Raw genomic sequence first — 57671 nt, forward strand, 5'->3', positions numbered from 1 at the left:
TGGAATTAAAACAAATGGATTCGCGGTATCTTGCTGCTCAAACCACTGCTGATAAGGTGCTTGAATGCGGCCAACCAGTTCGGTGAGTTGACTGTACCAGGTTGAGAAATAGGGGGAAAGTAGGGTGAGAACGATCGCGCCCACGAACAACGAACCATAGAAAACCGTTTTGGAACTAAAAGGAAACTTGCGAGATGAAGGCGGCATTTCTTCAGAAATCGATCGAACAATTTGCACACTTGAGTTCACAGGACGCTTGGATTTCATCGGAAATTTCCTGATTGTTGTAGGAAGAGTCCACTGATTTGCAAAGGGTTAAGGAGAGGAATGAATTGGATGAAGAGCGATCGCATTAGCTAGCAGTTTCAGAAATCGCCTGATTGATAGCGTTTACGTAGTCTTGCTGGTTGAAGTTGTAGTGAAACTGCTGAAGAATCTGACCGTTACTCGGATCGATTACGGCAACAGCGGAAGTGCGAGCGCGGTTAGCGTCCAGAAAATCGCTCAAGCCCAATTCTTCTGCTCTCGCTTGTGCGGCTCGTGTGGTGGCGCGATCGGTCACATCGAAGATGACGAAATTGGCTCGACCTTGAAACTGCTGCTGCAAAGATTCGGTGACGGGGCGGAGTCGCTGACAGGCGGCACACCAGTCCGCGTAGATTTTGACAACGGTGGGACGGCCTTGCAGTTCTGCCGCTAAAGCGTTCGGGTTGGCTTGGGCGACTTGTTCGGGTGCGGTAGGCTGCGAAGTGTCGGGGGCGATCGCCTCACTCACTGCTGGCTGCGATGCTTCAACTGCGATCGCCTCCGAATTTGATGGAACTCGATTCAAAGAAGCCAGTCCCGCAACCGCAACCAAGCTGCTCAGACCCAGACCAACAAACAAGATGGACTTTTTCATGGTGCATTTCCTTCAAAATCGCTGATTGATTGAACCGTTAGGCTTTGTTTGCCTTGTGAGTTCTAATTTCAGAGGCGGGCGTGAATGGCGAATGAAACGTTCATGAAAGATTTTTCACGCTGTGGTTTGGTCGAATTTCTCGATTCGGGCGATCGCAACTGTGGCTAAATTGGAGAAGTTGCGCGTCCCCTGAATCTTCATGTCGAAATCGATCGAACCTACATTGACCGCTTTGCAGCAGCTTATTGAAGTGGTGGCGCAGTTGCGATCGCCGGATGGTGGCTGTCCTTGGGATCTAGCACAAACGCCGCAAAGCCTGACACCGTATGTGCTTGAAGAAGCGTATGAAGTGGTGGACGCGATCAATCAGGGTGAACCGGAAGCGATCGCAGACGAACTCGGCGATTTGCTTTTACAGGTGGTTTTGCAAGCGCAAATTGCCAGCGAAACCGGACAGTTCGATTTGGCAACAGTGGTGGAAGGCATTACTGCAAAATTGATTCGTCGGCATCCGCATGTATTTGGCGATGTGATGGCGAACAGCGTGGAAGCCGTGAAAGAAAACTGGGAGCAGATTAAATCAACGGAAAATCCAGAGCAAACGTTTTTGTCAAAGTTGCGGCGCTATGCTCGCAGTTTGCCGCCTTTAACGGCCAGCATGAAGATTTCTCAAAAGGCCGTTTCGATCGGATTTGAGTGGGAAAATGCCGCTCAAGTTTGGGAAAAATTTGAAGAAGAACTTGGCGAATTGAAGCAGGCGATCGCTCATGAATCTGCTGAAAATCAACAGGCTGAACTGGGCGATGTTCTTTTTACTTTGGTGAATATTGCCCGCTGGTATCGACTTGATCCGGATGCTGCGCTTGCTGGAACCAATCAGCGGTTTATCGATCGCCTCACGCAAATGGAAGCTCAGGCCGATCGCCCGCTAGAGGATTATGCGATCGAGGAATTGGAACAGCTTTGGCAGCAGGCAAAATTGCAGCTTCGGCAAAACAAATAAGCTTGAATTTTAGCGAAATGCGCGTCGAATGCGTGACCACCCCCAGCAGCCGTCACTGAACCTAGAGGTTGCTCTGGCCTAGTTTGCTGATTCAATCACGTTGATAAAGAGTTCGCTTCAATCAGCGAAATTCTCACGGCGATGCGATCTTTGCTACCTTAAAACCATGACGACAGAAGCGTTTCAACAGAATAGTTTAGACTGGCAGTTTCGGCTGTTTTCGCAGCGCGTGGGGGAGTGGGTTGAAGTGCGGCTTGCCAACACGCAGCTTCCTGTTCCAGACTTGCGAGTTTCACCCGATTGGATTGTGACGTTGTGCTGGATCATTCTGGCGGCGATCGCCCTCTGGCTGATCTGGCAGCTTTTCAATCTGCTTGCACTCCAACTGCGACCCGTGCCAGCACAGCGATCGCAGCCTTCAACAACCGCGCGATCGCTCAGCGCGGCAGAGTGGTTTCGGCAGGCACAGCAGCAGCAGCAGCAAGGCAACTATCGAGAAGCCTGTCGATCGCTTTATCTTGCGATGCTTCAGCGATTGGACGAAGCTCAGCAAATTCCGATCGCCGATAGCCGCACCGATGGCGAATATTTGCAGTGCGTTTACCAGCTATCGCAGCCGCAACCCTATCAGCTTTTGATTCAAACACACGAGCAAATCTGTTTTGGCAGCCAGCCAATTACGATTGAAAACTTCCGCTCCTGTCAGCAAGCCTACGAGCAAATCGATCGCAGCCTCAATCCCGCCTAACCCAAATCAACTTTCCATCGGTATTTACGCCATCGAAATCGTTTCACAGGACAAAGGGCGATCGCTAAAATAGAAGCATGACGGTTTCTCAAACAGCTTCGACTCAACTGCGGCAGCGCGTCCTCGACTGGCTTGCGGACAACGTGCCGCCTGCCCGAATTGAGCATATTCTCGGCGTTGAGCAGATGGCGATCGATCTGGCTCGCCACCATAAGCTAGATGTCGAGAAAGCTGCTCAAGCGGGCTTGATGCACGACCTCGCCAAGTATTTCAAGGCAAATCGGCTTTTGGACATGGCGCGGGCGGAAGGATTGCCGCTTGATCCGGTTGACGAAGCGAATCCACATTTGCTTCATGCTGATGTGGGGGCGATCGTAGCGCGGGATGAGTTTGGCGTCACGGATGCTGAGATTTTGGCAGCGATCGCCAATCACACTTTGGGACGACCGGGAATGGACGATTTAAGCTGTGTCGTTTTTCTGGCCGACAGCCTGGAACCCGGACGCGGCAATACGCCCGAACTGAATCTGCTGCGACAAGCGAGCTTTGCCGATTTGCATCAAGCCGTTTGGATGAACTGTGACGCTTCGTTTCAATTTTTGATTGCGGCTCACCGTTTGATTCATCCTCGCGCTTTGCTGACGCGCAACTGGTTTTTGCAGCAGTTTCCGCGATCGCTTTCTTTCACTTGATCGCAGCGATGCAGCAATTGCGATCGCATTTGTTCAGATTTCTACACCTTTTCTCAGGTGGCAATTCATTATCATGTGAGCAACCCCCCCAATTGGGATCGCTGACCTTTTCTTCGCTCCGTGCCTATCGCAACCAATTCACCACAGGATTTTTTTAGACACTCTATGCCAAATCACTTTCCACTTCAGTCCGCCGCATCCACCACAGCTAGCGCCTACGACCTCGCACTGGCGATCGCCAAAGCCGCAGACGATCGCAAAGGGGGCGACATTGTGCTGCTCAACGTCAGCGAAGTGTCGTATTTAGCTGATTATTTTGTGGTGGTGACGGGCTTTTCTCACGCACAGGTGCGAGCGATCGCCCGCTCGATCGAAGATGAGATCGAGGCGGAGTTTGGTCGCCTGCCTGCTCAGACGGAAGGTCAGGCCGAAGGAAACTGGCTGCTGCTGGATTATGGCGACGTGATTGTCCACATCTTCATGCCGGAAGAGCGAGAATTCTACAGCCTCGAAGCCTTCTGGGGTCATGCTGAGCGCACCAGCTTCGCCGCAACGCAGCTTGTCAACGGCTAGCGATCGCCCTGAATTCAATCCAGACGAACAGCGCCAGTTTATTCAACAAACTCAAAGTCTTGCGAAAACGTCAGGACAGCGGCAAAAGCCGTGAAATTAATTTCCGGCTGAAAGCTTAAACCCATTCAAATGGGTTGGTTTGACAGGCTTAGCCCGTTTTGGGACTTGAGCTTTGAGCCAGGAAATTCATTTCCTGGCTTTTTTCTGGCGTTTGCCCTAGTGGAAGTGCTGGCTGAAAAATTCGCCAATTTCTGATCCGGTTTGTCCGGTTGTCACCCAAAGAATAGCTCTGGCTCCGTCGCGGATCGCTTTGTCGATCGCTTCTGGTGGTCGGTCGGTTGGAATGGCGATCGGCTCAAAATCAATGCCGCGACTGCCCAGGACGATCGTGCCGATTACTTTGGCGCGGCGCATGTGAAAGTCCGACGTGACGAGATAGATGTTGTCGATGCCCTGCGCTTTGAACTGATCGACCAGCGTGGTGAAATTTGTGACGGTATCGATCGCCGTGTAGTCGAGATGAATGCGCTGCGGGTCAATTCCGGCTTCGGCAAAAACGGCTTCGGCATATTCAGGATTGCTGCCAGATGACACCCAGATCGGCAAGTCTGGATGGTTTTGGGCAAAATCGGCGGCAAACACTTCGCGATCGGGCGAACCGCCCAGCACTAAAATCGCCTGCGGTCGATCGAGCCAGCCGCGAATTTGATGATAGCCAATCAAAACCGCCAGTCCCACCAAAATCGGAGGCCACAGCCGCAGACGCTTTTTTCCTTTGCGCCGAATGGAACGGCGCGGCGAAGCATTGAAGGCAGTGCGCGATCGCATAGAGTATCCCAATCGAACAGCACTAGCATACCGTTAGCCGCCCGGAGACGACAGCAGTTCTGAGCGGTTTTCTCCAGAATTGTCTGGTCATCCGGACAATCCGCCAACCGCTTACTCTAAGTCGCGCCGCGACAGCGGATTGATCAGATCGTTCAATCCTTCACCGATCAGCGACAAACCGACAACCAGCAGCGTTAGCGCCAAGCCGGGAAACAGTGCCGTCCACCAAATTCCCGTTGGCAGGGCGTCGAGTGCCTGCCGCAGATCTTGACCCCATTCCGGCGTTTGTTCGGGCAAGCCTAAGCCGAGAAATCCGAGGCCACCCAGCGTTAAAGCAGCGTCGGCGGCGTTGAGGGTGAACAGAACCGGAACGCTTTGAATCACGTTGAAGAACAGATAGCGCGACAACACTGTCCAGGTGTTTGCGCCCATTGCCTGCGCCGCTTCGACAAACAGTTCCGTTTTGACGCTGACGGTATGATTGCGGACGACTCGGTAATACTGCGGCACGTAGGCAATGCTGAGGGCGATCGCCGCATTCACCACGCCGCGCCCAACGATAAACGCCAGCGTCACCGAAAGCAGCAGTCCGGGCAGCGTGTAAAGCGTATCCATCAAAAACAGCAAGATGCGATCGAGCCTGCCGCCGAGATACCCGCTCACCATGCCCAGCGGCACACCGACGATCAGACTCAGCAGCGTTGCCAAAACCACGACTTGCAAAGCGGCCTGCGTTCCAAACAGCGTCCGCGAAAACACGTCGTATCCCTGCCGACTCGTGCCAAACCAATAGTCTGCTCCGGGCGGCACGTGAACCGGATTTGCCAGCGTTTCAGTCGGATCGCGCAGCCAGCCGATCGACTGCATCACAGGCGCAAAAATTGCCACCAGCACAAACAGCAGCGTGATCGCCACGCCTATCCACATCATGCGCGTGGATAGGCTGCGAGAGGCAGAGGCAAAGAAGCGCGGGAGGCGAACTTTGGTCGTGGTCATGGGGGTGGTGAGTGGCGGCGATCGCAATCCTACCAGATTCACGCGGGCGGCAAGTCGAACAGAACTGTTGTCATGTAGCGTTCTGCCCAAGCGTCGCCAAAGGCTTTTTCGAGGACGCGGCGGGTTTTGTCGTTTTGCTGCTGTTGGGTGCAGTAGCGCTGTTGTCCTGCAAGAATTTCCGGGCGGCGATCGAGATTTGGCTGCGTTTCCAAAGCGAGTTGGCAGTGAATTTCGAGAAAACTGCGGACGCGATCGAGAAATTGCTGATCTTCAATTTCGCCTTGGGGACGGACGAACAGGCAAAATTCCGAGAAAATGCTGCCCCATTCGGGAAGCGATCGCGGCTGGCTGAAGTTGGGTGTCGGCAGTTCGCTGAGTGCCCGACGGTAGGCTTCCGGTAAATTGGGCGTGGGGGAAAGGTCGGCGATCGCCGCGCTGATTTGGCCGCGTCCGCCGACCAGATCGCAGCCGAACATCGGCAAATCGTATTCGGGACGAGGAAACATGACGCAGTGCAAAATGTCGAGCGAGTTGCCGACTCGTGCCAGTTCGAGGTGCAGCTTGCGAAACTGTGGCGTTTGGTAGCAGGCATTCTCGATCGTCAGCCGTTCGCCTTCGAGCTTGCCTTCGACATAGCCCAAGTCGTCCGGAAGCTGATAAGGAGACAAATCGAGATGTTGCTGCCAGACGGATTCGATCGCGTCGGCAAGCTGATGGATTAAAGGATGTTGATGAATGCGGATGGATTCGGTGGTTGGGAGTACCATGCAAGCAGCGGAAAGCATCTTCCCTTAGCCTACTGTTAACGCGACCCTCCATTCCATCAGCACTTATGCCAGGTCAAATTTTCGGCGATCGCTATGAAGTCGAACGCACGCTCGGACGCAAATCCGGTCGCTGGACGCTGCTGGCTCGCGATCTGCACACCAAAGAGCCAGTGATTTTGAAACTCTTGTCGATCGATTCGGAACTCAAACCTCGTGATCTAACGCTGTTTGAGCGCGAAGTGGCAACGCTGCAATCGATCGATCATCCGGCCACGCCGCGCTATTTAGGCTACTTTGAAATGCCGCTATTTGACGGCAAAGCGATCGCGCTGGTGCAAACGTTTGTTGAAGGAAAATCGCTAGCTGAATCGATCGCGGCGGGCGAATTGCTGAATGAATCACAAGCGATCGATCTAGCTGAAGCTGTGCTAGAAATTTTGAGCTATTTGCATCAGCATCAGCCGCCGATCGTGCATCGCGATATCAAGCCGAGCAATATTCTTCGCACCGAAGCAGGCAGTGTGAAACTGGTTGATTTTGGCACAGTGCGATCGCTTCAGCCAAATGAGCAGCGCGTTTCTTCGTTTGTTGGCACGGAAGGCTATACCTCACCCGAACAAAATAGCGGTCGTGCCACCAAAGCCTCTGATTTGTATGGGTTAGGTGTGACGTTGATTGTGGCGATGACGGGCATTGAACCGAGTCAACTGCCACGCCACAAAATGCGAATTGATTTTACACCTGTGCTGTCTTTGAGTCCGCATTTTTCACAGTGGCTTGAGCAAATGATTCAGCCGGATCTCGATCGCCGTTTCGCCTCTGTTCAAGCTGCACTCGCAGCACTAAAATCAACATGAATTCCTCACCTCATCTCGATCAGTTTCGGCTGCTCGCTCAATACAATTCTTGGGCAAACGATCGCCTCTACGCGCTCTTATCGACACTGACCGAAGAAGAATGGCAGCGCAATATGGGTGCATTTTTTGGCTCAATTCATGGAACTTTGAACCATTTGCTGCTGGGCGATCGAATTTGGCTGAGAAGATTTGCAACAGGTACGCCGCACAAATTTTCAGCTTTGGAAAATGCCAAACTGATTTTTGAATTTCATTCGCTGGCAGATATTTTGTATCCGAAATTTGCAGAATTTTGGCAAGAAAGAAAAGTCACAGATCAAGCGATCGAGCAGTGGATGAGCGAGCTTGATCCGGAAATGCTGACCGCTCGCGTTTGCTATCAAAATGTCAGCGGCATCGATCGCAATCATTCTTTATGGTTTGGACTAACACACTTTTTCAATCATCAAACGCATCATCGCGCTCAGGTCACCACGCTTTTGCAGCAGCTTGGATATGATTACGGCGCAACTGATTTCTTAATGATGTACGACATCGCTAAAGATTTTGTTTAGAAGTAAGATTTGCAGGAACTGAACGGTTTTCAAACAAAGGCTGAATTTTCTGCCTATACTGAATTGACACACTGTTTGATGTTTTATGCCTCCTCGCTGGCCTCGCCAACCCGATCGCAATGATCCCGCCTACCGCAAGCTGGACGATCGAATGAATTTTGCGGTTCATGTTGCCATTTTTGCTGCCTGCAATTCGGGCGCGTGGTTCTTTCGGATTTTGAATGCCGCCACTTGGGAGTGGACACTCTGGCTGACGGGCGGTTGGGCGCTGCTGCTGCTCTCACATGGCGTTTACATCTTTGCGATCGCCGACTATTCCGATTCCAAGCAGCCCAAATCTTCCTGAAGCAGGGCGATCGATCGCCCGCCGCTTTCCTAAAATTGAAGCAAAAGTTACTGTTTTGGGAGCGTAGAAATGGCGTATTCCAGCACCAGTGAGGCGATCGAAGCGCTTGCCGCCGAAATTGGCGAAAATGTCTACATGGATGTCGCAAAATGGCATCTGTATCTTCGTGATGCCCATTTACACACCATGCTGGCCGAACGGTTCTATCCGCTGTTGCAGTCCGGTTCGTTCTCGCGCAGTCAGGTGGAAGAAACGCTGGGCAGCATCACGGTGAGTTTAGGCGGTGGCAAGCGAGAAGTGCCGCTTGCTGATTTGATTCCCAGCAGTTCGCAAAATCAACTTGTGAATCTGCTGCAAGACTACCAGCGCAACCTTTAGGAAAGGGGGACGATCGAATCTTTGATTGTCCCTAAAAAATCTTTGAGTGGCGGTTTAACTTGCTCGATCGCCTGCTCCAAACTCATCCAGCGGCGACGACGAAAGGACGCTTCCTCCCAAGTTTCAAGTTCGGTTTCAACTCGCATCCAAAACACCTGAACGCGATTGGTGAAGCCGCGCTTGCGATAGTCGTAGGAGCCGATCGCAGGCTTGATTATTGTGCCCAAAACGCCTGCTTCTTCGCGGGCTTCTTTGCAGGCAGATTCAGCAGGCGACATCAAGATCTCAACGTTGCCCTTCGGGATCACCCAGCGTTTGCCGCTCGACGTTGTGATGAGCAAAACCTCAAGCTGTCCGTCTCGCCAACGGTAGGGAATGACGCCCGACTGCTGCCAAGCGATCGCTAATTTCCGTGCAATTCTCCAACTCACGCGATCGTCTAGCTCAAACTTTCTTTTGATTTTAAGGATTGCGATCGCGACTGACTTCTACTACAAGCGGGATTTTAAATTAGCGACCCATCGAACTGCCAGCCAGCGGTCGCCAAACCCCAATCAGAACGCCTTGAATTTCCAGATCCTTTGGATTAACGGCGATCGGCTCATAAGCAGGATTGGCAGGTTTAAGCCAGATCGAACTACCTTCGCGGTAGAAGCGCTTCAGCGTCGTTTCACCGCGCACCTGTGCGGCGACGATCGTGCCGTTGCGAATTTGATGCGGTTCTGATACGCGCCGCAAAATAGCAAAATCACCGGGGAGAATGTGGTCGTCAATCATGCTGTCGCCGCCGACCTGCAAAACAAAACATTCGGGCTGCTGAAAAAGCTGCGGCAAATCAAGCTGCTCAACTTCATCGGTAAACGGCTCAACCAGATAGCCCGCCGCGATCGTGCCCAAAATTGGCAGTCCCGATCGCTCAGCAGGACGCGCAGCTTTTTCTGGCTGGCAGATGTGGATGCGGGTGCGCCGACTTTTGCCTTCGCTTTCTTTATTCCAGATGATGTAGCCCTTGTCGTGCAAATATTGCAGGCGACTTTGAATCGCCGAGGTCGATCGCAGCCCCATCGCCTCCATCATTTCGCGGATGGAGGGCGTTGGCTCGTGTTCGTGCATGTAGGCAACGAGCCAATCATAAAGTTGCTGTTGCGGTTTCGTCAGGGGTTGCATGGACAAAGATGCGCTCGGCGCACAGGAGCGACTTAATTCTTATTGAACCCCGAATCTTGGCAAACGCAATCATCACCAAGACGGACAAGCGCTTGGCGGTTTCGATCGAGGACGGGCGCAGTTGCTAAGAGGCTGGCGAATAGCCGCGCCAAACGCCAACCAGCAATCCTTGCACTTCCACCTGAGAAGCGGTGTATTCCATGACGGGATAGCGCGGATTCGCTGGCTTGAGCGTGACTTTCATACCCTTGCGGTAGAAATATTTCAGCGTGGTGCCGTCGCCATCAACGCGAGCGGCGACGATCGTGCCGTCTTTGATCGCCATTGGGTCAACGGCAGGCCGCATAATTACCACATCGCCGCTGTCGATTAAAGCGTCAATCATGCTGTCGCCGCGCACGCGCAGGGCAAAATCTTGCGGCTGAAGGAACGAACTGGAAAAATCGAGCACTTCAACGGTGTCCGTGTAGGACTCGACGACTGTACCAGCAGCGATCGCACCGAGGATCGGAATGCCCTGCGGACGCAAAATCCGAATCGTGCGGGCTTTGCCTTCTGTCCAGTCGATGTAGCCTTTGGCGCGGAGATGTTCCAGACGGCTTTGAATGGGAGCGGGCGATCGCAATCCCATTGCCTTCATCATTTGCCGAATCGACGGGGAATGCTGATATTGCCGGATATATTCAACGAGCCAGTCGAAAAGCTGTTGCTGAACTTCAGTAAGACGTTCCATAAGATTTTAGATGGGCGACGTGATAGGGCAATTGTATCGCACCATAAGAACGCTTGTACCAAGTTATTGAAGTTTTGTCTAGAGGAAATTCAAGAAATTTTTTATTTTTTGATTTGAGCGCTCGAATTGAAGTGAATAGACTGCATTACCTGACAACCCTTGCCCTGATCCCCTAGGACGTGCTGTAACAATTCTGGAACGGTGGATGGCGGACGATCCGCTACGGATCAGCTTCGCTTGTCCGCAGGAATCGATCGCCCTTAAAAAGGGAAACTTCGAGCGGTTCGGTTCCCTCCTTAGCAAGGAGGGTTAGGGAGGATCAATGCCTTCTAAAACACGCCCTAGCGCAGCATCAAGACTAAGAATTAGGATTGGCTATCCCCTATAATTGGCGAAGTCATAAAGATGCCCTGAACATGCCCCAGCGCGGGTTTCGGCTGCAATTCGATCGACATAGCCTGTAAAATTTCGATCGCAAGTCGTGCGTTTAATCGGACGATCGCGGCAGCGTCACAGTAAAACTTGTCCAGCCTAATTTGCTGTCAACAGCGATCGAGCCGCCCAGCAGTTCAACGCGCCGTTTGACGAGTGCCAAGCCTAAACCTGTGCCGCCGTGCTTCCAGGGATCGCTGCTGGGAATGCGGTAGAACTTGTCGAAAATGCGTGTTTGCTCCGCGAGCGGAATTTCGACTCCAGAATTTTTGACGCAGATTTGCACCTGATTTTCGTCACCGTGTGCCATCAGCACGATCGCCTCACCGATCGGAGTGTATTTCCAAGCGTTGTGCAGCAGTTCGGTCAAAATGCGATCGAGCTGGGAAAAATCCACTGTGAGTAGCGGCAAATCAGCAGGCAAATCGAACTGTAGGGTTTGCTGCTGCTGACAGGTACGCTCGACAAAAGCTTCGGCCAGATGCAAAAGCCAAGGTCGCAGGGCGATCGTGGTTGGCAAAACGAGTTCGGTTTTGGCTTCAAGCCGCGAGAGATCCAGCAGATTGTCGATCAGTTCTGTTTCGCGATCGCATTCATCTCGCAAAATTTGCATATAGCGTTCGGCAGTGCGCGGCTCGTTCAAACAGCGCTCCAGCATATCGATGGCGAGCTTAATGCTGTACATGGGGGTTCGCAGTTCGTGCGAAACGCTGCTGAGGAAATCGTCTTTAAGCTGATTGAGGCGGGCAAGCTCATCGACCTGTAGCTGAGCAGCTTGATAAAGGCGCGACTGTCGCAGCGCGATCGCACACTGATTGGCGACCTGCTGCACCAAGCGAATTTCCAGTTCGTTAAATTCTTCGCCCTGCTGCTTCGACAACCACAGATCGCCCAGAATTTGCTGATCCTCAACGATCGGACAGGCCAGCAGCGGCACGCGATCGTGGAGCGGATGCACCTGGGTGATGTTGAATGGGCAAAAGTATAAATATTCTCCCTGCAAAAGCTGAGCATACATTTCCGCATAATCGGACATTTGTATGATTGTTCCGCAGGCAACAAACGATGCATCAGAAACGTATTCATAGGCGATCGTGGAAGTTTGCTGCGCGAGATCGTACAGCGCCGTATCGCAAGAGGTGACATTCAGCAGGCCACCAAGTTCCTGAACGGCAGTTTGCAAAATTTGACCTTCGTCCAGCGAGTCGCGCACCTTGTCAGTAATGCGTTTCAGTGCGGCTTCCAGAACCAGGGCTTGCTGAAGCTGTTCAGTGCGCTCTTGCACCTGCTGCTCTAGAGCAACATTGAGCGTTTGCATCTGCTCGTAAAGCTGCGCCTGCTGAAGTCCGATCGCCAACTGTTCGGAAACGGTGTGAATAAAATCAAGTTCCCACTCTTGCCAGGGCGAAAGCGATCGCGTCCGCTGAAGCGTCAAACAGCCCCAAACCGACGTGCCAATCGGCAAGGGAACCAGCAGCCACGCCCCCGGATAGTGCTGCGCGAGCGATTGATTGATGTCATCTTGCAGCGCTTGGGCGTCGTTGATGCAAACGGTTTCGCCGCGCTTGAGGCGATCGGCGATCGGATTGTTTTCGTCGGGAATGTCTTGGGGCGTCGGCGCGTAGCTGCTGGAATTTTGCAGATGTTCGAGCACTCTGTGCCACAGCTTTTCTTCAGGAAAATACTGCACGATCGAAACGCGCTGTGCGTTCAGCAGGCTGGCAATTTCGCGAGCGGCGATCGCAAAAATCGGCTTGATTTCGAGCGAATTGCGAATTGTTTGAATGACGCGATTGAGCGTTTGCTCTTTGCGATTGAGCGTTTCTAGCACAGCTTGCGTTTGCATCTGAGCCGTAATGTCAAATGCAATACCGCCGACGAGCGGTTTGCCGCTGCTGGTGATTGGAAACTTGTAGACAATCAAATCGGCAACTGATCCGTCTGGGCGCATCGCTTGTTCGATTACTTCGATCGGCTGCTGGGTTTGCAGCACTTTTTGAATGCTGTCGTAATACTGCTGGGCAAACTTGGCGGGATACAGCTCAAACAGCGATTTGCCGATCGTGCTGTCTGCCGGACTCGATCGCTGATACTGCACATTGCAGTAGAGCATTCGCCCTTCGCTATCGTCAATCCAAGCGCGGGCAGGAATGTTGTCAATGAAAGCTTGCAGTTGAATTGCACTGAGGCGATCGCTCGCAGACCGTCGATTGAGTCGAATCGCGCAAATCAACAGTAAAGCACAGCCTAGCCAGCCGATGAGGAATATCAGCACAGGATCGCAAGAACTTGTGAAAATCGCTTCCAGCCCAAACATTCCAGTCCCAATGATTTTCACTGCTAGACAATCCAACAAATAGCGGCGAATCGCAAAGCTTGTGCTAGGGCGTGATTTCAAACCGCCTGATCCTCCCCACCCCATAAAAAGGAGAGAGCCGAACCACCGCTCAAAGTCCGGGTTCTCAAGGGGACAGGGGGATCGATCCCACACCCTCCACGCCTTACTAGAGCTTTTAACACACGCCCTAGTGATTTCACGCACTTTATTGTGGCGGGATGACCATATCAGAAAATTGTGCCTGGTATAAACATTTTCGATACGGTTTCTTGCAGGCTGCTGAGCAATGCGCTCATAGCAGGCAGCTTCGATCGACTGCGCCGACAATAGTTTGCCCAAAAACAGTTTGCCCAAAAACAACGGCTAACCCACGTTCTGCCGCTAGATATCACTTGATGCTGAGCATTTCGCCCGCTCCACTGCTAGCGCATCGTGCGGATTGCGATCCGCCTGAAGCAGTTTACGCTTGCTTCTAGCCGCATCGCCCGTTTTTCTTAGCTGCACAACTCCTGCCCTCTTTGAACTTCTGTAGAATTATGAGAGCAGGCGCAAATTGCGATCGGAGGAGAGCAGATGGACGAGTTAAGAACGGGGTTAGAGCTTGCCAACGAAGAAGAATTGCAGGCGTTGACGGATATTTTGTTTTGTCGCAAATTTAACCCGCTTGACTACATGTGTGCGCCAGAACCGATCGCCGTTCAGTCTCAAGACCGCAAGCTGTGGCTCGATGCGTTAGAGCAGCGCTTTCGCTTTTTGGCGGCAGATGGCTTTACCGTTTTGCGCGGCCAAACTCGGCAGGTCAGCTATCGGCAAATTTTGATTCAGGTTTGTCGGCATCTCAAGATTCAATATTCCGATCGCCTTGCCACCGAAGACTTAGAAGCGGAAGTGTTTTTGCATCTGCTGGGCTATGTTTGGAAGCGACTGCCCAAGGCGGAGCAGCAAGCGTTGACTGCCAGAGTGCAGCGATCGATCGCCCAAATGCCTGCTGACAAACGCCTGACGCCTGCGCTTCAGCAAGATCCGCTCAAACTCATCTTGAAAGGAGGAAGTGCGATCGCTGTTACCTCAGTCGTGCGGCCTTGGGTACTCAGTCAAATTGCGCGTCAGTTTGCCATTCATGCGGCCACCTATGAAGTGGCAAAGCAGGCAGCAGTTCAGGGCAGTGGGGCGATCGCGGCTCAGATTCAAGGGCAGGTGGCCGTGAAGATGGCGACGCGAGGCATGGCTGTAAATGCGGCTCGCTATGGTGCGGTGAGAACGGCGTTTGCCCTGCTGGGACCTGCGCTGTGGACTTGGTTTGTGGCAGATTTGGGCTGGCGCACGATCGCTACCAACTACGGACGAGTAATCCCGGTTGTGTTTACGCTGGCGCAAATTCGCCTAACGCGATCGGAATGCTTTGAGCCTGCTTGAGTTTGAGCTGCTGACCTGAACTTGATCGATTTCCCACGAGTGCTGGCTGTCTCTAGCTTCTAGCGCTTCAATGAGCAGAATTTTCACAGTGACGCTGAGCGATCGCCGATCCGTTTGCGCTCATCGGAGGCGATCTTGCAACTCAAAGCAGAACGTTCGGAATTATCAGTTACTGGTTCAATCGATACTTCTATGCGCTTTCAATCATCTGCGCTTTGCCCGTTGCATCGCCTTTGCATCTTCTAGCGAAAGTCGTTCTTCTTGAAAATTGAGAATGCAAGCTCGTGTAGCGTTTTAGGCTTCTAGCCCACTTCTAGTCACCGCCGCTTAAACACAGCTTATCTTAGGTTATTAGAAGTTGAAACGCTCACTCAAAGACGCATTGACCGATTGTGCCATTGATTTAGGAATCGCGCCATATTTTTTGATAATTCACATCAGATGAAAGGGAAACGAATCACAGACTGTTAAGCAACACTTTCATATCGCTATCAAAACTTATTAAAACTTAGGTGGCATACGATACAAAGTCGGCCTTAGTATAGGTAAGTTAAATCCTGAAAAAGGAGTAAAGCGATGTCGATCGCAGCAGGTTTGAATGAGCGAGAAGCACTAGAGCAGTTTCAAGCTCAATATCCCGCTGCTGGATCAATTCGTTCGATTGTTGAAATCAGTCGAGATGCGTTTGTGCAAACTTACGCGATCGCATTTGCAGGTGGCGTGGAACAGGCGCAAAAAGTTTATCAGTTCGCCTTTTTACTGAACGAAAAAGCGGTGCTGATGTGGGCAAACGTTAAAGATACTGCTGCTTCGCCGTTCTTTCAGGCGACTTTGTTTAACAATATTCCAACTGATTTTATTGATCATCAACAGTCGATTCCAGGATACGATCGCCTGTTTGATCAGCGCGTCGCCGTTGAGTGCGAAGAATGTCAATCCATTCTTAGCCCAGCCGCTTATTTTGTCGATTTAATGCGATTTGTTAAAGCGAATATTCTCCAAAAAAATTCTAATATTCCTGACAGTTGCCGCCTGCAAGATCGCAGACCGGATTTGTGGACAATGCCGCTAGACTGCGACAACACCAACCAGATGATTTTGTCTGTGGATTTGGTGAATGAAGTTTTAGAGCAGTTCAATATCGACTCAAATTCTCCACAGGCCGATCTGTACGCAGGCATGGCAGAAGCCAAATTTCCCATGTCTTTGCCGTTTAATTTGCCGCTGCAAGAAGTGCGGAGCTATTTAAAGCCTTTCAAAATCAGCCTGGATGAAATCTATCAGGTGTTTAGCCCGCTGCCTCCAGTGACGGCGACCTGTTCGATCGAAACAACGTCAGCAGCATCGCTCGCGATCAATGATCTGCGGGTGCAAGAACAGCTAGCCTTGTCTCCTGCTGACATGGCGCTGCTGACGGCTGAGGCGTTTTCGGCGGCAACCTTAGCTGAGATTTATCGCAGTGAAAATCTCAGCGAGCAAAATTTGGCAGGGCTAGATCGCGTTTCCCAATTCCTCGATCGCACGGGACTGACGCGCCGCCAGTTGGACGAGTTACTGTTCCAAGATTTGGATCGATCGGAAGTCACGCTGGGCTGGATGCAAACATTTTTTATCAATGCAGACGATCTGCCGCCTTTGGCAATTGCGCCCGCTGATCCGGCCAATTCCACCGAGGAGAAACTGCTGAACCTGACGCTGCCCCGGCTCGATCGCATCTATCGATTTTTGAAGCTGTCGCGGCAGTTGGGCTGGTCGTTTGCCGATTTGGATGGAGCGCTGCGATCGCTGCAATCAATTGATTTGCCGGAATTGGTCTTGCGCTTAGATGGCGATGGCGACTACGTGGCCTGTCGGGACGTTCATTCCCTCGATTTGGTTAGTTTCACTTTGGAAGCGCAGATTTGTCCGTTGCGATCGGGCATGAATCCGATTTTGTTTAAGGGCAGCGATCGAACCCTGCATTTTCTGCTGTATTTGGATGAAACTAACTTCTTGCGGCTAAAAACTGCCCAGTATGAAGTGCAAAGCGTCGATCGAATTGCGCTGGGCGAATTCAGCCATGTGATTGTTACCGTTGCAGACGATCGCGTCGAGTTCAACGGCAAGCCTGGAGTCTTGCAGCTTGGTGAGGCAATTCAAGCAATTACCCCAGCGGGCAGCGAGCTAAACATTGGCAAAGACGGCCAAGACGCCTGCTTCAACGGGTTTATCAAATCCGTCCGAATTTGGGACGGGGTGCAGGATGTCGCATCGATCGCTCAGCATCAAGTGAGCGAACCCACAAATGGACTGGTTGCTGACTGGCCGCTTGACCCCAATCAAGGCATTTGGGCAGACGATCGCTTTGTGTTTTTAGACACTTCTGCCAATCAAAATCATGGACGTTTGTTCCGCTTTAGCTTGATGCGATCGGACGTGCATTCTGAGGGTGATTCGCCTTTTGTCGCGGCTCCTAATTTAACTGAGAATCGCATTTTGCTAGCCACTGATTTTGCCACTGAACCAAACTTGCATCCTCAAGATTGGGTGGATACGGCTGACAATTTCAAAACGGATGCGATCGACGCTTTCAGCACGTTTGATCTGGCTGGCGGGATGGTATTCGGAACACAATCCACCGCCAATCATCTCCATTCTCACTACGCCGGAATCGGCTCTAGCAGTTGGAGCAACTATCGCTACACCGGACGATTGCAGGCATCGAGTGCAGATGCAGGCATCGGCGTCACCATTTTGAGCGGATATCCAAACGCGCCGCAATACTATCGACTGCGGAGCATGAAAGATCGACCGTTTGAATTGGTCTTTCGCGATGCTGCCAATCAGCATTTGTTGGCCGAACGTCCGATCGGAACGCTGCCGATTTTGCAGGGAATTGTTAGTTCTGAAGTGCGCTTAGCGGCAAATGTTTGGTTCCGCTTCGCGATCGAGGTGGAGACGGAATCGCAAACGCAAATTCGCGCCAAAATTTGGCCGGAAGGTGAGGCAGAACCCGCGCAGTGGCAAATCGACGCCGTTGACAATGCACCCGATCGCCTCCGACAGGGAACGATCGGCGTTTGGACATTGGGAGACGGCACGAAAGCCTTTGACGATTTGCAGGTGGTGCAGTCGATGCCGTCTCATCGACGGGCGATCGATCTCAACGCTGCAACTCTCAGCAATTTGGCCGTGATCAAACAGTTGCAAACTGAGTCGAATCTGCCGATCGATCGGCTCACAGCCCTTTGGCACAATCCCAAATTCACGGGCAAAAACGACGATCGCACCTTGTTTGATCAAACGTTTAATCCAACTGGCATCACTCAGTCGCGGCTCAGCTATCCGCTCGATCGCCCGCTGCGCTGGATGAAAATCGGCTCTGAAACCAATCCCAATCGCGATCGCCAAGTGCGGATGCGGCTGATCAGCGCGTTGCGGATTTCGAGCGATGACTTGAACCGTTTGGTGCGGTGGATGCAGGGCGAGAAGACGGCGATCGCGATCGACACGGCTGACCTGACGTTCCTGTATCAACTGGTCGAAACGGCGCGACTGCTGCAACTGAGCATTGTCGAGTTTTTGTCTTTGCTGGAATATTTGAACTTGCGAAAAGTGATCAGCCTGCCGCTGATTTTGACGTTGCAAACGCAAATTCGATCGTTGCAGCAGGCAGGTTTTTCGGTTGCTGAATTCTTGTTGCGGCAAGCCGCTGGAGACGACTGCTCGATCGCGCCAACAGAATCAGCGATTCGTAACTTAGCTGCAACTTTTCAGCCGCAGACCCGCGAACTCACTTCGGTTGAGGCTGAAGCCATTCTGCTATCCAGTTTAACGACGCTGTTTGTGGTTCCCGCAGAGGTGATGCAGGCGGCGATCGACTTCCTTCGCCCCACTTTGACCGCAGAACAACTAATTCCGCTGTTTCCCCAGGATGAACAGCCAATTCCTGTTCCCTTGAAGCACTATTTCAACACTGTCATTCAACTGCTTTATCCGATTCAAAGGTTTAAGCTGACGGCTTCAGAAGCGAAAGGTTTGCTCAATCATCCGGCGAGTTTTGGCGTCACTCAATTCCCCAATCTCTCGATCGCAGATTTATCAAATTTAATGCAGTTCAAACAACTGCAAGCGGCATTTCAAGACACCAGCGATCGACTGTTAGAACTGCTACAGCTTCCCACTGATGTTGATGCTGCAATTTTGATCGATCGCATTGTCGCCCTCACTGAGTGGGAACCTCAGCAACTGACGACGCTAATCAATTTCTTTGGCAGAACTTCACTGAATCGAATCGAGTGGCTGTCTCGACTGCAAGCGGCAATGCAGCTTTCGCAGGCGATCGGCGTCAATATTGCGTTTCTGATTCAGCTTGCCAATCCTGATCTCAGCATCGCCACCTATCGCCGCCATGCCGCCAATTTGCTGAAAGTTTTGCGAGCAACTTATCCAGACGATCGCCAGTGGAAAACGATTTACAAACCGATTCGCGACCAGCTAGCCCTGCAAAAGCGAGACGCGCTGCTGAATGTTGCACTCACTAAAATTGGCGTGAATTTTTCGGGTAGACGAGACGCGAATTTGCTGTATGAATTCCTGCTAATTGATCCGCAAATCAGCAGCGAAGTTCAAACTTCTCGAATTGGGCAGGCGATCGCCAGCGTTCAGCTTTACATTCAGCGCTGTTTACTCAATTTGGAGGCGGGAATCGACTCGACAACAATTGCGATCGAGCAGTGGGAGTGGATGAAAAACTATCGCGTTTGGGAGGCCAATCGCAAAGTGTTTTTGTATCCTGAAAACTACATTGAACCAGAACTGCGCCGCACCAAAACGCCCTTATTTGCCGAACTTCAGCAAGAGTTGATGCAGGGCGAAATGAATCAGGAACTGGTTGAGAAAGTCTACAAAAACTATCTCGATAAGTTCCAGGATGTCGCGGATTTGAAGATTGTCGGCAGCTATTTGTATCGCGATCGAGTCAGCGATCCGATCGATCGGCGCGACGTACTGTATCTGACTGGCTGTACGAAAACTCAACCCAAACTGTTTTACTACCGCAGCTTCACCGTGCAAATGGAGCAGTGGACACCCTGGACAAAAATTGAGTTGGGTCTGAACACCGAATGGGTAACGCCGATTTTTGGCTTCAATCGGCTGTTTCTATTCTGGGTGGAGTTTGTGAAATCCAAGAAAGCCGTGCCTTTTCTTTATGACGAAATTCGCGATGGCAATGAAGTCAAGGAAGGTCGAAAAGGCAAGCGAATGGCGAACAAAGAAATGGACGGAACTTTCTTTAGCGATCGCGGCAATCTAGTTGAAAAAACAGACCTCAGCAAGGTGCAAATTTTGATTAGCACATCGGTGGGCGAACCGATGATCGACGCGATCGATGTCTACAAACCCGTGATTAAATTTTCGTTTTACAACTTTGGCAAAACCTGGATTGCGCCCCAAACTTATCTAGAACTGCCCAACGAGTTGAGCGAAGTTGAATCTTTTTCGCTCCGGTGGCAGCGCGTTTATGCCCAAAGCGCCCTGGAACTTTCTCAAGCGGTGGCGGGCAATACTGACATTGCCGCGATCGATCGCACAGAAAAAGCCAAAGTCTTGCAGGTGGACGCGCAGACTAACCTCACGACGAGCTTGGGCGCGATCGATATGACAACGCTGACTTGGGCAGCCTGGATCAATCCTGCCCTCGTGGAGATGACGACGCCAGACCAAGACGACGCCATCACCCACATTACTTTGTTTGACTATGACAATGGTGCGCTCAAGGTAACAGTTACGAATGCGGCTACTCCAATTTCTCGAAACATTAATTCGATCATTCCTCGCCAGATCAGAGTTGCAATTCAGTCGGCTCAAACAGCGGTTGACAATCTGCGCCAGCTTATCCCGCAACTGGATACCGATATGGGTCGCCTGCGCGGATTGGTTAACACCAACACCGAACAAGCCGAGAATATTTTAGAAGCCGTTTCGCCGCTGCTTTATAGCAGCGAAGCAGCGCAATTTCCAGAGCCAGCTCGCGAGGCATTGAGTCAAGCTTGTGCGCGGTTGAACACTGCCGTCAATAATCTCAGAGGCGCGCTGGATACCATTTCTAATGGCGATCGACAAGGACTGAATGATCAACTTCAAAACGCTCAAAATCGGGTGAATGACGCTAGAGAATTTGTCATCCAAGCTGAAAACGGCATGGGCGTTGTCACTGGCTATCGTCCGACAGAGATCAAGCTGCAAGTGCAACTGGGGAATCGTTCGATCGCGGAATGGAACTTGGCGGCAGGCTGGCAGTACATGGCGCTGCATTTCGACTATTGGCACGATCGACAAGGCTACAATGTCACGCTCTACTGCGAAGACAACTACCGCATCTCGCTGATTGCGCCCCTGACCAAACAGGGAACACCGCGAACCAGTGAATTTTTCAGCAGCGCGATTCTGCCTGCCCGCAAATCGCTGACGATCGCTAAACATTCCACCACTGCGACTCCAGCGATCACCCTGCAACTGAGCGATTTTTGCCTGCTGCGCCGCCTGCCTGGAATCGATGAACTAGAGAAAATTCGCTATCGGCGCAAAGCCGCCTCCGAAGTCGCGTTCTATCTGCCGCTGAATCGATCGCTGACTTGGGCATTGATCAATCTGGTCGATTCGCGGCTGACCTTTGCAGCCGCTCCCGTCGAGATCAAAGAACCCGATCGAGAACGCTTGATTTTGTTTTATGGCGACCTGATCAAAACGCTGCGGAATAATTTGACCGAAGACAAAGCCTTCAATCTCACCTTCAAACCCAGCGAAACCGCCAAAAACTACGATCTCGATTTGTCCCTAGAACGGCTGCACATTGCGCTCACAGCAGGCTTGAGCATCAACGACTACGCGACCGGACGAAATCAAGATGAAGTTCAGCGCCTCCTGCCCGCTGCGGTTCGCAGCCTGATGAAGGTGGATGGCGCGACGCCCAGCCAGCTTAATGACTGGATGCAAGACCAAGTTGAAAGCAGCGATCGCGAGTTCAACCGCCAAAACTCGCTGCTGACCAATTTGCCTCGCCTGGAAACGGATCTCGCGGATGTGGGCAATCAACCGGGCTGGTACATTTTTGGCACGGGAGACGATCAGTATTTGCTGCGGGCGATGCTGCCCGATCTGAAAACCACTCAAGAGCGAATTCGACTGCGCTACGAAGCGCGATCGTCGGTGGCTGCGCTGCAATCGGTTTCGATCGATTTTGATCCCGATGCGCGGCTCAAAGCTACCGTTGCCAGCGACGCCATCACCTACACCCGCCCCAGCTTCAAGCTGGCCTTCGATCGCCTCAATACCTTTGCGATCAATCACCTCAGCGAAACTCTGCTGATGGGCGGAGTCGATGCGCTGCTCAGCCTGGAGTCGCAAAACACGCCAGAGCGCGGACTCGATCGCTACAGTCCCAATCTTGATCTGGCCGCGATCGATCGCGTCACCGACAAGCTCGACTTCAACGGCGCGAACGGTTTGTATTACTGGGAAATTTTCTTCCACATTCCGTTTTTGATTGCCAATCAGCTGAACGCCAATCAGAAATTTGCCGAGGCGCAAAAGTGGTATCACTATTTGTTTAATCCGACGGCTCAAGAGGCCACCAATCCCGTCAGCGATCGCTACTGGCGATTTCTACCGTTCCGCAGCGAACGCCTGGAAACGCTGGCCGATATGCTGAGCAATCCGCGTGCCCTGGGCGAATATCGCGAAGATCCTGGTGATCCTCATGCGATCGCCAGACTGCGGGCAAATGCCTACCAGAAGGCGATCGTGATGAAATATATCGACAATCTGCTCGATTGGGGCGACAACTTGTTTGAAAAGGATGATCGCGAATCGATTGGCGAAGCGGCGATGCTGTATGTCCTCAGCTACAGCTTGCTAGGGCCAAAACCAGACCTGAAACCCGCCGAGAAGTTTGTGGAAGTGGGAACCTACTGGCATCTGGAAAAGCAATATGGCGAAGCTGACATTCCCGAATTTTTGATTGGGGAGGGCGATCGACCTGCCACTCGCGACAGCATCTCCACTCGCTCCTCTGCCTTCAATCCGCACAATACGCTAGCCACCAGCTTTTGCACCCCGGAAAATCAGCAGTTCGCGAAATATTGGGATCGCGTCGAAGACCGTCTCTACAAAATTCGCCACAGCCTCAGCTTGGAAGGGATTTTCCGCCAGTTGGCGCTGTTTTCGGCACCGATCGATCCGGCAGTCCTCGCCCAAGCCCTGTCCCAAAGCGGCAGTCTGGGCAGCGCACTCGCAGACCAATCGATCGAAGCGCCCTACTTCCGGTTTTCCCTAATGATGGAAAAAACCAAAGAGATGGTGGCAACCACGATCGATCTGGGCGACAAAATCCTGTCGGCTCTGCAAAGTCAAGACAGCGAAGCTTTAGCCGTGCTGCAAAACATCCAGGAAAAGCGCATTCTCGATCTCACAACTGCTGTTAAACAAGCCGAACGCAACGCCGCCCAAACTGAACTCGAAGCTCTCGAACTAAGTAAGAAAATCATCGATGCCAAAATTGGCTTTTGGTCAGCCCGATTGGTTCTCGGTGTGCCCGTTGCCGAAGGAGTTCAAATTGCCATGTTGGGAGCAGCCGCAGGTTTAAAAATTGCTCAAGCCCCACTCAGATTCATCGGATCAGGCGGCGCATTAGCACCCGATACTACGCTAGGTGCGTCAGGTGCAGGAGGAAGCCCCCGACTTACGGCAACGACAAAGTTGAGTGCAGTCAAAGATTTCTTTGGTGAGACATGTGAGGGGCTAGAGGCGATCGCAGGAGGGCTTGAAACGGGCGCAGAAATTGTTAGCAAAACGGCTGAAGCGGTTCGCAACTTTGCCGAGTTGGTGCAGGAAGTTGCGTTGGCGCGGTTGGAACTCGATGAAGTCAACAAAAAAATTGAGGTGGCGCAAATCCAAATTCTCAAAGCTGATGCGGAGATGATTGTTCACAAGCAAGAGATCGAGCATCAACAGCAAGTTGCTGAGTTCTATCGCAGCAAATACACCAATCAAGAACTTTATAGCTGGATGAGCAGCCGCCTCTCGACGCTGTATTTCCAGGCATACAATTTGGCCTACAACCTGGCAAAATCCACCGAAAAAGCGCTGCAATTTGAACTTCCCACAACAGAAAGCTTCATCAGCTACGGACACTGGGACAATCGGCGGAAAGGCTTGCTGGCTGGAGAATCGCTGCTGATCGATCTGCACCGAATGGAGAAATTTAATTTGGATAAAGACCGTCGCTGGCTGTCGATCGAAAAGCAAATTTCGCTTCAGCAAGCGGCCAAACATCCTAAACAAATGCCCAAGCTGGAAGCCGCTTTGGAACAACTTAAAGAAACAGGATTTTGTGACTTTGCCTTAACCGAGGAGCTGTTCAACCGAGACTATCGCGGGCACTATTGCCGACAGATCAAAACGATCGGAATTGCAATTCACCTGGAAGAAGGCGGGCTGGATAGTCCCTATGATGGCATTCACGCCACTCTTACGCAGGTCAGCAATCAACTCCTCTTGCAGCCCAATTTGGAAGGTGTCAAATACTTAATGAATGTGGATGGCGCGTCTCGCCCAGACCAAAAAATTCTGCGCGAAGATTGGCGATCGCATCAACAGATTGCCATTTCCAAATTTGGCTCCGATGCAGACCTGGGCATCTTCAATCTGGATTTTGTGTTTGATACAGCCTACTTCCCCTTTGAGAACACAGGAGCCGTTTCCAAATGGCAGCTTGAACTGCCGATCGCAACTAATCCCAGCTTGCATTTCGATCGCATCACCGATGTCGTGATTCATCTACGGTATGTTGCTCAAACTCAAGGCGACCCCTTTAAGGCAGATGTTAGTCAGTTGATGAAAAACCCGTAATTTGGGTGTCGAGTCCCAAATTCAATTTCGTTTTGTCTCCCCACGAGATGGGCAGCGAGGTTGGCTCGATCGCGGTGAAAGCGTTGTGTAGCGGGGGATTGAGGCGTGTAGAAATTGGATAATGTCCTTGCTCTGCGTTAATGGCATCTTTCTTGGTGACGGATGAACTGGCCGCTGTCGGTTTCAGCGATGCCCGCCGCACACGACGGCTGATTGCGATTGTGGAAGATTTGGCTGCCAAGCCGAATGCGAGCGTAGCGCAAGCGCGTCGCGATCGGTCGGCGATGCAGGAGATGTATGACTCTTGTGTAAATCGGCGGGTGAAAGCGGCTGCGATTATTCGTGCTCATGCGGCCAAGCGCGTCGATCGGATGGCTGGCGAATCAACGCTGCTGGCGATCCAAGACACGACGGAACTGGATTATATGGTAAAGCGGTTAACCGTACAGAAGACGCTTGCCAACGCAACACCAAGCGAATGAATTGCCGTTACGGGGAGCAGCGCGATCGACGGGGTTGAGGCGATCGCGACACAGAACAGCACGCACACCACCCAAGCAGCAGAAAGCGATCGCCCGCTCAACCCAGACTCAACACCAGACACACCGAAGAAACCGCGCTTACCGCGAAAGAATCACGCTCGTCAATGTGCAGCAATCCCTACGATTGGGTGAGGACGTATCTCAAACTTGACGGACGATTCGCAGCAGGGGCGACATTAAGCGTCGAACACACTGCCCAAAAAACTACGACCGCGATCGCGGCACACAGCAACATTTTGAGCATTTCAAACAGATGTTAAGAATGTGATGAATGCGTAGCAGGCCGAATTGCAGTTCTCTGCATAGGTGTCGATCGCGCCGCAATAGGTAGCAGCAGATAACCTGAATGAGGACATCCCGATGAAACTTTTCCAAGCCGGATTATTCACTGCTGTTACGCTGGTTACAACCGTTGCCTCAACCTTCACGCCTGCTGCTGCCATCACTGTCCAAACACCTGCTGAAGGTAAACCGATCGCGCCCCGCGTTCAACTCGCACAGAATCAAGACCGCTCGATCGCCGCTTTAATTCGTCAGGGTGCAGATCTGCTTGTGGCCGGACGGTATGCAGAAGCGCTGAGCGTATTGGATCGCATCATTGAGCAAGATCCAACCATTTCTGAAGTTTGGATGGCGCGTGGCTTTGCTTTGAATGGACTAGAACGCTATCCCGACGCGATCGCATCGTTTCGTCAAGCGCTCAATCTGGATGATTCGATTTCTGTGACCTGGGTAGGATTAGGCATGGCGCTCGATCAAACCAACCAGGCACAGCAAGCATTGGCCGCGTTCGATCGCGCTTTGGAACTAGAACCCAACGATTTTTTAGCTTGGTATCAGCGCGGCATTACGCTGGCGAATCTCGATCGCTTTGATGAAGCTTTAACCGCGTTTAATCAAGCGGTTCGCCTTGATCCCGAAGATGCAGATGGCTGGTATTGGCGCGGTTGGGTGCAAGGCGCATTGGGACAGTATGAGGCGGCACTGACTTCGCTGGAGCGATCGATCGCCATTAATCCTGAAAATGCAGGAGTTTGGTACTACAAGGGCTTGGCATTGACGAATCTGGGGCGGAATGATGAAGCGATCGCGGCTGCTCAACGAGCCTTGCAAATCAACCCCAATCTGACGCTGGCGCAGGAACTCCTCGATCAGCTTCAGGCCAATGCCAGCACTCGGTTAGGTCAGCGGTAGGCTGGATGGTTTGAGTAATCTGCTTTGCGTCCAGGCTATCCATTAAACTCATTGCTAACGCCAATTTCCCGATCAGCGTTTCAGTTGCCAACCTCGACTGAAACGCTGAATCGATCGCCTCCCAAAAATAGAAACCCTTCCCTCTCAAAACCTGGAGAACCATTCATGCGCTTGCGTCTGCCCCTGCTAAATTGGTTTGCTGCAACGTTGCTGATGTCGATCGCTCTGCCTGTTGCGCTTCCTTTGGCAGCAGAAACGGCGATGGCAGAGCAAAGCGATCAGATTCCTCAAGCAGCACAAGCAGCAGAACTTGCAGAAGCCGATCGCTTGCTTAATTTAGGAATAGTACAACAGCATAATCAACAATTTGAGCTAGCGCTGCAATCCACTCAGCAAGCGCTGGAAATTTATGAACGCCTGAACATTCCTCAAGCGATCGCACAAGCAAAAGGCAATCTGGGCATCATTTACACACTTTTAGGAAACGCGACTCAAGCAGAAATTTTTCTACAGCAGTCTCTCGATCTAGCGCGTGAATTGCGTGATCCTCAGACAGAGGGAAATGCATTAGGAGCGCTGGGACAATTATATTTATTGCAGCGCGACTACCCTAGAGCGATCTCTTCGCTGCAACAAGCACTTGATATCGCCAGATTGCTTGACAATCAACCCATGCTAAACGCGGCACAGGAGCTACTTCAAGAAGCACAAGAAGCACAAGAAAGCGATGCTGCGATCGAAGATTTTATGACGGGACTGGCAACTGAAATACAGCAAAATCCAGCCGACGCGATCGCACAACTCTTTGAATGTCCAACCGTTTCTTTGCTGACGCCACAAGATTCGATCGAGACAGCCGCACAGCTTTTTGAAACATCAACCACTGCCAATTCTGAAGCAGATCGCAATTGTTTAATGCTCAACCTGAACCTGAGAGGAATAGCGCTGATGATATCAGGAAATTATGCTGAAGCAATTCAGGTATTGGAGCAATATCAAAGGCTGGCAGAACAAGGAAGTCCGACTGATCCGCTCTCCCAAAGCATAGGTTTACTAAATCTCGCGCAAGCATACTGGGGAAATGGAGACTTGAGGCAGGCTGAGGTTAAGTTACGGGACATGATGCGAATTTGGGAAACCTGGGGTGGATGGAACTCCTCAGGACTACAAACCGATGATGGTAATCTTGCTAACTCTGAAATTGCTAGACAAACACTCGTATACGAGATGCTGCAAAGTGTGCTGATGGCTCAAAATCAGCCAGAAGCAGCGCTAGAAATTTCTGAGCGGGCACGATCGATCGCGCTAACCAATCTACTCACTCAACGAGTGCAAACTACTGAACGTTTTGCAATTGCAACTCCAACCGCTGATGAATTGCGAAGCATTGCCAAAGCTCAACAAGCCACCATTGTTGAATATTCAACCATCAAGTATCAAGACGAAAACAGTCGTCTTCTTTATATTTGGGTGATTCAACCCACCGGAGAAATTCACGCTCAGGCCATTAATCTTTCCACACTCGATCGCCCGCTTTCTGAACTGGTTGCCAGCAGTCGAGACGCGATCGGGGCGAGAGGCCGCAGCGCAACAGTTTCTGCTCGTCCTACCGCAGACGCGATCGCTCGGCAGCAAGCTCAACAACGGCAAGACCTCCAGCAGCTTCATCAATTGCTGATTGAACCGATCGCTCGATATCTGCCAACCAATCAGAACGATCGCGTCATCTTTATTCCGCAAGGTGAACTGTTTTTAGTGCCCTTTCCCGCCTTGATGAATGCACAAGGCCGCTACCTGATTCAAGACCACACCATCTTGACGGCTCCCTCAATTCAAGTGCTGGATCTGACTCGCCAAATGCAGCCGAGGCGCGATCGAGATGCCGTTTTGGTCGTGGGCAATCCCGTGATGCCAGATGTGTGGAATCCAGAAACAGCAGAGCGTGAACAGCTATCCAGTTTGCCCGGAGCCGAAACCGAGGCCGAAGCGATCGCGCACCTATTCCGCACTGAGCCGCTGTTGTGGAATCAGGCGACCGAAACCGAAGTCAAGCGCCAGATGCAGACTGCCGCGATCGTTCACCTCGCCACACATGGCCTGCTCGAATACGGCGACCCGCAAGAATCGGGTGTTTTGGATGCACCAGGTGCGATCGCCCTCTCTCCCTCTGCTCAAGATGACGGATTGCTGACGAGTGCTGAGCTTTACAGCATGAACTTGACCGCCGATTTGGTCGTCTTGAGTGCCTGCGATACCGGACGGGGCAGGATTACGGGCGATGGCGTAGTTGGCCTGTCGCGATCGCTGATGCGGGCGGGTGTGCCAAGCATTCTGGTGTCGCTGTGGAAGGTGCCCGACGCGCCGACTGCCGAACTGATGATTGAGTTCTACCAAAATCTGCAAACGCAACCCGATCAAGCGCAAGCTTTGCGACAGGCAATGCTCAGCGTGATGCAGCAGCATCCCGATCCGCTTAACTGGGCAGCTTTTACGCTGATTGGGCAGGCCGAATAGCGGCTCAATGATGCCTAGGTGTCGATCGCGCCAACGTCGATTCCAACCAGACCGAACATTGCTGTATGCTCCCGATGGGCAGTTGCGCTACACTCCGCTGGCAGCTTTGTATGACGGTCAGCAGTGGCTCGCCCAGCGCTATCGCGTCAACAACATCACAGCCGAATCGCTCACCGAACCCGCCACGCAGCCACGTCGAAACCCACACACCTTGACCGGAGTGTTTGCCGATGTGGGCATTGAGTAAAGCATGCCGATGAGCGATCGAAGTGTTGAATTTCGCGGCTTGCCGTTTGCCGGACGCGCAGTCAAAAATCTCTCGGAACTCGTAACGAATACGACCCCATTTGAAGCGGCGATCGCGGCAGGGTAACGGTAGTACCGCACCCCCACCAGTCATTCATTTGCCATTCAAGCACCCACAAAGTTGCCGAAGGTTTGCCCAGAAGCAAGTCGAAAGGTTCCCGTTGGCAGGCTGATGAAACTAGTGGTGCGAACATCTGCAATCAGTTCGCTCAGGCCATTGGTGACGGCGAACAAATCGAAGCCGTTTGCATCTCGCCGCACCTGATAGGCTTCTCCAGTTCCCAACACAATCAGATCGATCGCGCCAAAGTCGTTGATTTGAGCGTAGTTGCCTGCACCTTGAGCTTTGTAGTACGCGCCAGAGCGATCGCCCAGCACAAATCCATCACTGCCCGCACCGCCCGTAAGAGTGTCGATCTCGTTGAAGCCGCGATTCACATTATTGGTGCCGAGCAACACATCAATGCCGTCACCGCCGATCAAGGTGTCGCTGTTTGCTGCACCAATCAGCGTATCGTTGCCGCTGTCGCCTGTGAGCAAATCAAAGCCGTTGCCGCCGTTGATGCTGTCGTTGCCGCCTCTGCCGATGAGCGTATCGTTGCCTGCATCGCCAAACAGCCCATCGTCACCGCTATCGCCGTCGATGAAGTTGTTGAGGAAGTTGCCGCTGATGATGTCGCGGTTGGCAGTGCCTCGGACATTGACGAAATTCTCAACGGCAAACGAGAGTGTGCCGATTCCCGGCAGACCGTTGACGGTGAGACGGTTGGCAGCAAGGTTGATGTCAAATCTGGCTGTGCCGCGTCCTGTCCCATCGATCGCATTGGCCTGACCGATCGCCCCCACGATCCGCTCCACGCTGCTGATGCGATCGGTTCCCAATCCGCTTTTGGCGATCGCTCCACCGGGAAGAATGGTCACAGCGCGTCCCAGTCCGCTGTAATCTACAGCATCAAAGCCTGTAGCGCCATCCATCAGGTCGCTGCCAGCGGAACCAACGAGCACATCATTTCCGCCGAGGCCAAAGAGTTCATCGTTGCCAAATGAACCAAACAGGCGATCGGACGCGATCGAACCGACAACTCTCACCATTGAAAAAACTCCTGATTGAGACGAAGAAATCGTGAAACGTTGACTTCAAATATTTGTTTGCAAATATCTGTTCGACGCTCACTTTCACCTATTGCCAGGAGTTGATCACTTATGCAGACTTCAGCCTTCTAAATTTACAAATATGCGTCGATATCGTCTCTAACGAGAAGCATTGGTTCAGAATCAAAACACAGTAATGCAACGAATCATTCAACTTCTAGAAGTTCAACAGGCGGCTCGATCGAGATAGAAATCTGTCGTCTACAAGCCGTTGCCGATCAAGATGAACGGTGCCCAGTAGTAAGGATGTCTGACATCCAGGCTCGATCGCGGTTGTCCGGTGCGAGTGTCGATCGCCGTCACGGTTGCATCGCCGGAGCGATCGGCACGGCTAGCTTCAGCATTGCCGTTGAGCAGGCTGAGTTGCGCCTGTCGGAGCGCTTCGGCTTTGGTCATGCCCCCTGCAAGATTGCCGTAGAACTGCTGCATCAGCGCACTGGTGGCAGGGTCGTTCACCAGCCACAGCGAGGCCAGCACCGATCGCGCTCCGTTTTGCAAGAAGTAGTAGCTGATGCCGGGAATTTCGATGCCGCTTTCGTCAGGGCCGCCGACTGCCGTTTCGCAGGCCGACAGCACGACCAGATGCACGTCATCAAGGCCATAGTTGACCAGCGTTTGGATGCGACCGATGCGAATTTCGCCATCGCCGGAGAGCAAAAATGAATCCTCTGGGCGACCGCTCTGGAATTTGGCATGAGTGGCGATGTGCAGGATACGGCGACCGCTCAAATTGTCGCGCAGGGCGGAAAAGTTGAAGGCGCGATCGAGAAATTCCGCACCGGGAAACACGCCTTGCGAATCGGTTCCGCCCGTCTGCACGATCGCGTTTAGCTCGGTGGGCACGTTGGCGAGCGGCGGCATTCCTCCCACCGACATTGCCACGCCCATCGCCAGCACCGGGTTGTCAGCGGGATTGGGCGAAAGGCGATCGCTCATGTCGGTGAGTTCAGCCGCCAAGATGGTCGAGACGGCATATTGCTCAATCAAATATTGCTGGCGATCGGCATCGAACAGGGCGGCCATCGGAATGTAGCGGGTCGATCGATCGAGCGCAAACACGAGATGCTGAACTTCTTGGCCTTGCAGTTCCGCTTGCAGCGGTTCGATCAGCCAATCGTATAGCTGTTGTGCGGTTGCCTGAACGGTGGCAATATCAGTGGTTGGAATGCCGTTTTGTGTATCGCCTAACTGCTGACGAAATTCGGAAACCGTTTGCCAAAGCTCTTGCTGATTGACATCGCTCTCAAAGGCGCGGAAAATCACGCCATTTTCGCCCGATCGAATTGCCAGCAGAATCCGAATTTTGTCTTCCAGCACGAGCGGATAGACCAGCACGGTTCCGGGTTCGGCGGTGACAATTTCTCTGGCGGTGCTGTTGAGCGCTTCGGAACTCAAGAAACCGGGGTCTTGCGCCAGTCGATCGCGCAGAGTTTGCCGCAATTGTTCGATCGAGTTGTTGAATTCGATCGTGCGGGCATCGAGTCGATCGCGCAGTTGACTCAACTCGGCACACTGACTTTGCTCACACTCGTGCAATCGCTGGGAAAAGGCGGTGAGTGTCCCAAACTCGTCCAGCATTTGCTGCTCGACATCGGCAAGGGGCAGTTGCGTTGATATTCCGCCTACGTCGGCACTGCGGGTAAAGTCGCGAAGCTCTTGCAGTTTGAGCAGTTCCAGAACTTGCTGCGCTTCACCGAGTCGCCCTTGCGAGATCAGGAGATCGGCAAGTTGGCGATAAGTGTTTGCTTCGCTCTGAACATATGATTCTTGCTGTTCAAGCGGTAGGTTGCGGATGCCGTGACGAATTTCCTCGATAATGTTGACAGATTGCTTATAAAGAACAATCGCCAATTCAGGTTGATTTTGCGCTGCTAACAGTTCAGCAAGGTTGCTAAGAGCTTGCTTTTCATTCAAGCGATCGCCAATTCCTCTTGCAACAATGAGAGCTTGTTGATAAAACTCATATGCTCGATCGTCTTGATTCAATTGGTTGTAAATTCGCCCAATTCGATTAAGAGTGCGACCGATACAGCTAATGCACCCATCTGTCTCTTCTTGCTCAAGAACTTCTAGTGCTAGAAAGCTAAATTCCAAAGATTTGCTGTAGTTACCTAAACTAAAATAAACGTTGCTAATATTGCTAAGAACAAATCCCTCTACTCTGGTATCGTTTTCGTTTCTAGCAATTTCTAAAGACAGTTGGTAAAACTCTAAAGCTCGCTCATATCGCTCTAGGGACTCATAAACTCTTGCAATACCTCCAAGTATTTCTCCCTCCCATCTGGGATCGTTAATACGCCTGGCAAGAGATAATGTTTGTTCGTAAATCTCCATTGCTTGTTCGTGTTGATTCAATATTTCATATATATGACCAAGACGGTGAAGCAGCCCTATTCTGCATAGAATACAATCTCTATTTTCCTGCTCCTCACGGATAGCTACGGCCTGTTCAGTGAACTCAAGTGCCTGCCCATACTGCTCCAAATCGTAGTAGAAATATCCTACGTGACTAAGAATTGCTCTTTCCATGAGAGGGGCATTTATCTCTCTGACTCTCGCCAAGCTCCTTTGAAAATATTCAATTGCTTGTGTACCATCGTTAAGGCCATCATAAGCCCTGCCAATATTTAATAGAATATAAGGCTCAAAGGTTCCAGCATTGAGTTCTTGCACTTCTTGTACTTCTTGCGCGATCGCCAAAGCCTGCTGGTAAAACTCAATTGCTTGCTGATACTGCTCCATTTCGAGGTATGCATCCCCAATGTTCCTCAGAGAAATGCCTTCTCCTAAACGATCGCGAATTTCCTGATCGATCATTAATGCTTGTTGAAAAGTTTGTAAAGCTTCTTGGACTTGGTTATCTTCAAGATACACATACCCAATTGCGCTGAGAGTAATGCTCTCTCCTAAACGATCGTCAATTTCCCGATAGATAATTAATGCTTGCTGAAAAGCTTGTAAAGCTTCTTGAAATTGTTCAGCATCCCGGTGTTGAGTACCTTGGTCAAAGAGGCGATCGGCTTCAGCGTTTCGATCGCTTTCTGATCTGTTTTGAGCCTCGATCGCTTCCGTCTCAACCTGTTGCGCGATCGCCCTCGGCACATCCACGCCCACAGAGGCGATCGCCATCAGCACTAACAACCAAAAGCGCAATTGATGCTGACGCAAACTTGAGCAAAAAATCTTTGAGGGGTGCAGGCGCATCGTGAATTCCTTAAACGTTTCAATTAGCCGAGGATTTGCGATTGGAGGCGGACAACGGGTTTGATTGAGGATGGGCGGCGTTTGCGGTAGAAAATCGATCGCCTCCTTAGCCGATTGCCGACTGAAAATCGATCGCACTGCCCAAATTCGGGTTGCTGCTGATTATCGGACAGTTCTAAAAAAACCGCGAGTGCTTGCTGATACCAGTGGGCAGCAGAAAGCAGTAAGTTTTGTTGCTCAAAGAGGGCGGCGATCGCATTCAAATTCAGCACTTCACCGGATCGATCGCCCAGTTCCCGCCAGATCGATCGCGCCTCAAAATAGCAGCACAGCGCGGTTTCAGGTTGTTCCAGTCGCTTGTAGATTTTGCCGAGGACGTGAAACGAGGCGGCTTCTCCGGCTTGGTCTGCGATCGCCACTCGAATGGCGATCGCCGTTTCGATCGATCGTCTTGCAGTGTCGAATTCGCCAAGCTGAAATGCCGCGATGCCGCAGTTGTGTCGCGCCATTGCTTCGCCAGAGCGATCGCCTGCTTCTTCAAGAATTCCGGCTGCACTTTGGCAGAGGCTTTGCATTCGGTGAAGCTGCCCTTGCTGGCCGTAAGCGAGTGCCAAATTGTTCAGAATTCGCCCGACTCCGACGTAATCTTCTGCTGCGACGAATCCCTGCAACGCCTGTTGAAACAGCGCAAGGGCGCGATCGAGTTCGCCTTGCTGCTGCAACAGCGTCCCTAAATCATTCAGCCAAATGGGATGATCGATACCGTTCCGGGACGCCACGATCGAATTGGACATCAGCAGTACCAAAGTCGGGCACGAAACTTGAGTCAGCAGCACAAAAGGCAGGTAGCACATCGGTTGGATCTCCTGAAGGGGCTGGCAAGGAGATTTATTTCTCAAGGAAACGAGGCTATGCAACCACCTCAAAGACGGCGGACAGAACAGCCAGCGTTGCGGTGTCATAGGCAATGGTGTTGTTGCGAGCGCGAACGCCGCCCGTTGGTCGATCGATCGATCGCGACAGGTTATTTAAGTCACCGAGCAACTGATCGAGAACGTCGAGCGGTTCATCTCCGCTCAATCCGCCCAAAGCGCCGCGCGATTGCCCTCGGCCTCTGGCGATCGACTGCATCACCGAGAGCGCCTGACGCAGCGGCTCTTTGCTGACCAAAATCAGCAGTTCTAGAAAGCCGCCCGTGCCTTCAACGGTGAACGTGGTTTCATCTTGGGGGCGCGGCATGGTGAGTTTCTGACCGCGAAAAATGCGAGCCGCTTCTTCTGGAGCTGTCCATTCGGCTGGATACAGCACATCCATCACGCCGTCTGCATTGATGACGAGAATGCTCAGGTACAAATCTTGCTCAGTCTCCAAGTTGTTGATCTCGACTTGCAGATTGCTGCCCGATCGAAACTGCACGGTTGATGTGTCGATCGCGGTCGTCTGAATTTCCTGCGCTCCACGAGTCATCACCTGAAGCGTGTTTCCCCTGCTGCCAGCGGCAAACACTGTGGCCTCGACTCGCAGCGGCGATCCGGTTCCGGCTGTGAGTAGCTGGGCGAGTAGCTGCCTTGCCAGCATTTGTTTGAAGCGCGGACGGAGGCGATCGATCGCGGCGATCGCGGGTTCTCTCGCCAGCCCAAAGCTGTCAACCAGCCGAGTCAGATCCGGCTGAAATAAGCCGATGCTGCCGACGGACGGCAAGTCTGCTTCACCCTCCGCACTCAAGCGTTGCTGATCTTCCTCAGTGAAGCGACCGAGCCAACAATCGATCGCCCCTTCTGAATCAACCACTTCGACGCGGCTCGTCGCAGCCAGTTCGGTTCGTGCCGTCTGAGCTTCTGCGGCCAGCGATCGATCGACACCCACTTTCAGCATCGGATTGGCCGGAATGCCCACGATGCGCTCGCGCAATAGCATTCCCTCGCGCAGGTCTGCGGCTTGCCCTTGCGTCACGCGACCCTCACCACTGAGTCCCACCCGGCGCGTCTGCTCGATCGCCCCCACTTCTTCACCTGCGGCATTGAGAACAGAAAAAATGCTACCCGCCGTACCGCTGAGATTTTGTGACGATACGCCACCCAGCCAAAACTGAGGTGGATCGACGCTGGTGAGAACCGCTTCCGCAGGCGGCGAAACTAAATTTGTGAAATAGATCGGCTGCTGCAAATTGTTACTTTCTGGCTGATATTCAAAAGTTGGAACCTGCTCACGATTCGATGTGGACTGAGCGAGGCTGCGGGTGCTGCGCTCCAAGTCTGAGTAAACCGCTTCCGCCGATCGCGTACTGGTGATTTGCCACAGATAGCGCGTCAGCAAGTAGGTAAAGGCTCCCGCATAAAAGTCGCTAATGGCAGCATCGATCGCAAGCTGGTCGCGCTGTGCCGACCCGATCGCTACGCCTTTGGCAATGCCAAGCTGCCGCAGTCGCTGAAAATCACTGATCGATAGATTCGACTGCGATCGCAACGTTTCCTGTGCTTGCAGTTCAGCGGCACTGGGCACAAGAATGTCGTCTGTCCCGGCTCTGGCTCTGGAGTTGGCCGCTCGCACTCGCACATTTCCCCTTGTGCCTGCGCCGGAGTGACAGCTATCAAGAATCACCGTCAAGTTTTCAGTATCAATCCGCTTCATCAGCAAAAACAGCGTCCGCCCCATGATGTCCGGCACGATGATCTCAGAACCTTGACGATCGATCGTGGCGTCATTGGGAACGATCGTGCCGTTAAGTCCACAATCACCGATCGCCCGACATTCTTCTGTATCCAGTGGATTCGGGTCGCGAATGCGATCGCCATGTCCTGAATAGTGAAAAACAACCACATCTCCCGGTTTCGCCTGACGAATCAAATGCTCTTCAAAAGCGCGAATAATGTTGTCACGATTTGGCTCCACGTCTGCTGTGTCAGACACTTCCAAAATGTCAGCCGGATTAAACCCAAAACGGTGAATTAGCAGGTGTTTTTGCAACTGTACATCGGTTAGACATCCCCTCAGCGATGAAACGCTTTCGGGATATCGATTGATGCCAACCAAAAGCGCCAGTTTGCGCGGCGTCCCTTGAGCAAGAACGCGACCGTAGCGATCGGCCTGTTGAAAGAAATCGAATTGACTCAGGCCGATCGTGGCGAGCGTTGATCCAGCAAATTGCAGAAAATGGCGACGCTTCATCTGTGACATCAGTGGTTTTCCTCTTTTAGGGACAGATTGCTGAAGATGCTTCGTTCAGTGCTTGATTCAATTGATCAGAAGGCCGATCGATCGACAGCACTTCCCGCCAAAAATCGCTCCAAAGCTGTTGGCTGGCGAAATAATCTGCCCGTTCAATGATTTGATCTTCACTGCCGATCGATCGCAAATTCTGCTGAATTTCGGCTTGCCCTTGAGCAGAAACAGTGGCAAATTCAACCGTAATTGCATTCCGAACCATCGGCTGATAAACGCGCCATTCATACAGTTGATCGGGCTGAAGTTCAATATCTACTGTGATTTGATAGAGGGTTGTTGCGGCTAGCTGCACGGGCTGAGGTCGATCGACTAGATTTGTTTCTGTGGCCTCCCAACTCCACAAAGGTTCTGTTTGTCCCACCTGTGAAAGCTGAACGGCTCTAACATTCCCAACCCAAACCAGCGTCGGATCAGCGATCGATACAAGCGGCAAGTCTTCCGAAGGCAACGTTTCGACAGGGGCGATCGCACAGAAGCCGCCTGTGGGTCGTCCGCCGCCGCGCTGGGGTGGATCAGGGGGGCGGCTCGTAAAAATCCGACTCCACCATTCAGGCGCAGCTTGAGCAGGAAGTAGCATTGAAAAGTTTGTCGCTGTCAGGGCAATTGTGACCAGCAACAAGCGAGTTTTTGTACAAATTTTAAGCATTTTTATTTCCTCAATACTGCTTCTTTAATGTAGGCAAAATCAACAGCCAAACTGTTACTAAGGGCAGCACGATCGGTAGCAAAATTGCGATCGAAGCAAGATAAAGCTCCAAGCTGAAAAATGTATAGATGACGCTGCCGCTGATCAAAGAAATTAAAATAGTCGATCGACGGGGCGATCGCTTTTGTATTAGTAAGGCAAGTCCTTTTGCTGCTCCTGCTGTTAATAGAATCATCCAAAGATCCGGAACTGGAATAATTAGCCGCTGCCGCAACAAATGATGAAGTTTATATGCATGAAATTCTGCGCCCGTCATTTCTCGACCGCGTGGATCTTCCTGCTCAAACCAGTGCTGCATCGCTAGAGGAGCAGTGAAATTATCTGATCCGGGTGTTGTGCCCGCTTCCGAATAGCCTCCGGGCGCAATGATTACGACCTGCTGTGCAAGATTTTGTAGCTCCGGTAGATTGCGTTGCTGTAACAGCTTTCCGGCTGAAACGGCGGTGTAGATTTGATCGGGCGGTAGTGAGTAATCAACAATTGGATCAAGCCACCATTGACCGAGCCAATAGGCAAATTCCGTGATGGGCGATCGACTGGTGCGATCCGTTTGCCAGTTGTCCTGATACTGTTGCGCTAGCACGTAAGTTAGCGGCTGAATCTCACCTGTAAAGGGTAAATCCATGTGATTTCTTCGGAAAAGAATGCTTCCTGAAACGCTATCGTTGGCAATTTTTGGCAGGGCTTCGTGCCAGTTTCTTTGCTCATAGTCGGCTCCAAATACAAACTCAACTCCTTTCTGTTGAGCATTCTGTACTGCGGCGGCAAGACGATCGATTTTCGCTGGTTCTTGAGGGCGATCAAGGACATAATCAACGCCAATCAGTTTGGGATGATAGGCAGCAACTTGATTGATCAAATCAGCAAGTGCATCATAGGGAATCGGATTGCGGTCGACAATTTGTTTTTGATCAAAGAAGCGATCGTCCACCTGCACTAATAGAACGGGTGGCGGCTGATTCACAATTGCTCGCTGAGTTGTCTGTCGATAAATGGCTTGAGTCAAGACTCGACGTTCTAATAACCATTTTTGCGTTGGAAGCTGCCAGCTTAATAGAATCAGGACAAAAAGTGCGATCGCCTCATAGCGTTTCGGCGTAAACTGCTTCAGCCAGTGCCAGCGATTGAGCGGCTCAATGCGGTAAAGTTCAGCGTTAGGATAGCGAAATAAGGAAGGAACCAGATGAACCGAAGGATAGGTTAAATTCTTCTCGGTTCTTAAGAATTGACAGGCGGCAAGTAGCGATTCGTGAACATCTTTGTGGTCGGCTAAGCCCTGCATAAACTGCATCAAAAATTCTGGTGCAACGCGATCGTGAATCTTCTCGCGCATCACGGCAACTTGACTCAAACCGAGGTCGATTAATGACTCAGCAATATCCAAGCCGCTGCATGAATTAAATAAAGCGAACTGAAGGCCATTTTCGCAGGCGATTTGAAGCTGTGGGGCAATTTCACGAATGCGAATTGAGGCATGGGGCGCGATCGAAATTTCACCGCCCATCAGTTGATTTTCATCACTATGTCCAGCAAAAAATAATAGATCCCAACCTTGCGGATCGACGAGTGCTGCAACGATTTCAGCTTTTAGCTGATCGATCGATTTTCCTGCTTCCCAACCGATGCGTTTAGGCGGGTCAGCAATGTGTTTGAGCGATCGATCGATCTGCTGCCAATCTGCTAAGAAATCCAGGTTTTCATCGCTGCCCAAAATCACCAGAATGCGGGGACGTTGAGGACGTTGACGAATGATTGGAGCCGCATGGCGAATGTTCAGTGGAACTCGCGCCAGCCGAATTTTCAAGTTTGTAGCAAATGAAGCTCCAAGCTCCCACGATTCCCAAGGTAGCCTTGCCAGTTCGATCGAGGTGCAGGTGAGGAAGACATCGAGATGCCCTGTGTCGGGTGCGATCGAGCGGCTGGCCTGCGCGATCGTGGTGTAGAGGTCGAACAGTTCTGGCTGCTGAAGCCAACGGTGAAAGTCAAGCAGCAGGCGCGTTTCGGCTTCCACGAGGCGAGAGTGCCAGTCGAGTTCAGGGGTGGCGATCGCGCCGGATGCTGCCGCTTTGCCTCGCAGCGCATCGCCACTTTCAGGACGCAAATCCGGTGAGTAGCGGTGGTAGAAGCTGAGATAGGCGTGTTGCCAGTCGCGATAGAGCGCCATTAGTCCGTCTGGAAAGGCCAGCTTTCGCGACAATCGCTGTCCTTGTCCCCAAGTCAAATCGAAGAAGCACAACTGCCCTTCTTGATGAATTCGCAGGTAAAACATGATCAAGTTGCGTCATCAATGAACGTGAACGGCGGCAGCGTCAAAGTTGCGCCATTTTGGAAGCCGATCGACACCCAGAAGCGTTCGGCATCCGTGCCAATCACCTGTGTAAACAAATAGTCTTGAGTGCGATCGTGCAGCACAGGTTCGGCCAAAACCTGCTCCGCATCTCGTACCTGAAGTTGAGTGCCGATCGGCAACGTGGCTCCGGGTTGCGCTCCTAAAACTAAAAGTAGCGTCCACTCCGAATCGGTTGCGGCTTTCCAAGTCATCGCATACAGTCGCAGCAGCGCGTCTTCGCACTGAAAATCGCGATAGCCGCCGCGAGCCTGTGGAAGTGCGTTGATTCTGCCCTGCTGCGTGAGTTGATGGAGTACCCGATTGAACTCCTCATTGGGCGATCGCATCGATCGCATCTCCAAACTAGGAGTCGGTGCGGGTAGAAGAATCCAGGCAAATTCTTGAGCAAGCTGATCGAGGCGATCGTTCAGCCACAGTCCAACATTAATTGCGCTCTGCGTAACGGTGTTTGCAATCGAACTCCTAGAAGCAGTGGGCGCAACGGTTGGCATTGCATCAGCATCCAAACAGCGTAACCACAGCAGCAATCGATCGGGATTCGCGTCAAACAACTCAGTATTGAGCCAGTAGGTTTCACCGTCAGCCTGGATCGATCGCACCTGTTCAACTAACTGCGCCTGCTCGATCGCGCTGCGAATTTGAATTTGTCCTAGCTCTTCTAAAACTTCAACTAGAACGTACAGGTGAGGAGTGAAAGTCGATTCGATCGCGCTTTGGGAAATGGCAACTTCATCGGCTCCCAGTTCATCGGTTGCGATTAGATGAACCCTGAAATTGCCGATGCGTAGCTGACAGGGTTCTAGAGATCGATCGCTCAACATTCGCAGTTCAGGAGCGCGTTTTTGCAGCCAGTTCTCGATACCCATTTGCGCCAGCGTATTCAGATAAAGCTGCCACTGTTGCGCCTCGATCGATTCGCGCTGACTGATAGTGAGGGCGCGATCGATCTGGGCTTCGCTCAATGAAATAGTGTCAGGTGAAAGAAACATGGAATGGAGGCGTTCGGGGTTTGGAATTAGTGAGTACATAGAGCAATGTTCTGAGTTTTAAGATAGCGACAAAGGCGGCGAGAAAACAAACTATTGCGCGGCTGATTTGGCGTATTGGCTTCGGCAGCAGCGGCGGCAATGATTGGGTCAATTTGCTCTAGCAAAATTGTGTCAAGCTGCTGATCGATCGCTTCCAGGCGCGATCGACTGCTGTAGGTTTCGGCTAATGCTTTGACGCGATCGCGCAGCTTCAGCAGCAAGGTTTGTCGCACACTGGCACGAAGTTGATCAAGCTCTAGCAAACGAGAAACAGTGGACTGTGTGCCAAGCTGCATTTCTTTGGCAATTCTGCCCATCGATCGACTTTCGCAGTGAAACAGGCAGAGTGCAGGCAAAAACTTTGCGGCTTTGTCCGGCTTTTTCTTCTGATGGTACTGAGTGACCACTTCTGTCAGCGATGCTTCTAGACATTCCAACAAATCTTGTCGATAGCGGTTGAGCAGTTCATTTTCAGAATTGTCTTCAGGGGCAGATTGCTCAATCAAAGCGTGATTATTGGAGTCATCGATCGAAATTGTTTCAGGACAGCGATTTTGTCGAATCAACTGTGCCAAATCTTGTAGTTCTTCTAGCAGTTGTTTGGCAGAATATTGAAGATTTTGCGATCGAAGATAGCTCATCATCTCGTCAATCTGCTCTACTGTGGGTTCTGCATATTTGCGGCGCGACTGACTGCCAAGCTCACGGAGGCGATCGCGACGATAGATTTGGTGATAAGCCGTGAGTAAATGCACCTTTTTTTGAATTTCACTGTCCGGCAAGCGAAAGGTATTTTTACAAAGTCGTCGCAAGCGATCGATCGGAATATTTAGCAGCGACCAATCACTCGCAATATAAATGCCGCAATTGAGCAAAAACGGATTTAGTTCGGCCATCACCAAGCGCTTTGTCCAGGTGCTAAGCTGACCTAAATTCAAATCAACGGTTTGCAGAATTCGAGTTGCTACTGATTGATAGTTGGAAGTTTGGCGGCGATCGAGTGGCAAGCGATCATCCAATACTAAACTGTACAAATCTGCCCAGGTAAACCCGCCTTTTTGCCCAAACTGAGCGACGAGTTCTCGACAAATCCAAGCGCTTTGATTGGAGATGAAGCAGCGCAGACAGGATTCTGCGGCTTGGCGATCGATTGCCGCTTTGCTTCGCACGATCGCGATGAGTTGCCGCTGCACCGAGGCATCTGCGATTTCTTCACCTGTGGAAAACTGCTGCTTAAAAAATGTTCGGGCAGGAGCAATGACTTCAACTCGGCGGTTGCCCGCCGCATCAATGCCAACAAATTGCCAATATCTCAACGCCTCACCCATACGGTTGCCTTTTGTGATTGTCAGTTTGGTGTTGTGTCGGGAACTGTCCTGAGCGGCTGACTCCCTCGCTGTTCATATCTATCTGAGCGGAGCAGTCACCTATGCAGGTCGCGATTAGAAGGTGGCGATCGATCGCCAGTCGCCAGAAAAGATAAACCCTGCCCAGTAGTAGGGATGTTGGTAGAAGGGAGCTTGCAGCATTTCTCGCTGGACGGCTCGCAGGGCGGCACTGCGGTTTTCACCGCGCTGGAGTCGTTCATAGTAGAGCGACATCAGTTGGCTCGTGCCGTGATCATCGACTTTCCATAAGCTCATCAGTTGGCTTTCGGCTCCGGCCATCACGAAGGCGCGACGCAGGCCGTAGACTCCTTCACCGTTGATCACGTCGCCCAGCCCAGTTTCGCAGGCGGACATGACAACCAGTTCCGTGCCGCGCAAATCGAGATTGGTCACTTCCAGCGCGGTGAGTACGCCGTCTTCTGTGCCGCCGCCTTGACGCGGGTTGAAGCCTGCCATAGCCAAGCCCGATCGCAACAGCGGATTTTCGTTGCTCTGGCGAACATTTGGACTCGCTGAAAATTGATCGCCCGTGAACACAGGCGCGATCGTGCCATCTCCACCTCTGGCATTGGGCGGCACAAACTCGACATCTTCGAGAAAGAAGCCGTGTGTCGCCAGATGCAAAATGCTGGGAGATTGCAGCCGCTTGAGCGTGTTTTCGGTCGCTTGCGTTCCGGTTAAAACGGTGAGGTTGGGCAGCAGGGGCGCGATCGCTTCGGCTTCGGTTTGCGTTCCGGGCAGCGGGTCAAATCGCAGGGCAGTGATGTCGCTCGATCGCTGATCGGTGCTGCGAGTGGAGGCAGGTTGAGCGATGGCGATCGCTGCAATCTGAGTGCTGCCCGGATCGTCGTAGTCGGGATTGGCAAAGAGAACGGGAGCCGAACGGCTGGGCGCTTCGAGTTGCAGCTTGAGCAGGTCGCGCCCCGATGTGAGATAGGTGAAGTCGTAGGATTCGAGCAGGTAGCGATCGTTCTCATCCTTCAGTGCCGCAAACGGAATCAAATTAAGCTGACCGTCCGGCGAAATCAGAATGTGCGTTTTGTCTCCCAACAGCGATCGAATCGGCTGCATCACAAGCTGATCAAGCCGCCTTGCTGCCCCTTGCGGATTTTGAGTGGGCGATCGCAAGCCTTGCCGCAACACGGCGATTTGTCGATCGATCGGTTCTGCTTCGCCTAAATCGACAGCTTGCGGGTCGCCCGTCTTGTGCAGCACATAGGCGGCATAGCGGGGAGTGCCGAATCGCTCAAAGTAACTGGCTCTAGGGTTGAACGGATTGTATTGCACCAGTTCCACAAGGGCAGCATCAGCGGGAATCAAAATTTGGACAGATTCGATCGTCACAGGCTCGACTTCAGCTCGAAATTCAGCGCTACGTTGTGCCAGTTGATTTTCTAGCTGCTCGGCTTGCATTTGCAGGGCAGTCACTTGAGTGCGGTATTGTTCAGGTGAGTAGTTGCCCAAGCCGCCAAACAGCAGCGTTGCCAGTTGTGTATTGGTCACTTGCAGTTGATTCAACTGCGTTTGATCGGGCGGGCTGAGGTTTTGCCGTAGCTGTTGCAAGCTGTCTGTAACCGCATCCAAAACGCGCCCTTTGCGCCGCAGCACGGTTGTTAGCGCGAGTTCTGCGGCTTCTGAGTGGGTAGTTGCGGCTTGCAGATGCAGCGAAATTGCCCAACTCGCTGTTCCTTGCAACGTGGCAATGTAAGCACGTTTGCGAGCTTCTGAGCCAGTTAAGAAGGTGACTGCAAGATTGGTTTCGTCAACTTCCATGCCGCGACGCAGCCAATCTAAAGCACGAGTATAGTTGCCTTGCGCTTGGTACAGCCCTGCAAAGTTGTTGAAGGTAGCGGCAACAAGCGGATGATTCGCTCCGAGGGCAGCCTCTCGGATTGAAAGCACTTGCTGGTAAAGCGGTTCTGCTTGAGCATAGTTGCCTTGCATTTGATACAGCGATGCCAAGTTGTTGAGTGCAGTGGCAACAAATGGATGATCGACTCCCAACGCTGCTTCCCCAATTGAAAGCGATCGCTCAAACAGCGGTTCTGCCTGAGCATAGTTGCCTTGCTTTAGGTACAGCGATGCCAAGCCATTGAGAATTAGGGCAATGTTAGGGTGATCGAGTCCCCATGTTGCTTCTAATATCGAAAGCGATCGCTGGTAGAGCCGCTCTGCTTCAACATAACCGCCCTGATCTTGGTACAGCAATGCCAAGTTGTTGAGGGTAGCGCCAACCAGCGGATGGTTAACTCCCCATGCTGCTTCTAATATCGAAAGCGATCGCTGGTAGAGCGGTTCTGCTTGAGCATAATTGCCTTGCTCTCGGTACAGTTCCGCTAAGTTATTGAGTGCAGTGGCAACATCAGGGTGATTGACTCCCCATGTTGCTTCCAAGATCGAAAGTGCTTGCTTAAACAGCGGTTCTGCCTCAACGTAATCACCTTGGTCTAGGTACAGTAGGGCCAAGTTATTGAGTGCAGTGGCAACATCAGGGTGATTGACTCCCCATGTTGCTTCCAAGATCGAGCGCGATTGCTGATAGAGCGGTAACGCTTGAGCATAGTCGCCTTGCTCTCGGTACAGTTCTGCCAAGTTGTTGAGGCTGATGGCAACAAACGGATGATTGGCTCCTAGAATTCGCTCATAGATTTCGAGAGTCTGCTGGACTAGGAAAGTTGCTTCAGCATATTGTCCTTGCTGCTGAAGCTCCGATGCCTGTCTTGAGCGGCGATCGGCCTCCTGCAATTCCTGAGCTTCAGCACTGGTCACTTCAGGTTGTGAACCGCCTTCCGGTTTCGCCAAACTCGATCGCCCCTCCACCATCTGCCACGCAAAAATCATCACTAGCGTCAGCAAAACCGCCATGACTCGGCGCGGCCATTTTCGCAGGCGGAGCGATCGAAGATTATGGCGCAGCATAAGGGGATTTTGAGTAGAGAGCGATCGAGCGAAATGATACACCCTTAGATATATTCCGAGATGTGGTGACCGACGCACGAATGCAGAAAATCTTTGGAAAAGGCTTGAGCGCGATCGATTCGCACGGGTCGATCGGTTGATTTGACGCGCTCGATAGTAGCATTGCGGCAGACAAACAAAGTAAAAGGCGAGGGTGTATGGCAGTTTTCGAGGAGGGGCGATCGCATTTATTCTCTCGCCTCAATCAGGTCATGCAGGCGCGATCGCAGATGGTTGACCTCCAACAGCCAAGCTTTTCGTGAAAAAACAGCAAGCGATCGCTTGATCAAGAAATCATTTACCGCAGGCGATCGCGCCGCAATTGATGATAGGCAAACGTGCCTCGAACCGAGTTGGCAAAGGCGATGACAATTACCAAAGCAATCAGCAAATCGCTCATGGAAACAATCGGCTGAGTAAGTCGCGTTACCAGTTGCTCAGTTCCATACAGCACCAGCCCGCTCACCGCAGCACAGCGCGATTGATGCGCGATGCCGATTGCGATCGCCACAAAAACACCGATTCCCCAACCAAACCGAGCATCAAACTGTGGCATTCCTGCACCCAAGCCACCAAACAAAATGACAACAAAGGCAAACATCGCCGTTGTGATGGCAACAAACATCGCGGCCATCATGCCCTGTTCCGCCGCTTGTCGGGCTGATTTGAGGCTGTCGATCGTCCACCAAAACTGGAATTTGCGAATCGTCATGCTGCACCTTCAGTTGGATTGGCTAGCAGGCGATCGAGGTGTAAATGTAGAATTCGTCCGCCGCTATCAGCATGTATTTCCAGCCGTTCCAGAGCTATGCAGCGATTTGACGCGATCGCGTTCTGTCAAAAGGCAATCGCCCTGCTGAACCGAGCGATCGCCACTGTGAATTAAAACGGCGAATTAAACAGGTTGACCTGCCATCCCAATCAAGCGGTAGGGCACGCCGTTGCCAGAATCGACGATGGGCGTCACAGCAGTGGCGGCTCCGGTTGCCAGATCGATCGAGTAGACCGTGTCGTTGCTGGCGGCGTAGCCTCTGTTGACTCCGTTGGCATCGGTAAGAATGTCGAATCCGGTGGCGCGATCGAAATCCACGCCCAATCCACCCACCGTAAACAGGTCACCTTGATCGTTTTGCAGCACCAGCACATCGCGATCGGTGTCGATGCCGTAGAGTGCCGTCGCGCTTGATCCTGCCACGTTGTTGCTGTAAGCCGAAGCCGTCACGCTGGGCACAAACCCCGCATTGGCATCAACAAACGAATACAGCAACTCACCATCTGTACTGACGATCGCTCCGGTGAGCGGGTCAATTTGCTGGTTTTCGCCTGTTTCACTGACGAAACGAAGGCGATCGATCGACGGGTCGAAGTCGAAGCCCGGTGAAAATCCGGTGGTATCGACTGAGCCGACTCCAACCTGCGTGGCAGCTCCGGTTGTGAGGTTAATGGTGTAGAGCTTGTCGGCACTGCTGAGGCCATACAGTTCTCCGGTGCCGGGACGAAAATCGATCGCGGTCATAGTTTCGCCCGCCGCCAGTCCGCTCATGTCTACAAACGCCAGCAGTTTTCCCGGTTCAATCAAGTTAGGGTCAAGGGCAACCAGTCGATTGTTGTCGGCCAGGGCATACAGCGGCAACTCCTTGAGGCTGTAGCTCAGACGATAGTTGGTTGAGGCTGCACCATCGGCAAGGAAAACGCGCACATAGTAAGTACCGGGATTGAGATTGTTGAAGACGGCATCTGGAGTTGTGCCTGAATTGAGTGAACTGTCGATCAGGTTGCCATTGGCATCGAACAGTTGCAAATCGGCGTCAGCGCTGAGGCCATCAAGCTGCAAATCTAAACGGCTGGCGACATCGAGATCGACCCGATACCAATCTTGCTCATTGGCCGCGATCGCATTACTGGTTGTCGAATCTGACTGAATCAAAACTGCGGTTTCGATCGACTGAGTAAACGACTCAAACTGATAGTTAAACTCATATTGAGTGAAGGTTGTGCTGGTGGAAGAAACGCGCACATAGTAAATTCCAGTTGTCACATTGACGTTGAGAAATTCCTGACTCGTGCTAAGGTTCGCAGAGGTCGCAATCACCGTGCCGCTGCTGTTAATGACTTCCAGATTAGCGTCCACACTCAACTGGCTCAGCGACAGCTTCAGCGTTCCGGTTGAAGTGACATCCACCTGATAGCAATCATTGGTATCCGATGCGCCGATCAAGCCAGAAATTGTCTGCTCAGTTGAAGTAATCTCGATCGATTCCGCCGTTTCGATCGAGTTGCCGTTTAACTGCACCTGTTGAAAGTCGAGGTTGAGTTTGAAGCGCGTTTCGCTGCGCTTGACGCGAATTTCAAGATAGTAAACGCCGGATTCCAACACTTGCGAAATGGACTCAGACCGATTGCCGCGCTGGTCTGAAGTAAACAAAACTTGGCGATCGCTGCCGTAAAGCGCAAACTCACAGTCGGCACTGAGTTTCTTCAAGGTGCTGCTGAAACTGGTGCGATCGACAACGGTGAATTTGTAGAATTCCGATCGGTTGCTGCGCGACGTAAAATCAACATCTTCGCGCAATGTAATTCGACCTGATAGAATTTCACTGCCGTTTTGCTCAATCTCGATCGCCCGCTCAAAGCTGCTGCCCTGTCGTTCAATTTCCGTTGTGGAAGTGGTGTTTGAAGCGTTCAACCGATAGCGAAAATCGCCTTCAATTCGACGAACTTCCAAGAAGTAGCGGCCTTTTTTCAGTCGTTCCAAAATTGATTCGGCTTCGCCGTCTGCCTCGTCGGAATTGGCAACAATTCTGCCCCTGCGATCGTACAGCACCAGTTCAGAATTGCCTTCAATGCGGTTGAGTGCAACTTGAACAGTTCGGCTTTGCGTCAGGTCGAATTGATACAAATCAAATTCATTGGTTTCGGTCAGTGAACCTTGAAGTTTAAGCTGATTACTCTGAAACCGAACGCGGGTTGCTTGGGCAAACAAACTAGCTGCATTCTGTGTCATGATTGTGTTTTTAGAAAATTGGTAGAGGCGAGAAGCGCAGCATTTCGATCGCTGCTGCTTGACTCATTTCCACCTATTTCCCACGCTTCTCAACCGATGCAGAAAGGCGATCGCCCGTTTCACAAACCATTGCCAATCAAAATAAACGGTGCCCAGTAATAGGGATGACTCAAATTATTACTGACAGAAGCGGGTAAACCTGTGCGAGTGCTGATTGCTGTAATGGTTGCCCCGCGTGGTTCTCCAACTGCGGTTAAGTCACCTGTAATCAGCACCTGCTGAGCGCGTTGCAACGCTTCCGTTTTGCTGTAGCCGTTCGTTAGAGCCGTGTAGAACATATCCATCAGCACTTGCGTTCCGCCATCGTTGACCGACCAGAGCGAGGCAATTACAGCATTTGCACCTGCTCTTTGCATCTGATAGCCCAAACCCAGAATTTCGCGACCATCTCCCAATTCGTCACCCACTCCGGTTTCACAGGCACTCAAGACAATCAAATCAACATCTGTCAGATCCCAACTGCGAATTTGATTGAGCGTGACGTAGCCACCATTTTCGCCATCATCACCCAGCAGAATAAACGACTGCTCAGGTATTCCTTGCACAAAGGCGGCATGAGTTGCTAAATGCACGATCGAGTAGTCTTTTACAGCCGTAGCAATTGCCGGAGTCAAATTCTGATTCAGCAGCGATCGCGTGTTGGGCATTTGTTCAGCCAGCGCATCCACTTCGCGCCCCGCAAATGGCAAATCGTTAAACGTGAAGGTTTCACCGCCCACCGTGATCGATCGTCCCTGCGTCACTGCCCCAGCCAGCACAACCGGATCAGGACTCGGCTGCGAGTCGATGCTAGTGAGGCTGACTGCTGTAATGTTGTTCACCTCAAAGCGCTCCGCCAGCCATCGATCGCCATCGTGCAGCGCAGCCAGGGGAATGTAGCGCAACTGTCCATCCGGCGCATAAAGCACAGTTTGAATTTCAGCCGCCGTCAATGCCGATTCGAGCGGTTCGATCAGCCAGCGATACAGCCGTTGGGCAGGCGCGATCGCATCGCTGTTTGGATTTTGCAGCGCTTCGCGAAACTGTCGGATCGCCTCATTCAGGTCACGCCGCTCTACACTGACAGTCTGACGAATGGGTACACCGCTCTCCGTCACCAAAATTAGCTCGATGCGATCGTCCAGCACGAATGGATACAGCAAAGCGGCATTTTGCGGCAGCTTGGCTAAATCCTCTTGCAGGTTGCGGAAGTCGTTTAAGTCAATGCTTTGATTTCCGGTCGTTTGTCTGAGGCGATCGACATTCTCTCGAATTGCTGGCTCATCAAATAGCGTCAGAAATTGATCGACCAGCGCCCTTTCTTGATCACTCAGTTCATTCAGTCGCTCGGTCTGGGCGGGTGTGCGCTGATCGGCTGGAATTGCCTCTAGCTCAGCCAATTCGCGATTGAGGGCGATGAGGCGATCGATGCTGTTGTCAACCGTTTGCTGAATGGCGGCTTCGGCTGGACGTGCCGGAATGCCTTCAGTCGTGCTGTCCGTGCCGCGCACGTCGCGCAAATAATTATCTAGCTCCTGTACCTTGAGCAGATCCAATACCTGTTGCGCTTCAATGATGCGGTCTTGTTGAAGGAGTAGATCGGCCAGTTGACGATAGATAACGGCGATCGTTTCTGTAAAAGACTGTTGCAGCTCCGGCGATAACGCTTGATTACTGCTGCGAATTTGCTCTGTGATGTTAACTGATTGCTTGTAGAAGGCGATCGCCAACTCCGGTTGATCTTGTGCCGACCAAAGTTTACCCAGCGATAGAAAAACAGTCGCCTCAAACGGAAGATCACCTACCTCCCTGGTAATGCCCAAAGCCTGTTGATGATATTCCAGTGCCCTAGAGTACTGTCCCATCTCTCGATGAACTGCTCCAATCGCATTGAGAGTAGCCCCCTCATTTGGGCGATTACCTACTTCTTGATGAATGGCTAAGGCTTGTCGATAATAATTTAGCGCTTGAGGATATTGTTCTAGAAGTTGGTAAACTTGCCCAATACCCTGTAGAGTAGAGCCTTCCCTTGCCCGGTAGCCAATTTCTCGTAAAACCGTCAAGGCTTGCTGGTAATAGTCCAGCGACTGAGAATACTGCTCTAAGTGTTGATAAACGCTTGCAATATGCTCTAGAGCAATTCCCTCACTCTCACGATCGCTAATCTCTCGAAAAATGCTCAAGGCTTGCTGATGATATTCCAATGCCTGAGAATACTGCCCCAAGTTGCTGTAGGTTGATCCAATATTTCCGAGATTGCTTCCCTCGCCTTCGTGGTTGCTCGCTTCTCGATTTACTACTAGTGCTTGCTGGTAGTAATCTAAAGCTGTGAAATATTGCCCCAAATTGCTATAAACAATGCCAATATTGTTGAGTGCAGTTCCCTCACCCGCACGATTACCCGTTTCTCGATGCACTGCTAAAGCTTGCTGATGATAGTTCAAAGCTTCAGAGTAAGGACCGGTAACGCCATAAACTGAGCCAATGTTACCGAGTGTTGTTCCTTCATTTCTGCGATCGCCAATTTCTCGAAAAATTACCAGAGCTTGCTGATAAGATTCTATAGATTCGGCATACTGACCTAGACCGTCATAATCCCAGCCAAGACCAAGAAAGGCATTTGCTTCCCCTCTGCGATCGCCAACTTCCTGAAAAATTACTACAGCTTGTTGGTGGTAGTTCAAAGCCTCAGAATAAGGTCCGATAACGCCATAAACCCAGCCAATGAGAGTAAGTACTGTTCCTTCGTTATGACGATCGCCCACTTCTCGATAAAGCGTTAGTGCTTGCTGAAAAGATTGTAATGCCTCTTGATATTGATTGTTTGTCTGCTGCTGACGACCTTGCTGCATGAGGCGATCGGCTTCTGCAAGCGCCAACTCGTCTACCGTTGCTGCTCGCAGCGTCAGCGTATAGCTGCCAGATTGGTCTCCCTCTGCATAAGCATTCGCCAAAATCGTGTAGCGTCCCGTTATGGGTAGCTCGATCGCAATGCGAGAATTAGTGCCGCCGCCGTCATCGTTTAGAGCGATCCTTCTACCTGTAGGAGCCTGCAAAATCAGGTAGGTGTCTAAATCAGTGCTGCTCATCTCAATCACAACCGTTTCACCCTGACGACCTTCAAACGAGTGTTCGTCGTAGAACGTGTTGTCATCTGGCAAAACACGATCGCCTGGTTCCAGAACTCCTTGTACTCGCAGCAGTGGTTCAGGTTGGGCAGCATCTGCATCGGAATCGTTCTGCTCTTGAGCGAACGCAACAGACGATCGCCACCCTACAAAATCCGTCACCAGCCCAACCGGAACGAAACTGAAGCAGGCGATCGACAACAAGACCTTGAGCGACTTGGCAGCAGACATAGAAATTCTCCAAAAAGCAGCAATTGAATCAGCGTTTCAGTCGAGATTGACCGCTGAAACGCTGATTGGCTCATAGATGACTTGGCAAAGAGTTTAAGGGATACCTCGCTGCCAGAAGAATCACTGAACGATTTGTTTACAGTCGATCGAACTACCACTGACCGATCACACGGCTGGCCGTTGCTTGCAGGCGATCGATTAACTCTTGTGCTTGAGCCAATTCAGGATTGAGGCGCAGTGCCCTTTCTGCTGCGGCGATCGCTTCATCACAGCGCTCCAGATTTGCCAGTGCCAAACCTTTTAGTACTACGCCCAAGCATTATCGGGGTTGAGGGAGATCGATCGCTTCAGCGAAGCCAGTGCCGCTTCATACTGTCCCAGTGCACGTTGCACCCAGCCAGGTCGATACCAAGCAGCCGCATCTTGCGGATCAATGCGAACGGCTTGATTAAACGCTGCTAGCGCTTCATCAAAGCGATCGAGGTTCACCAGCGTTTCGATCGAGTTGTTTTGACTGAGTGCAAGTTGCGCCGAGACAGTAGGTTCGCCGAACGGCTTAGGCCGCGTTTGCGTCGGGTGCAGCAACAGCAGGCAGGGAAGCAGAAACGGCAGCAAGCAGAGCGATCGCAACGGGAAATGCAGCTTTGAGAAGTTTCATGGGGATTATCCTCATTCAGGTCATCTGCCTACACCTATTTCGGCGCGATCGACACCTATGCAAACTTGAACTGCTATTCGGCCTGACCGATGAGCGTAAAAGCTGCCCAATTGATTGGGTCAGGATGTTGCTGCATCACGCTGAGCATTGCCTATCGCAAGGCTTGCGCTTGATCGGGCTGCGCTTGCAGATTTTGGTAGAACTCAGTCATCAACTTGGCAGTCGGTGCATCAGGCGCTTTCCACAACGACACCAAAATACCCGCCCGCATCAGCGATCGCGACAGGCCAATCATGCCGTCACCCGTGATTCCGCCGCGTTCGGTATCACAAGCACTCAAAACAACTAGATCGGCATTCAAATTCATGCTGTAAAGTTCCGCACTCGTGAACAATCCATCATCTTGGGCAGAAGGGGTGAGGGCGATCGCCTGCTTATGTGAGAAAAGTGTTGCAGGCTGAATCAAAAGCTGGGGGGAAGCGCAGGCTGGTTTAGGCTCAGAAATAACGACACACCATTCCCATCGATTGGTCAGTCAACCTCAACAACAGGGGCAAGCTGTTCGCCACCTCCAAACCTTGGATTGGATGATGATCGGCATGACCCACAGCCAGAATGTGCATCTGAGCAGCTTTGGGATGTACGTCCACAGCCGTGCTGCCTTTGCCCACTCGCACCATCGCCGCTTTCGCCGTTGGCTGGCGCATCGGCGCATCAACCTGGCCGCATCAAGCGTTGGTTCAACAAGCACTTGCCAACTGGGGCACAAAGCGCCCCGACCTGAGCTTGGATACGACCTTGGGGTGGAATTGCTTTTGCAGGGTCTGGGTGCGTGTCGTCTACCGGGGGCGAACAAGTTCCCATCGCGGGGAGCGGGGTCGCCCAGCCGAGTAGTAGCGTGCGCCTGTGGACGATTCAACCAGTGTTGCGCCGATCATCCAAAAGTAGAGCGCAGCCCTGACTAATTCTGCAATTTGACGTACCCAATCCGTTGTTCTCAGTTGCGTGAGTAGCTCCGGCGTATTGCCTACCGTACCTAACTGACGATGAATCGGAAGCTGAATTAACACAGTGGATAAAAACGCACACAGCGCAAACGCGATCGCCAACACCAACAGCCAGCGCTTAATAATCCGAGGCGGAAAGCAGAGAACAAGCATTGCGAGTGCCAACTCAATTATGCGAGGCAGCAGCAGAACTCTGAGCGCCCCGCTAGTCATCACCCGATGATAGTCTGTAAAACTTTCGCTCCCGATATATTGCCAAGCTGGATAGTTCACAAACGCCTGACTCACATGTGCGCCTGTCTGAAAAAAGACAATAGCAAACAGCAGTAGAAATAGCAGCCGTCTTGTTGTTTCATGCATCGTTTTGTCCTCAGTGATTCTAATCGAGATTCTAATCGAATGTATTGTTGCACTAAACTATGACAACTATTACGGTCAGATTTGTGACAGTCGCTAGATGTGTTCTCCTCCGTCCAGTGCCACATCACCATTGAATAGAAATTGAAAGGAGGATAAGTGCAATTATCGAACTCCAACAAATAATGTGGCAGGGGGTTGACAATATCTGGTGAACTGGTTCCTTCGAGTACGATAACCTCTGCTTAAGATCGGCCACAAGGGGGTTGAACCTTGCAGATTGAAGTGGTGTACTCTTGAGTCCAACGCAGCAAAAAGGCGCTTACGTTTAGCATCTAACTGGGCAGGAATTTGAGCAAAAGGAGAAATGTCGATGACACAAATTCCTCACTCTTTAGTTGGCTTACGGGTGCTGGTTGTGGATGACGAAGCGGATATCCGAGAATTCATTACGGTTGTCTTGGAATCGCATGGGATGAGCGTCAAGGCAGTCGCCAGCGCAGCAACGGCATTCGAGGTGTTAGAGCCATTCCAACCGGATGTGTTGGTCTGCGACATTCGGATGCCGGGTGGGAGTGGGTATGACCTGATGCGGCAGATTCGCGACTTGGAAGCGAAGCAGGGCGGGCATCTTCCCGCGATCGCAATTACGGCATATCAAGATGAGGACTGGGAAGAATCCCTGAAGGCTGGATTCGAGGCACATCTCCACAAGTTTGCCCAGCCGATCGAGTGGATAGAGACGATCGCGCAATTCGCTAGCCCAAGAAGTGCTTCTCCAAACTAACCTTGTAGATAGCATTGCGATGAGGAGAGCCAGGTATGACGATCGCTTCCGAATCCCCCAATCCCTTATCTGAAACCGTATTTGCAGGCGGTGGCGAAATGGGAGCCTTGATGCGATCGCACGATTGGTCACAAACGCCGTTGGGTGCGATCGAGTCTTGGTCGCCCAGTTTGCGAACCGCCGTGAGTCTCTGCTTATCTTCTACGTTCCCCATTTCCCTGCTGTGGGGACAAGAGTTAATCCAACTTTACAATGACGGCTATCGCCCGTTTTGTGGTGCCAAACATCCTCAAACATTGGGTCGTCCGGTGCAGCAGAACTGGTCAGAGCTTTGGCACATTCTCGCTCCGCTGTTTGAAGGTGTTCTCCAGACGGGACAACCTACCTATGTTGAAAATCTGCAAATGTTTGCCAATCGCAATGGCTACCTTGAAGAAACTTACTTTACCTTTTCTTTTAGTCCCATTCGTGATGAAAGCGGTGAAGTTGCGGGCGTTTTCCATCCGATCATGGAAACAACTGCACAAGTGATTAGCACTCGACGGCTACGAACGCTGAGCGAGCTAGGAACAAATCTTGGAGCAGCAAAGACGTTGGAGGAATGTTGCCAAACTGCGATCGCCACGCTCAGCAACAGTGCCGCAGACGTTCCCTTTGTCGTGCTCTATTTGCTTCAGCCCGATGGTAAGCATCTCCGTCAATGTGGAACAACGGGGTGGGAGCAAGACTGGTTTGCCCTGCCTGAAAAGATTGATTTAAGTGCTTCAGAGGAACTAGAGAAATTTCCGTTTGCCCAAGCCATTCAGACGAAGGAGATTGAGCAAGTCAATGGATTAGCAAATGGATTAGCAAGCGACTTTAATCTGTCCAGTCCTGAATTAGAGCAACTGCCTTCTGCTGCTTTGGTTCTCCCCTTGCTTCAAGCAGGATCAGATCTGCTCACAGGGTTGCTGATTGTCGGAGTCAATCCTCGCCGTCCATTTGACCAGGACTACCAACAATTTTTTGAATTGATCGCGGCACAGGTGACGACTGCCCTGACCAATGTTCGCGCTTATGAAGAAGAACGCCTCCGCGCTGCTCGCGAAGCGGCACGCAGTGCAGCCCTGGCAGAACTCGATCGCGCCAAAACGACCTTCTTCAGCAATGTCTCTCATGAATTTCGCACCCCGCTCACTTTGATGCTGAGTCCTTTAGAAGATGCGTTAAACGACCCTGAACCGCTCTCGCCCAATCAACAGCAGCGAATCGAAGTGATACAGCGTAACGGGTTGCGGTTGCTCAAACTGGTCAACACGCTCCTGGATTTCTCCAGGATTGAGAGCGATCGCGCCTCAGCCGTTTACGAACCGACGGATCTGGCAACCTTTACCGCAGAGTTAGCCAGTGTGTTTCGGTCTGCGATCGATCGGGCAAAGTTGCGCTTGATAGTGGATTGTCCGCCGCTGCCTGAGCCTGTTTATGTCGATCGCGAAATGTGGGAGAAGATTGTGTTCAATCTGATCTCGAATGCGTTCAAATTTACGTTCACAGGCGAAATTACAGTTCGGTTGCAGCAAGTTGGTGATCACGTTGAGTTAGCCGTTCAAGACACGGGAATTGGCATTCCGGCAGTGGAAATTCCCCGTCTATTTGAGCGATTTCATCAGGTCAAAGGAGCGCAGGGACGCACGTTTGAAGGATCCGGCATCGGTTTATCGCTGGTGCAGGAATTGGTCAAACTGCATGGGGGTACGATCGAAGTCAGCAGTGTTGAGGGATCAGGCAGTTGCTTTCGCGTCTTCATCCCGACTGGCTGCGATCATTTACCCGCTGAACGGATTGGCGCAAGTCGCACGTTAGCAACCACCGCAACGGGAGCATCGCCCTACGTGGAGGAAGCGTTACGATCGTTGCCCCAAGAGGACGAAAGCACTCAGGCGATCGCAAGTCAGGAAAGAAGAGATATTTCCTTTGCACCCACCTATGCTCACGTTCCCTCATCGGCATCCAGTCGCATTCTGCTGGTCGATGACAATGCCGATATGCGGGAGTACGTGAAACGGTTGTTGAGTCAACGGTGGCAGGTGGAGACGGCTGCGAATGGGGCGATCGCCCTTGAAATGATTCAACAGCAATTACCTGATCTCGTCCTGACGGATGTGATGATGCCCACTGTGGACGGGTTCCAACTGCTCAAAACTTTACGGGCAGACCCGATCACCCAAAGTATTCCGATTATTCTCCTGTCAGCGCGAGCAGGCGAAGAAGCAACCGTCGAAGGACTCGAAGCCGGAGCCGATGATTACCTGATCAAACCCTTTTCCGCCCGTGAACTGATCGCACGAGTGGAAACGCAACTGCAAATGTCTCGACTGCGCCAGGAGCTATCCGCGAACCGCTTCAAAAATGAATTTCTCATGACGGTCACGCATGAACTGCAATCGCCATTGGCAACCATTCTGGGATGGGCGCGATTTCTCCAAACTAAATCGCTTGATCCAGACAAAACCGCAAAAGCATTGGCAGCGATCGAGCGGAACGCCACGATCGAGGCAAAACTGGTAAAGGATTTACTCGATGTCGCGACGATTCTCTCTGGAAAGCTGCGCTTGAAATCTCAGTTTGTTGATTTGGTCGCTTTGATACAAGGCATTGTTACAAAATTTCGTCCGCTGGCTGAATCCAAACCCATACAGTTAGTTGAGAAAATAGCGGATATCAGATTCAGTAACGTTATGGCAGATGGCGATCGCCTCAAGCAAGTCATGGCTAACCTGCTGGAGAACGCCATTAAATTCACGCCTCCGGGAGGGCAAGTCACCATTGAGCTAGAGCGTTTCGGTTCCGAGGTTGAAATCACGGTGAGCGATACCGGAATTGGCATTCATCCTGATTTTTTGCCCTCTGTGTTCGATCGCTTCACCCAGGCCGAAGTGCCCAGTCGTCATACACCCGGAGGAGTCGGGATTGGGCTGGCGATCGCGCGTCACCTGGTCGAACTGCATGGCGGGTCGATCGCCGCAGCCAGCGAGGGAGAAGGGCGCGGGGCAGTCTTTACCGTTCGACTACCATTGATTCACTCGACTCAGCCGACGATCGAAGCTCCAGCACGCAAGCCATAATCATGCAATCCCTTGATCCTGAATCCATCACTTCAGAGTTGCTAGCAGCAAATGCAGCCCTCGAAATCGAAATTGCTGAGCGCAAACAAATCGAAGCGCAGTTAAACGAGACGCAAAGACGACTCGAACTCTCGCTCAAAGGCGCAAATCTGGGAACCTGGACTTATCG

45 protein-coding genes (2 of these 45 cut by a window edge) are annotated in these 57671 nt (G+C 51.8%); 18 read left to right on the plus strand and 27 right to left on the minus strand.

Annotated features, from left to right (window positions below):
- Positions 1 to 267 carry the 5' end (the start) of a cytochrome c biogenesis protein CcdA gene (locus tag H6F67_RS15455; RefSeq protein WP_190767521.1) on the minus strand. 618 nt of this gene lie to the left of the window's left edge, so 267 of the gene's 885 nt are visible here — the first part of the coding sequence; its start codon is at positions 265 to 267; its stop codon lies off the left edge, out of view.
- A gap of 85 nt (positions 268 to 352) precedes the next feature.
- Positions 353 to 901: a thioredoxin domain-containing protein gene (locus H6F67_RS15460; RefSeq protein WP_190767522.1), complete on the minus strand. Its 549-nt coding sequence runs from the start codon at positions 899 to 901 to the stop codon at positions 353 to 355.
- A gap of 199 nt (positions 902 to 1100) precedes the next feature.
- Here H6F67_RS15460 and mazG point away from each other — a divergent pair, with 199 nt between their 5' ends.
- The 4 genes from mazG to rsfS all read left to right on the plus strand — a co-directional run bounded on the left by mazG (position 1101) and on the right by rsfS (position 3917).
- Positions 1101 to 1904 (plus strand): nucleoside triphosphate pyrophosphohydrolase, encoded by an 804-nt coding sequence (mazG, locus tag H6F67_RS15465; RefSeq protein WP_190767523.1) that lies wholly within the window; start codon positions 1101 to 1103, stop codon positions 1902 to 1904.
- Positions 1905 to 2070: 166 nt separating this feature from the next.
- Positions 2071 to 2652 (plus strand): DUF4129 domain-containing protein, encoded by a 582-nt coding sequence (locus H6F67_RS15470; RefSeq protein WP_190767524.1) that lies wholly within the window; start codon positions 2071 to 2073, stop codon positions 2650 to 2652.
- A 77-nt stretch (positions 2653 to 2729) separates the two neighbouring features.
- Positions 2730 to 3344, plus strand: coding sequence for a bis(5'-nucleosyl)-tetraphosphatase (symmetrical) YqeK (gene yqeK / locus H6F67_RS15475; protein ID WP_199304450.1), 615 nt, complete (start codon positions 2730 to 2732; stop codon positions 3342 to 3344).
- Between the two features lie 165 nt (positions 3345 to 3509).
- Complete coding sequence (gene rsfS / locus H6F67_RS15480; RefSeq protein WP_190767525.1) at positions 3510 to 3917, plus strand: ribosome silencing factor; 408 nt, start codon at positions 3510 to 3512, stop codon at positions 3915 to 3917.
- Between the two features lie 216 nt (positions 3918 to 4133).
- Here rsfS and H6F67_RS15485 read toward each other — a convergent pair whose 3' ends face one another.
- The 3 genes from H6F67_RS15485 to H6F67_RS15495 form a co-directional block, all read right to left on the minus strand.
- Positions 4134 to 4745 (minus strand): YdcF family protein, encoded by a 612-nt coding sequence (locus H6F67_RS15485; protein ID WP_190767526.1) that lies wholly within the window; start codon positions 4743 to 4745, stop codon positions 4134 to 4136.
- Between the two features lie 111 nt (positions 4746 to 4856).
- Entirely contained in the window at positions 4857 to 5741 is an 885-nt protein-coding gene (locus H6F67_RS15490; RefSeq protein WP_190767527.1) for an ABC transporter permease, read from the minus strand.
- A gap of 38 nt (positions 5742 to 5779) precedes the next feature.
- Positions 5780 to 6508, minus strand: coding sequence for a phycocyanobilin:ferredoxin oxidoreductase (locus H6F67_RS15495; RefSeq protein WP_190767528.1), 729 nt, complete (start codon positions 6506 to 6508; stop codon positions 5780 to 5782).
- A gap of 65 nt (positions 6509 to 6573) precedes the next feature.
- Here H6F67_RS15495 and H6F67_RS15500 point away from each other — a divergent pair, with 65 nt between their 5' ends.
- The 4 genes from H6F67_RS15500 (at position 6574) to H6F67_RS15515 (ending at position 8643) form a co-directional block, all read left to right on the plus strand.
- Positions 6574 to 7365, plus strand: coding sequence for a serine/threonine-protein kinase (locus H6F67_RS15500; RefSeq protein WP_190767529.1), 792 nt, complete (start codon positions 6574 to 6576; stop codon positions 7363 to 7365).
- Positions 7362 to 7919, plus strand: a complete 558-nt coding sequence (locus H6F67_RS15505) for a DinB family protein (RefSeq protein ID WP_190767530.1) — start codon at positions 7362 to 7364, stop codon at positions 7917 to 7919. The genes H6F67_RS15500 and H6F67_RS15505 overlap by 4 nt, the downstream gene beginning before the upstream one ends.
- 85 nt (positions 7920 to 8004) lie before the next feature.
- Positions 8005 to 8265 carry a 2TM domain-containing protein gene (locus H6F67_RS15510; protein WP_190767531.1) on the plus strand — a complete coding sequence of 87 codons (261 nt, stop codon included), beginning with the start codon at positions 8005 to 8007 and terminating at the stop codon, positions 8263 to 8265.
- A 69-nt stretch (positions 8266 to 8334) separates the two neighbouring features.
- Positions 8335 to 8643, plus strand: a complete 309-nt coding sequence (locus H6F67_RS15515; RefSeq protein ID WP_190767532.1) for a DUF3181 family protein — start codon at positions 8335 to 8337, stop codon at positions 8641 to 8643.
- Here H6F67_RS15515 and H6F67_RS15520 read toward each other — a convergent pair.
- From H6F67_RS15520 to H6F67_RS15535, 4 genes are all read right to left on the minus strand, one after another.
- A complete protein-coding gene (locus tag H6F67_RS15520) occupies positions 8640 to 9074 on the minus strand; it encodes an NUDIX hydrolase (protein ID WP_313926838.1) in 435 nt (144 codons plus the stop codon). The genes H6F67_RS15515 and H6F67_RS15520 overlap by 4 nt on opposite strands.
- 79 nt (positions 9075 to 9153) lie before the next feature.
- Positions 9154 to 9810, minus strand: a complete 657-nt coding sequence (gene lexA, locus H6F67_RS15525) for a transcriptional repressor LexA (RefSeq protein ID WP_190767533.1) — start codon at positions 9808 to 9810, stop codon at positions 9154 to 9156.
- A 124-nt stretch (positions 9811 to 9934) separates the two neighbouring features.
- Positions 9935 to 10543: a transcriptional repressor LexA gene (lexA, locus tag H6F67_RS15530; RefSeq protein WP_190767534.1), complete on the minus strand. Its 609-nt coding sequence runs from the start codon at positions 10541 to 10543 to the stop codon at positions 9935 to 9937.
- 487 nt (positions 10544 to 11030) lie between these two features.
- Positions 11031 to 13313: a GAF domain-containing protein gene (locus tag H6F67_RS15535; protein ID WP_190767535.1), complete on the minus strand. Its 2283-nt coding sequence runs from the start codon at positions 13311 to 13313 to the stop codon at positions 11031 to 11033.
- A 573-nt stretch (positions 13314 to 13886) separates the two neighbouring features.
- On the opposite strand from H6F67_RS15535, the gene H6F67_RS15540 reads away from it, so the two are divergent.
- From H6F67_RS15540 to H6F67_RS15565, 6 genes are all read left to right on the plus strand, one after another.
- A complete protein-coding gene (locus tag H6F67_RS15540; RefSeq protein WP_190767536.1) occupies positions 13887 to 14729 on the plus strand; it encodes a YaaW family protein in 843 nt (280 codons plus the stop codon).
- Between the two features lie 576 nt (positions 14730 to 15305).
- Positions 15306 to 24620, plus strand: a complete 9315-nt coding sequence (locus H6F67_RS15545; RefSeq protein ID WP_190767537.1) for a neuraminidase-like domain-containing protein — start codon at positions 15306 to 15308, stop codon at positions 24618 to 24620.
- Positions 24621 to 24760: 140 nt separating this feature from the next.
- Positions 24761 to 25102, plus strand: a complete 342-nt coding sequence (locus tag H6F67_RS15550; RefSeq protein WP_190767538.1) for a transposase DNA-binding-containing protein — start codon at positions 24761 to 24763, stop codon at positions 25100 to 25102.
- A 420-nt stretch (positions 25103 to 25522) separates the two neighbouring features.
- Positions 25523 to 26356: a tetratricopeptide repeat protein gene (locus H6F67_RS15555; RefSeq protein ID WP_190767539.1), complete on the plus strand. Its 834-nt coding sequence runs from the start codon at positions 25523 to 25525 to the stop codon at positions 26354 to 26356.
- 165 nt (positions 26357 to 26521) lie between these two features.
- Complete coding sequence (locus tag H6F67_RS15560) at positions 26522 to 28870, plus strand: CHAT domain-containing protein (RefSeq protein WP_190767540.1); 2349 nt, start codon at positions 26522 to 26524, stop codon at positions 28868 to 28870.
- A gap of 7 nt (positions 28871 to 28877) precedes the next feature.
- Positions 28878 to 29117: a CHAT domain-containing protein gene (locus H6F67_RS15565; RefSeq protein WP_190767541.1), complete on the plus strand. Its 240-nt coding sequence runs from the start codon at positions 28878 to 28880 to the stop codon at positions 29115 to 29117.
- Positions 29118 to 29281: 164 nt separating this feature from the next.
- Here the strand turns inward: H6F67_RS15565 and H6F67_RS15570 are convergent, their stop codons facing one another.
- From H6F67_RS15570 to H6F67_RS15620, 11 genes are all read right to left on the minus strand, one after another.
- A complete protein-coding gene (locus H6F67_RS15570; protein WP_190767569.1) occupies positions 29282 to 30268 on the minus strand; it encodes a calcium-binding protein in 987 nt (328 codons plus the stop codon).
- A 261-nt stretch (positions 30269 to 30529) separates the two neighbouring features.
- On the minus strand, positions 30530 to 33457 hold the full coding sequence (locus tag H6F67_RS15575) for a CHAT domain-containing protein (protein WP_190767542.1): 2928 nt from the start codon (positions 33455 to 33457) through the stop codon (positions 30530 to 30532).
- 98 nt (positions 33458 to 33555) lie between these two features.
- Positions 33556 to 34386, minus strand: coding sequence for a tetratricopeptide repeat protein (locus H6F67_RS15580; protein ID WP_190767543.1), 831 nt, complete (start codon positions 34384 to 34386; stop codon positions 33556 to 33558).
- Positions 34387 to 34441: 55 nt separating this feature from the next.
- On the minus strand, positions 34442 to 36709 hold the full coding sequence (locus H6F67_RS15585; RefSeq protein WP_190767544.1) for a caspase family protein: 2268 nt from the start codon (positions 36707 to 36709) through the stop codon (positions 34442 to 34444).
- A gap of 16 nt (positions 36710 to 36725) precedes the next feature.
- Positions 36726 to 37334 carry a hypothetical protein gene (locus H6F67_RS15590; protein ID WP_190767545.1) on the minus strand — a complete coding sequence of 203 codons (609 nt, stop codon included), beginning with the start codon at positions 37332 to 37334 and terminating at the stop codon, positions 36726 to 36728.
- Between the two features lie 79 nt (positions 37335 to 37413).
- Positions 37414 to 39732 (minus strand): CHASE2 domain-containing protein, encoded by a 2319-nt coding sequence (locus H6F67_RS15595; protein WP_190767546.1) that lies wholly within the window; start codon positions 39730 to 39732, stop codon positions 37414 to 37416.
- A 2-nt stretch (positions 39733 to 39734) separates the two neighbouring features.
- Positions 39735 to 40775, minus strand: coding sequence for a DUF1822 family protein (locus tag H6F67_RS15600; protein WP_190767547.1), 1041 nt, complete (start codon positions 40773 to 40775; stop codon positions 39735 to 39737).
- A gap of 53 nt (positions 40776 to 40828) precedes the next feature.
- On the minus strand, positions 40829 to 42157 hold the full coding sequence (locus H6F67_RS15605; RefSeq protein WP_190767548.1) for a hypothetical protein: 1329 nt from the start codon (positions 42155 to 42157) through the stop codon (positions 40829 to 40831).
- Positions 42158 to 42283: 126 nt separating this feature from the next.
- Entirely contained in the window at positions 42284 to 45148 is a 2865-nt protein-coding gene (locus H6F67_RS15610) for a CHAT domain-containing tetratricopeptide repeat protein (RefSeq protein ID WP_190767549.1), read from the minus strand.
- Positions 45149 to 45192: 44 nt separating this feature from the next.
- On the minus strand, positions 45193 to 45375 hold the full coding sequence (locus tag H6F67_RS15615) for a hypothetical protein (protein WP_190767550.1): 183 nt from the start codon (positions 45373 to 45375) through the stop codon (positions 45193 to 45195).
- Positions 45376 to 45485: 110 nt separating this feature from the next.
- Positions 45486 to 45899 (minus strand): hypothetical protein, encoded by a 414-nt coding sequence (locus H6F67_RS15620; RefSeq protein WP_190767551.1) that lies wholly within the window; start codon positions 45897 to 45899, stop codon positions 45486 to 45488.
- On the opposite strand from H6F67_RS15620, the gene H6F67_RS15625 reads away from it, so the two are divergent.
- On the plus strand, positions 45898 to 46047 hold the full coding sequence (locus tag H6F67_RS15625; RefSeq protein WP_190767552.1) for a hypothetical protein: 150 nt from the start codon (positions 45898 to 45900) through the stop codon (positions 46045 to 46047). The genes H6F67_RS15620 and H6F67_RS15625 overlap by 2 nt on opposite strands.
- 35 nt (positions 46048 to 46082) lie before the next feature.
- Here the strand turns inward: H6F67_RS15625 and H6F67_RS15630 are convergent, their stop codons facing one another.
- From H6F67_RS15630 to H6F67_RS15660, 7 genes are all read right to left on the minus strand, one after another.
- Complete coding sequence (locus tag H6F67_RS15630; RefSeq protein ID WP_190767553.1) at positions 46083 to 48191, minus strand: DUF4394 domain-containing protein; 2109 nt, start codon at positions 48189 to 48191, stop codon at positions 46083 to 46085.
- 119 nt (positions 48192 to 48310) lie between these two features.
- Entirely contained in the window at positions 48311 to 51589 is a 3279-nt protein-coding gene (locus H6F67_RS15635; RefSeq protein ID WP_190767554.1) for a tetratricopeptide repeat protein, read from the minus strand.
- Positions 51590 to 51740: 151 nt separating this feature from the next.
- Positions 51741 to 51905, minus strand: a complete 165-nt coding sequence (locus tag H6F67_RS15640; RefSeq protein WP_190767555.1) for a hypothetical protein — start codon at positions 51903 to 51905, stop codon at positions 51741 to 51743.
- Positions 51896 to 52174 (minus strand): tetratricopeptide repeat protein, encoded by a 279-nt coding sequence (locus tag H6F67_RS15645; protein ID WP_190767556.1) that lies wholly within the window; start codon positions 52172 to 52174, stop codon positions 51896 to 51898. Before H6F67_RS15645 ends, H6F67_RS15640 begins: the two co-directional genes overlap by 10 nt.
- A 224-nt stretch (positions 52175 to 52398) precedes the next feature.
- Positions 52399 to 52713 carry a CHAT domain-containing protein gene (locus H6F67_RS15650; protein WP_313926839.1) on the minus strand — a complete coding sequence of 105 codons (315 nt, stop codon included), beginning with the start codon at positions 52711 to 52713 and terminating at the stop codon, positions 52399 to 52401.
- A 31-nt stretch (positions 52714 to 52744) separates the two neighbouring features.
- The gene (locus H6F67_RS15655) at positions 52745 to 52954 is read right to left on the minus strand and encodes a hypothetical protein (protein ID WP_190767557.1); all 210 of its coding nucleotides are present in this window, start codon (positions 52952 to 52954) and stop codon (positions 52745 to 52747) included.
- A gap of 132 nt (positions 52955 to 53086) precedes the next feature.
- Positions 53087 to 53614, minus strand: a complete 528-nt coding sequence (locus H6F67_RS15660) for a hypothetical protein (RefSeq protein ID WP_190767558.1) — start codon at positions 53612 to 53614, stop codon at positions 53087 to 53089.
- A gap of 370 nt (positions 53615 to 53984) precedes the next feature.
- Here H6F67_RS15660 and H6F67_RS15665 point away from each other — a divergent pair, with 370 nt between their 5' ends.
- The 3 genes in view from H6F67_RS15665 to H6F67_RS15675 are tightly spaced (at most 35 nt apart) and all read left to right on the plus strand, a layout consistent with a single transcriptional unit that may run on beyond the window.
- Positions 53985 to 54398, plus strand: coding sequence for a response regulator (locus tag H6F67_RS15665; RefSeq protein WP_199304451.1), 414 nt, complete (start codon positions 53985 to 53987; stop codon positions 54396 to 54398).
- A 35-nt stretch (positions 54399 to 54433) separates the two neighbouring features.
- Positions 54434 to 57502 (plus strand): ATP-binding protein, encoded by a 3069-nt coding sequence (locus H6F67_RS15670; RefSeq protein WP_190767560.1) that lies wholly within the window; start codon positions 54434 to 54436, stop codon positions 57500 to 57502.
- A gap of 2 nt (positions 57503 to 57504) precedes the next feature.
- Positions 57505 to 57671, plus strand: the 5' end (the start) of a protein-coding gene (locus H6F67_RS15675; protein ID WP_190767561.1) for a PAS domain S-box protein. It continues 8074 nt past the right edge of the window; only the first 167 of its 8241 coding nucleotides appear in the window; the start codon lies at positions 57505 to 57507; its stop codon lies beyond the right edge, outside the window.

It is taken from the genome of Microcoleus sp. FACHB-1515 (assembly GCF_014696105.1).
GTDB lineage: Bacteria > Cyanobacteriota > Cyanobacteriia > Elainellales > Elainellaceae > JAAUTJ01.

Coding starts and splice junctions, on each gene's coding strand:
- H6F67_RS15460 (WP_190767522.1), bottom strand. CDS start 901: ATGAAAAAGTCCATCTTGTTTGTTGGTCTGGGTCTGAGCAGCTTGGTT.
- mazG (WP_190767523.1), top strand. CDS start 1,101: ATGTCGAAATCGATCGAACCTACATTGACCGCTTTGCAGCAGCTTATT.
- H6F67_RS15470 (WP_190767524.1), top strand. CDS start 2,071: ATGACGACAGAAGCGTTTCAACAGAATAGTTTAGACTGGCAGTTTCGG.
- yqeK (WP_199304450.1), top strand. CDS start 2,730: ATGACGGTTTCTCAAACAGCTTCGACTCAACTGCGGCAGCGCGTCCTC.
- rsfS (WP_190767525.1), top strand. CDS start 3,510: ATGCCAAATCACTTTCCACTTCAGTCCGCCGCATCCACCACAGCTAGC.
- H6F67_RS15485 (WP_190767526.1), bottom strand. CDS start 4,745: ATGCGATCGCGCACTGCCTTCAATGCTTCGCCGCGCCGTTCCATTCGG.
- H6F67_RS15490 (WP_190767527.1), bottom strand. CDS start 5,741: ATGACCACGACCAAAGTTCGCCTCCCGCGCTTCTTTGCCTCTGCCTCT.
- H6F67_RS15495 (WP_190767528.1), bottom strand. CDS start 6,508: ATGGTACTCCCAACCACCGAATCCATCCGCATTCATCAACATCCTTTA.
- H6F67_RS15500 (WP_190767529.1), top strand. CDS start 6,574: ATGCCAGGTCAAATTTTCGGCGATCGCTATGAAGTCGAACGCACGCTC.
- H6F67_RS15505 (WP_190767530.1), top strand. CDS start 7,362: ATGAATTCCTCACCTCATCTCGATCAGTTTCGGCTGCTCGCTCAATAC.
- H6F67_RS15510 (WP_190767531.1), top strand. CDS start 8,005: ATGCCTCCTCGCTGGCCTCGCCAACCCGATCGCAATGATCCCGCCTAC.
- H6F67_RS15515 (WP_190767532.1), top strand. CDS start 8,335: ATGGCGTATTCCAGCACCAGTGAGGCGATCGAAGCGCTTGCCGCCGAA.
- lexA (WP_190767533.1), bottom strand. CDS start 9,810: ATGCAACCCCTGACGAAACCGCAACAGCAACTTTATGATTGGCTCGTT.
- lexA (WP_190767534.1), bottom strand. CDS start 10,543: ATGGAACGTCTTACTGAAGTTCAGCAACAGCTTTTCGACTGGCTCGTT.
- H6F67_RS15540 (WP_190767536.1), top strand. CDS start 13,887: ATGGACGAGTTAAGAACGGGGTTAGAGCTTGCCAACGAAGAAGAATTG.
- H6F67_RS15545 (WP_190767537.1), top strand. CDS start 15,306: ATGTCGATCGCAGCAGGTTTGAATGAGCGAGAAGCACTAGAGCAGTTT.
- H6F67_RS15550 (WP_190767538.1), top strand. CDS start 24,761: ATGGCATCTTTCTTGGTGACGGATGAACTGGCCGCTGTCGGTTTCAGC.
- H6F67_RS15555 (WP_190767539.1), top strand. CDS start 25,523: ATGAAACTTTTCCAAGCCGGATTATTCACTGCTGTTACGCTGGTTACA.
- H6F67_RS15560 (WP_190767540.1), top strand. CDS start 26,522: ATGCGCTTGCGTCTGCCCCTGCTAAATTGGTTTGCTGCAACGTTGCTG.
- H6F67_RS15565 (WP_190767541.1), top strand. CDS start 28,878: ATGATGCCTAGGTGTCGATCGCGCCAACGTCGATTCCAACCAGACCGA.
- H6F67_RS15570 (WP_190767569.1), bottom strand. CDS start 30,268: ATGGTGAGAGTTGTCGGTTCGATCGCGTCCGATCGCCTGTTTGGTTCA.
- H6F67_RS15575 (WP_190767542.1), bottom strand. CDS start 33,457: ATGGCGATCGCCTCTGTGGGCGTGGATGTGCCGAGGGCGATCGCGCAA.
- H6F67_RS15580 (WP_190767543.1), bottom strand. CDS start 34,386: ATGTGCTACCTGCCTTTTGTGCTGCTGACTCAAGTTTCGTGCCCGACT.
- H6F67_RS15585 (WP_190767544.1), bottom strand. CDS start 36,709: ATGTCACAGATGAAGCGTCGCCATTTTCTGCAATTTGCTGGATCAACG.
- H6F67_RS15590 (WP_190767545.1), bottom strand. CDS start 37,334: ATGCTACTTCCTGCTCAAGCTGCGCCTGAATGGTGGAGTCGGATTTTT.
- H6F67_RS15595 (WP_190767546.1), bottom strand. CDS start 39,732: ATGTTTTACCTGCGAATTCATCAAGAAGGGCAGTTGTGCTTCTTCGAT.
- H6F67_RS15610 (WP_190767549.1), bottom strand. CDS start 45,148: ATGCTGCGCCATAATCTTCGATCGCTCCGCCTGCGAAAATGGCCGCGC.
- H6F67_RS15615 (WP_190767550.1), bottom strand. CDS start 45,375: ATGCGATCGCCCCTCCTCGAAAACTGCCATACACCCTCGCCTTTTACT.
- H6F67_RS15625 (WP_190767552.1), top strand. CDS start 45,898: ATGCTGCACCTTCAGTTGGATTGGCTAGCAGGCGATCGAGGTGTAAAT.
- H6F67_RS15620 (WP_190767551.1), bottom strand. CDS start 45,899: ATGACGATTCGCAAATTCCAGTTTTGGTGGACGATCGACAGCCTCAAA.
- H6F67_RS15630 (WP_190767553.1), bottom strand. CDS start 48,191: ATGACACAGAATGCAGCTAGTTTGTTTGCCCAAGCAACCCGCGTTCGG.
- H6F67_RS15635 (WP_190767554.1), bottom strand. CDS start 51,589: ATGTCTGCTGCCAAGTCGCTCAAGGTCTTGTTGTCGATCGCCTGCTTC.
- H6F67_RS15655 (WP_190767557.1), bottom strand. CDS start 52,954: ATGCGCCAGCCAACGGCGAAAGCGGCGATGGTGCGAGTGGGCAAAGGC.
- H6F67_RS15660 (WP_190767558.1), bottom strand. CDS start 53,614: ATGCATGAAACAACAAGACGGCTGCTATTTCTACTGCTGTTTGCTATT.
- H6F67_RS15665 (WP_199304451.1), top strand. CDS start 53,985: ATGACACAAATTCCTCACTCTTTAGTTGGCTTACGGGTGCTGGTTGTG.
- H6F67_RS15670 (WP_190767560.1), top strand. CDS start 54,434: ATGACGATCGCTTCCGAATCCCCCAATCCCTTATCTGAAACCGTATTT.